Origin of the sequence: Paraglaciecola marina (assembly GCF_004360155.1) — a bacterium.
In the GTDB taxonomy this organism is placed as follows: Bacteria; Pseudomonadota; Gammaproteobacteria; order Enterobacterales; family Alteromonadaceae; genus Paraglaciecola; species Paraglaciecola marina.
Window position 1 is genome coordinate 115,343 of the sequence record NZ_ML178721.1, and the last position, 57,671, is coordinate 173,013.

A 57,671-nucleotide genomic window follows, 5' to 3' on the forward strand; every position below is an offset into this window, starting at 1 on the left:
CTCCTGGTAAAATTATGAAAGCAATAGCGCCCAATGTTGCCAAATGGGTGCTGAGAATGAACCAAAAAGATGTGCCAGAAGGAGCATACTTAAGCAATGATGAGATACCTACAAGTTTAATACCCCTATTAGAAAGAATGTTTAAAGAGCAGTGGCCTGTGTTACAAAGCACAGTTGAACAACTTGAAAAGTGGGGCCAGGCTAACCCTCAAAGTATTAGCATACCTAGGACCATAGGTGAGCATAGCTTTACTATAGGTAATACCACTGATAAACGGGCGATTGCTACGTTTCATCAGTGGAAAGTACAGCGGGTGTTGAAATGCTATTATCAATTTAATGGAGCTGAAAAACCTTCTGTAGATGACTTTTTGAAAAATATGGGCGGTTTAGAGTGTATGCAGTTACATATTAAAAATTGGGTAATAAGAAAAAACAATCAACTCACTTTTTCTAACACAGATATATCATCAATAGGATTATAAATGTATTTAGTTTGCTCTCATTGTTTTGCTATTAATCGCATACCAGAAGATAAAAATCACATTTTAGCTAAGTGTGGAAAGTGCAAAAGTTTAGCTGTGCCCACTACGAGTATTGAATTAACGGATCTTAATTTTTATCGTTATATCGAAAAGAATGACTTACCGGTTATTGTTGATTTTTGGGCAAGCTGGTGTGGACCCTGTAAAACTATGGCTCCCATTTTTGAAAGTGTGGCTAAACAGTCTGACTCAATTTTATTTGCAAAGGTTAACACTGAATTAGCTCAACAGGTTTCTGCTGCTGCCTCCATTCGAAGTATTCCAACTTTAATATTTTTTCATCATGGGAAAGAGATTGATAGGCTCTCTGGTGGCTTGAGTGAACAGCAGTTAAAAGCATGGGTTATGCAATGCTTGAAGAAGCTACCTTAAAGAACAAGAACAAGCCCCCTAGAGTGAAAGCGGGGGATTGCTTCAATTATTGTGCTGTTACATATGAAACACTAGATGTTTTTATTCGACCCCATGCTGCACAAAGGTAACATTAGACTTGAGTATTGTTTGATGCAGAGCTTCACTTTCTAAGGGAGTTGTTACAAAGCCATTAGCATCATTGAAGTTAGCAACAGTACTTGTTTCGGCTAATGTAGTGACATCCAAGTACTTGTCCATAAAGTATTGTAAGTTTTCATCTGCTGAGCTGCCCTCCATTAACCCTATTTCCATTCGAGAGGTAGCACTAGGCTGAATGTCTAAGACGCTGCTTTCTAATAAAGGTTGTTGTAACGAAGGTGAGCCATAAATGGTTTGGTACACAGTATTGTTGCTTACTCCTGATAGCAGTCTTATATGGGTACGTTGAAAATTGAAGTCATCAGGATCAAAGCTAACGCCTCTATCAATGCAATAATCGGCAGAGCGGGTATCTATGGAGCAGTTCTCTATAAGTTGCATGTTTTCAATTGAATTTAGTTCAGGAATATCCAGTTCTATATTGATGGTGTTATTTGTGATGGTCTGAAAACTATCAAACTGCCATTGAGTGGTATTGTCTGTACCTGAGAAATAACCTGCCCAACTATTTATGTCATTATCATTAAGAGCTAACGTTACTTGGTCAATATCGTTGTAAATATATTGCCACAGATAGGTGTTTTCATTGTAGATAATGGTAATGGCGCTGCTTGAGTCTAGTGTTATATTGTCTGACGTTTGCCAATAAAATGGTGTTAAATCAGTATTCTGTAAATTAGAAGAAATTATTTCAGCTGCTAATTCGGTATCGTAAATGTAACTGGAATCAACGAAAGTATAATATCCCAAGTCTGTATATTGATTGTTCTCACTTTCATAAAAAGCCGTCACTAAGGTGTCTTTCTCTGCAGGGATAGGTGATAACACTGGAATATTTGATGAAATAGATTTTCCGCTCACTAACTCTTCAGAGTAGCTCGTTTGGTAAAAATTAATGTTGGCTTGTTCAAGAACACTCAAGGCTGCTGAGGCAGAGGTTTCGGAATTTGCACGGTAATCTTCTCCGGTGTAACAGTCACTGCCGGTTTGTGGAAGGCGAACATTCACAACCAAATCTGATAATAGAGACTTTTCAACACTAAACATATAAACATTAGGGTTATCGCTTAAGCCGCTTTCTATTTCTTCTAACGTGATGTAACCGTTATCTGGGAGTAATGAACTGTCTATACTGGCTATTCCTGTGGTTGAAACATCTTCTGAGGCTATCGTATAGTCTTCTAATAATGAACCATCAGAATCATGGAACAAAATGTTGTAATTGCTATTGGCTACAGAAGCGGTAATAACTTTATCGGGGTCATTTTCTGAGGTGCCAAAAATAATGCAGCCTTCTTCTATATTTTCAGCCGATGTAGTTTCTAAATGAATTACTTGCCAACTATAGGTTTGGCCAGTAGAACCTCCTGATGAGCTGCTGCCAGTTCCTCCTCCACATCCACTTAAAAAGGCCAAAACTAAAGGGGTGGTTATTACTACTTTTTTCACACAAACTCCAAAGTACGACACTGTTTGATATTCGGAAGCACCTTTAGGGCAAGACGTATACAAGATCACTACTCACCAGTGTCGTTACACTGGCGTATCTCTCGCTGCAAAAAAGCCCCGAAATATCAACAGCCTCGTGGTTACGTCAATATTTTGATATATGAAAAAAGCAAAGCAATTTCTTTGCCTAGTATTCATATTAATGGCACACATTTCTATTGTTTAAAAATATGTCTATAAAACAACCTAAATGTGGTTATTTTTGTGCTGCTATGACTGATATTTCTACCAATAGTTCAGGTCTTGCCATCGAGGCTTGTACACAGGCTCTAGCGGGGGCGTATCCTTCTGGAATCCAGTTATCCCAAACTTGATTCATGGCGGCGAAGTCCTGCATATCTTTAATGTAGAGTGTGGCACTGAGCATATGCTCTTTATCACTTCCTGCGTCTTCTAGTAATTGCTCTACTTTATCGAGCATGGTTTGGGTTTGCTGTTGGATACCTTGGGTTGCATCTGCACAAACTTGTCCACATAAGTAAACGGTACCTTGATGAATAACGATACGACTCATCCGTTGCTTAGTTTCTTTGCGAACTATAGTGTCATTGTTTTTCTCTGAACTTGGTAATGGGCTTGGTGATTGTATTAGGGGATCAACTAACGTTTCTAATGGCCCACAGAATAAATGCGCATAACGAGATTCTCGTTTGCCTGGCTCTCGTTCTAATTTGGTAACCAGTTGTAAATCATTTAATGCTTGTAACGTATTAAGGGAGGTTTCAACCTCATCCACATTAGCGAATTCTGCTAATCGGTTTGTGCGAGTTCTTAATTCACCTGGAGTTTGTGGGCCGCGTAATAGCATCACGCATATAATAGCGAGCTGCTGGCGACTAAATTTAAGGTCACTAAATTCGGTATTGCAAAATCTATGTTTGTACTTAGTTACTCTACTGCCTGAGCTGGTGTGCTCAAAAATCAACTTCTTATCTCTGAGTTCATCTAAGGTATTTTGAACCTCAGACTCAGTTAATTGCATCACGGGGTCACGGTTACTTTTTTGGTTACAGCCTAACGTTAGGCCGTTCAAAGATAATGGGTATTGCTCTGGTGTGGTGATTTCTTTTTCGAGTAACACACCAATAATCCTTGCTTGTAGAGGCGTTAGTTGCATAAGCATTGTGTAATTCCTTTGGTACGACTAGTTAATTATATTATACGGGGTAAGTGGATTTAGATTACATACGCAGACTTAAATAAATTAGTGGGAATTTGAAATAATAAATAGTGAAAAACATTTAATAAAATTAGATGTAATCAAAATGATTGCATTTGTTGATGTGGTGATTTAATCTCTCTATATCGACTCATAATGAGTCTTACTATGAGGGGATGAGAAATGACCGAGAATACAGTAACGAAACAAACTTTAGCTGAACTGCCCCATGCACAGCGTGACCGTTTAGCTTTTATCGATTTTAGTTTACAGTTTTTTGGGCATGTCGCGCGTACCGACCTCATACAACGCTTTAAAACTGGTTTAGCAGCGAGTACTCGAGATTTTAGTACCTATAAAGAATTAGCCCCAGATAATCTTGTGCTACAACATCAGACTAAAAGCTATCAACGTACTGAAGCGTTCCAGGCTATTTTTAATCATGATCCCGAAGTCATACTATCATCCTTAAGCCGTGGTTTTGGTAATGGTATTTCTACAGGAGTCCAGCCGACAGAACAGTGCTTTGATGCCGTGCGTTTGATCCACCCCAGTACTCAGATCATCAGTGGTTTAATGCGAGCTATACATAATAAGAAGGCAATAAAGTGTGGTTACGTATCGGTAAGTTCTGGAGAAACAATAAGAGCAATTGTTCCTCATTCATTGGTTAACAATGGGCATAGATGGCACGTTCGTGCCTATGATAGAAAAAATAATAAATTTAGAGATTTTGTTTGTACTCGTTTTACCTTTGTTGACTTGATGGACGACTCGCTGCATGTTCATGAAGCTAGCCCTTATGACGAACAATGGAACCAACAAGTAGAGCTAATACTTATTCCTCACCCCAACTTGAAACAATCTAGAGCAATTGAAATGGATTATGGTATGAGTGACGGGGTCTTAAAGGTTAACCAGCGAGCTGCCGTTGCGGCTTATGTCTTACGTCAATGGCAGGTGGATTGTTCCCAAGGTTATGCGCTTTACGGTAGTGGCTGCCAATTGGCCCTGCAGAATTTGGATGCCCTCAAGTTACTTGAAAATGTATCCTTAGTACCAAGCTAGTTTATCAATCTATATTCATAAAAAGGGTAGTTACAAGCTAATTAGTTTCCTTTTTTTAAAGTTCTTGAAGCAAGTAACAGCCGAAGAATATCTAATAAATAAATTGGTCTAACTAATCCCATCTTTTACCTTTCTATATGCTTGGCTTTCTGTTATTTTCTCATCCAAATAGACGTCCAGATGTCTTTAATTGCAATTCTTAAGTGGGAACCCTTATGAGTAAAGTGTCATTACCTAAAGAAAAAATTAAAATCCTGTTATTGGAAGGTTTACATCAGAGCGCAGTCGATACTCTGCATGCTAACGGCTACTCAAACATTGAGTATCTAAAAACGTCGCTTCCTGAAGATGAATTAATTGAAAAAATTAAAGATGTTCATTTTATTGGGATTCGCTCTCGTACCCAGTTAACAGAAGCGGTTATTAATGCTGCTAACAAGTTAGTGGCAGTGGGCTGTTTTTGTATTGGTACCAACCAAGTAGATTTAAATGCTACGCAAAAGCGCGGTATTCCTGTTTTTAATGCTCCTTTTTCAAATACTCGCTCTGTGGCTGAGTTGGCTTTAGGACAAATGATCCTTTTATTGCGAGATATCCCAGCGAAGAATGCTAAAGCCCATCGCGGCGTGTGGGACAAGAGCGCCGTTGGCTCTTATGAAGCCAGAGGTAAAACTCTAGGTATTATTGGTTATGGTCACATTGGTACCCAGTTAAGCATTTTGGCTGAACATTTAGGCATGCGAGTTCAGTTTTTTGATATTGAAAGTAAATTGGTTTTAGGTAATTCGACTCAAATTAAAACCTTAGAAGATTTATTAAATACCTCAGATGTGGTGAGCCTGCATGTACCGGAAACTTTGCAAACTCAAAACATGTTTAGTGCCAAAGAGTTTGCCATGATGAAAGACGGCGCCATTTTGATGAATGCTGCTAGAGGCACAATCATAGATATTGATGCTTTGGTAGATGCGCTTGAAAATGGCAAATTAGCGGGGGCGGCAATTGATGTATTCCCTGTGGAGCCTAAGTCTAACAATGAAGTGTTCGAATCGCCATTGACTAAGTTTGAAAATGTTATTTTGACTCCCCATGTTGGCGGAAGTACACAAGAAGCTCAACAAAATATAGGAATTGAGGTTGCGGGTAAGCTTGCGAAATATAGTGATAATGGTTCTACTTTATCAGCTGTTAATTTTCCAGAAGTTTCTTTACCTGAGCACACAAATCGGTCGCGTTTATTACATATTCATGAGAATGCACCAGGTGTTTTGACACAAATCAACCAAGCGTTTGCTGAAAAAGACTTAAATATTGCCGCACAATATTTACAAACCAATGAAAACATTGGTTATGTGGTCATTGATGTTGAAGCGGATGATGCTGGTGAGGCGTTTGAGCAGTTATTAAAAATTGACGGCACTATTAAAACCAGAATGCTCCATTAATTTTGATTATTAATGATGACAGTTCAAAAGACTGTCATCATTTTAAGTATTCTCTAATGCACCTTGAGTATATATCCTCCTCAAATTTTTATAACTTTTTATAAGTCACCATGAATTGCCTGTAGCGCTGCAATTGATGCCACAGCAGCGGTTTCTGTGCGTAATACTCTGGGACCCAATTGGACTGTTTGAAATCCATTCTGTTCCGTTTGATATATTTCTTGGTCAGTAAAGCCACCCTCTGGACCTATTAGCAGCCTTACCCCAGCAGGTGGCATAGATATGTGTCTGAAAGCCTGCTCAGCTCTAGGGTGTAATGTCAGTCTTAATTGGTTGGTTGACATAGTAACCCAATCAGAAAATAGAGTAGGGGAGTTAAGTTTTGGAAGTACATTTCTGCCACTTTGTTCACATGCGCCAATGACTACTTTGAGCCATTGCTCATGTTTTTTGACCCAACGTTCTTGATTGAGCTTAACGCCGCAGCGTTCAGTTATAAGGGGAGTAATTTCTTTTATGCCAAGCTCAACAGCTTTTTGAATAACCCATTCCATTCTGTCACCACGAGATATCCCTTGGGCTAAATGAATATCTAAAGGGGATTCAATACTGAGCGATAATTTTGAGTCTACATTGACGACAACTTTGCGTTTGTTGACTTGGGCAAGGTGAGCACTGTATTCATTTCCATCACCGTTAAATAATACTACGGCTTGGCCTTCTCTGGCTCTAAGTACATTACTGACATGATTGGTTGCATCGTCAGTGAGTATAATTTGACTTTCTACTGACAGCTGGTGGGGATGATAAATTCTGATGATACGCATGGGAAACACTCAATTTTTTATAAATGTTATCAAGTAGTGGCAGCGTAAAGCAAAAAAGAGTAGTAGAGATATGAAGCTAGACAGGTTTTTTAACCTGCCTAGTCGTTCGCTTTAGTTTATTTCAATCGCATATTGCCTAGTGAACGATTGTTTTAGTCCTTCTTTTGGGGTTATCACTGGTGAGTTTTTTCGGGCATACTTAGTGTGTTTACCCTTATCCCTAGAGAGTGAAAAAACTAGAAGTGACATCAAACATGTAGCTAATATATAAATCAATAACATTCTCAATTCCTTTAAAAATATTAAGTGCGCATAATAAAAATGCGGCAGCAGTATAACATTATTTTTTTTGAGTGTTCAAAAACTATTCAACTTTTAAAGGCAATCTTGAGAAATTTAATGTGTTTAAATTTTACTAGGTTGTCTAACTATGCTTATAAAATTAGTATATTAGTATAATAAATCACTATTTTTCTGGCTTTTACATTGCTGAATATTTATCCTTGCGGCAGTTTTTGAGCTTGGCTTTAAACAAGCTCTGATTATTATAAAGAATGGAGAAACACATGTTTGATTTTGATGCAGAAAAGATTTCCCAGATGGTTGATACGTATATCATTCCATGGGGTATTAATATTGTTTTTGCGCTTCTTATCTATGTCATAGGTAAAATGGTGGTGGGCGTTTTAATCGGCGTTTTCGGTAAAGTTATGGCCCGCTCTAAATATGATGACATGCTTATCGATTTTATTAAGGCCATCTTAAGAGCAATATTAATGTTGTTTGTAATTGTAGCCTCGTTAGATCAATTAGGCGTAGATACAACCTCATTAGTGGCTATCTTAGGTGCTGCGGGTTTAGCTATCGGTCTTTCTCTACAAGGTTCATTACAGAACTTTGCTGCAGGGGTAATGCTGCTTGTTTTCAGACCTTTCAAAGCAGGTGATTTTATTGAAGCGGGTGGTGCTGTTGGTGTAGTTAAAAGTATCAGTATCTTCACTACAGTTATGACTACTGGTGATAACAAAGAAATTATCGTTCCAAATGGTTCAATCTATGGTGGTAACATCACTAACTACTCTGCGAAAGAAACCCGTCGAGTAGACATGGTTGTTGGGATCGGCTACGACAGCGATTTAAAGAAAGCTAAAGCTATTCTCAATGAAATGGTTGCTGCTGACGATCGTATATTAAAAGATCCTGCACCAACAGTTGCAGTGGCAGAATTAGCTGATAGCAGTGTTAATTTTGTGGTTCGTCCTTGGGTTGCATCTGGTGACTTCTGGCCTGTTAAGTTTGACTTTACTGAAGCGGTTAAATTACGTTTTGATGAGGAAGGTATTTCTATCCCGTTCCCTCAAATGGATGTACATGTACACAAAGATGACTAATTTTTAGTTGAATTAAAAAGCCGCTGTTTGAGCGGCTTTTTTGTATCTAAGCTTTACCTGACTATTTTAACTACAATTAGGTTTAATTGTGGCGGCATTATAAAATAGCATTGCATTATCCATGTTGTTGCTAAGGTTGCTGATACGGGTTGCAGGTAATGGGTGAGTAGACAATAGCTCTGGTTGTCTGTTATCCCCACTCGCTTTCGCCATATTTTCCCAAAGTGTCATAGATTCTCTGGGATCAAAACCCCCTCTAGCCATAAGTTCTAATCCAATTAGGTCTGCTTCAGTTTCGTGAGTGCGACCAAAGGGTAACTGCACACCCACTTGAACTCCTAAGCCTAAACCTGCCATGATTAGGTTACTAGTGGCTATTTGGTTAGTTTGCAAAAGTTGATTTGTCACTTCCATACCAATATTTATAAGAGCATTGCTAGACATTCTTTCATTACCATGCTCAGCGATCACATGACCGACTTCGTGCCCTATGACAGCCGCTAGTTGCTCTTGGTTTGTTGCTACTTCCATTAAGCCTGTATATACGCCTATTTTACCACCAGGCAGAGCGAATGCATTCACTTGAGGGTCATCAAATACCACTAGCTCCCACTCCCCTGCAAACACAGACTTTGGAACATGCTGGGTAATCGCGTCAGCAATGCATTGTACATATAGATTAGACATTGGCTTACTTGAGACAGTCTGCTCTGCTTTCATACTGTCAAAGGCTTGCTCTCCCATCCCTGCTAATTGAGAGTTGGAGTAGAGTTTTAATTGGTTTCTACCAGTAGGGGATTTGGCGCATGATGCAAGAAATAATAAGTTCATTAAACATAAAAAAAAGACAAATAAATACTTCACTGAAAACCTCCATGAATTGTGTTTTCTAAATAACAAAATGGTAGACCAACTGGAGCCTAATTTTTATAAAAAAAAGGGCGCTAAAATATCTCTATTTAGTCGCCCTTTGTGTTTTGTAGTCTTGAGTAGCTAAAGAGTTTCAGCTAAGTATATGTATTTAAGTTGTTTTGTTTTTTACAAACCCTTTAAATACAACTAGTCCACATAATAATAGTAATATAGAGTAGGTAATAGAGCCCCCTGATTTTTTACATTTTTCACATGTAGAAGATATTTCATCGTTATCAATTATAGATACCTCGGCAAAAATATCAGTACCTAAAGAAGCCCCTACAGGGTTACTTAAACCTATAGTAAAGGTTTCTGTGTCCTCTGCACTACTATCTTCAATGATGGAAATAGAGAAAGTTTGTGTACTCTCTCCATCACTAAAATCGAGTGTACCTTGTGCATTCGAATAATCACTATCTACCGTTGCAGAAACTGAGCTTAACGAATAATCAACGCTAGCAGCTCCAAATGCGCCTTCGGTTCGATTTACGGTTACAATTAAGCTACCTGCATCTTCGTCTATTGAGTAAGTTAAGTTATCTAAGTCTAATTTACCTGGAGATGCATCTTCAATATCATCAATAGTAATAGTTGCCGTTATTGGAGTACCAAATGTCGCTGAGCCATTGAGTTCAGATAACGTGATGTTAAACTCTTCTTCACCTTCTAACGAAATGTCATCTAATATGACAATCGATACAGTTATTGAAGAGTCGCCGTCTGCAAATGTAATTGTAGAGTCTTGTGCTTGGTAATCTGATGCACTCATTGCTGTTGAGTCTGCGGAGGTTAAGTCAACTGTCACTTCACCATCTGAGCCATTTGTACGGGTGATTGTTACATCAACCGCTCCGCCAGTCTCCGACACTGTATATTGTGCTGTACTGAACTGAATTTGACTAGACAGAGCATCGTTATCACCGGTTAAGCTTGTTCCTCTACTATTTTGACCAAACCTTGGCCACACACTATCCATTAACGCATAACTGCCTTCTATGGCATATATATAGCCATCGAAAGAGCCAAAATATATTGTTCCATCTGCACCAACTGCGGCAGAGCTATCGACTGTCCCTTCTGTTGAATAAGACCATTTTAAAGTGCCATCATCGTTTACTGCATATAATTTATTATCTGCAGAGCCAATATAAACTACACCATCACTAGTTATCGCTGGAGAGCTTGTGATTTCGCCGCCTGTTTCGAAACTCCATTTCAAATTGCCTTCTGGGGTTACAGCATATAATTTTTTGTCAAAAGAACCAAAATAGATGGTCCCATCGTTTGCAATCGCTGGAGAACTTCGGACTGCCCCTTCGGTTGAAAACGCCCAATTTAATGTTCCGTCAGGATGAAGCGCAAACAATTTGTCGTCATATGAGCCAATATAAATAGTTCCATCGTCACCAATAGCTGGAGAGCCTGGAATGTTTGACCCAAGGTTGTAACTCCATTTGAAACTTCCATCTGTATTCAGTGCATAAAATTTATTATCATAAGAACCAAAATATACATCTCCACTAGAGGACACTGTTGGTGAACTTCGCACGAAACCACCAGTGGCATAGCTCCACTTTAATGTACCGTCTGAGTTTAGAGCGTAAACGCTTCCGTCATCAGAGCCCATATAAATGGTTTGGTCACTATCAATAGAACCCCAACTATTAATGCTACCAGAAGTGGTATAACTCCAATTTAAGGTGCCATCATTGTTAAGCGAGTATATATTGCTATCAAGAGAACCAAAATAAATCGTTCCGTCTTCACCAATAATTGGTGCACTACTGACTCCGCTTAGAGCAGAAAAGCTCCATTTTAATGAACCATCTGGATTAATAGCATAAAGGTTATTATCATATGAGCCTATATATATAGTGCCGTCTTCATCGATTGCAGCGGAACTTACAATATTTGAGTTAGTTAGGTAACTCCATTTTAAGTCTCCATCTGACGCTTTGGCGCTTGACGAGCATACAATATAAAATACAACTAAAATCCTACATATATTTTTAATCGTCATTAATTTTTCCTTATAATTTCGTAAAATTTTTTATAACTATCAACTAAGTTAACTGTAATCTTCTAAATACACTTGCCTATATTCTACATGCTTTTATTCTAATCGTTCAGAACCTAGCTTAATATAGTTAGAATATTTTTAAAAATGTCATGCTAGATGCTAGCTTTAAGTTGTTCAGCTAAATCTGTTTGTTCCCATGGAAACTCATCTCGGCCAAAGTGACCATACGCAGCAGTCGCTTGGTAAATAGGGCGTTCTAAATCTAACATCTGAATAAGGCCATAAGGTCTTAATTCAAAATGTTCACGCACCAGCTTAACAAGTAAAGCGTCGGAAACTTTGCCGGTCCCAAATGTCTCAACATTAATTGATGTGGGCTCTGCTACACCAATTGCATAAGATATTTGAATTTCACATTTGTCAGCTAAACCAGCAGCAACAATATTTTTTGCTACATAGCGACCCGCATAAGCAGCTGATCTATCCACCTTTGATGGATCTTTACCAGAAAAAGCTCCGCCACCATGTCGTGCCATACCGCCATAGGTATCAACAATAATTTTTCTACCTGTTAGGCCGCAGTCACCCATAGGACCACCAATAACAAATCGACCTGTTGGGTTAATGAAAAATTTGGTCTCTTTAGTCAGCCACTTTTCTGGAAGAACGGGTTTAATAATCTCTTCCATAACCGCTTCCCGTAGATCTTCTGTACTTATGCTCTCGTCATGTTGTGTAGATAACACGACTGCATCTATACCTACTGGCTGGTTGTCTTCATATACAAAAGTCACTTGGCTTTTTGCATCCGGGCGTAACCAATTTAACGTACCATTTTTACGTACCTCTGCTTGGCGCTTAACTAAACGGTGAGAGTAGGTAATGGGTGCAGGCATAAGTACATCAGTTTCGTTGCTTGCATAGCCAAACATTAGACCTTGGTCACCCGCACCTTGCTCTTCAGGTGAGGTACGGTCAACCCCTTGGTTTATGTCTGGTGATTGTTTACCTATGGCATTGAGAATGGCACACGAATCGGCATCAAAGCCCATGTCTGAATGTATATAGCCAATTTCTCTAACTGTTTTTCGGGTAATTTCTTCTATGTCTACCCAAGCAGAAGTTGTAACTTCTCCTCCCACTAAAACCATTCCTGTCTTTACGAAAGTTTCGCAGGCAACTCGCGCTTTGGGATCTTGCGTTAAAATGGCATCAAGTACCGCATCGGATATCTGATCAGCAATTTTATCTGGATGGCCTTCAGATACTGATTCTGAAGTGAAAAGATTTGATGTCATATAATTGCCTCGTTCTTGAAAGCTTAAGCTTTTAATTAATAGAGTTAGTTTAACAATTTATTTGAAAAATACCAGTCTTTACATCTAGACGTCCAAACGTCTATGAAATTAATTCTGCTAAGGTGTAAATAAATTTCATATACAAATCAGGATTCATCTGTGATTTGCCGTTGCAGTTAGTCGCAGCCTAATACAAAATGGATTATCAATCATGGAGTAACGTTTTGCTTTTCTAATTATTCCTCATTAATTTACGTCAGTCAGGAGACAATATGTCATCACGCCAAAATCTTGCCAATGCAATCCGTGCATTAAGTATGGATGCAGTACAACAAGCCAACTCGGGTCACCCTGGAGCACCTCTAGGAATGGCCGACATTGCAGAAGTACTTTGGGGGGATTACTTACAACATAATCCTAGTAACCCAGATTGGGCAAATAGAGACCGTTTTGTTTTATCAAATGGTCATGGTTCAATGTTGATCTATTCTTTATTGCACCTATCTGGCTACGCGCTACCTATAGAAGAGCTTAAAAATTTCCGTCAATTACACTCTAAAACTCCCGGTCACCCTGAGTATGGTTATGCTCCAGGTGTAGAGACTACTACGGGCCCTCTTGGCCAAGGGATCAGTAATGCGGTAGGAATGGCGATTGCTGAGAAAACCCTTGCTGCGCAATTTAATAAGCCGGACTTCGATATCGTTGACCATTTTACTTATTGTTTCTTGGGAGACGGCTGTTTAATGGAAGGTATTTCCCATGAAGCCTGTTCTTTAGCTGGGACCCTTGGTTTAGGTAAACTAGTAGCATTTTGGGATGATAACGGCATCTCTATCGATGGACACGTTGAAGGTTGGTTTACCGATAATACTCCAGCTCGTTTTGAAGCATATGGCTGGCATGTTATTGCAGATGTTGATGGTCATGATCCAGAAGCTATCGCCGCTGCAATTGATGCTGCAAAAGCAGAAACAGCTAAACCTACCTTAATTTGTTGTAAAACTATTATTGGTTTTGGCTCACCTAATAAATCAGGTAGTCACGATTGTCATGGTGCACCACTAGGTGATGATGAAATTAAAGCTGCTCGTGAATTCTTAAATTGGCCCCATGCGCCTTTTGAAATTCCTGCAGATGTTTACGAAGGCTGGGATGCAAAAGCCTCTGGCGCAGAAAAAGAACAAGCGTGGAACGAAAGCTTCAGTGCCTATGAAAGCGCTCACCCTGAATTGGCAGCAGAGTTAACTCGCCGTTTAGCCGGTGATTTACCAGCAGATTTCGCTGAAAAAGCGGATGCTTTTATTCAAGCTTCTCAAGATAAAGCTGAAAATATTGCAAGTCGAAAGGCCTCGCAAAACTCAATCGAAGCGTTTGCTACATTATTACCAGAAGTGTTAGGTGGTTCTGCTGATTTGGCAGGTTCTAACTTAACAATTTGGTCTGGTACCAAAGGTATTTCAGCTGACGATGCAAGCGGTAACTATTTGTACTACGGTGTCCGAGAGTTTGGTATGACAGGCATCATGAATGGTATTGGTTTACATGGCGGTTTCAGACCGTTTGGTGCTACATTCTTAATGTTCATGGAATATGCCAGAAATGCGGTACGGATGGCATCTTTGATGGGAATTCCTAATATTTTCGTGTATACCCATGACTCAATTGGTCAGGGGGAAGATGGACCAACTCACCAACCAATCGAACAAGTTGCCAACTTACGTTTAACGCCAAATTTAAATACATGGCGTCCTTGTGACGGAGCTGAAACTGCCGTTGCCTGGAAATCATCACTTGAGCGTAAAGATGGTCCTTCAGCTTTAATCTTTAGCCGCCAAGGTTTGCCAGCTCAATCCCGTGACGCAACACAAGTAGCGAATATCGCTAAAGGTGGTTATGTATTAAAAGATTGTGAAGGTACCCCAGAAGTTATTTTAATCGCTACCGGTTCTGAAGTTGGTATAACTGTTGAAGCTGCTGAGCAATTAACTGCAGCAGGTAAGACTGTACGTGTAGTTTCTATGCCGTCAACTAGTGTATTTGACCAGCAAGATGCTGAGTATAAAGAGTCTGTGTTACCTCGTGCCGTGACTAAACGCGTTGCAGTTGAAGCTGCTCACGTGGATTTCTGGCATAAATATGTTGGTTTTGATGGCGCTGTTGTAGGTATGTCAACCTTCGGTGAGTCAGCACCTGGCGCTGAATTATTAAAACTATTTGGAATAACAACAGACGCTGTAGTTAAAGCTGCGCAAGAGCTTTAATATAAACGCTTGTTTTAAATGCTAAGTATTTAAACTTTAAGGCGCATTTATGCGCCTTTGTTGTTAGTTTAAATGATGTTTTTAAGGGTGTTATGTTACGTATAGCAATTAATGGTTTCGGGCGTATAGGTCGTAATGTGTTACGGGCGCTCTATGAAACAGAGCGTAATCAAACTATTCAGGTGGTAGCTATTAATGAAATAGCGGAACCAGAAGGTATTGCGCATTTACTTAAATATGATACATCTCATGGTCGGTTTGGTTTTCATGTGAGTTTAGATAGCCATACCTTACGTGTGGCAAATGATGAGATTCAGTTATTACAGCATCAAGATATTAATGATTTACCTTGGGAGCAATTAGGGGTTGATTTAGTACTTGAGTGCTCTGGAGTCCATAGTGAGCGAGCGGATGGTCAGGCGCATATAAATCAGGGGGCTCGGAAAGTCCTTTTTTCTCAGCCATGTGGTCCTGACGTGGATGCAACGGTAATATTTGGAATTAATGATGGTGAGCTAACCGACGAGGACATAATAGTGTCATGTGGGTCATGTACTACTAATTGTATCGTTCCAGTCATTAAAGTATTAGATGATGCTTTTGGCGTGCAAAGTGGCACAGTCACTACCATTCATTCATCAATGCATGATCAACAAGTTATAGACGCATACCATTCTGACTTACGCCGGACCCGCGCTGCAAGCCAGTCTATTATTCCGGTTGATACTAAATTAGCAGTGGGTATTGAGCGTATCTTGCCTAAGTTTGCAGGGAAATTTGAAGCTATAGCGGTGCGAGTACCTACTATCAACGTAACCGCAATGGATTTAAGTGTAACGGTTGAAAACTGTGTGACAGTGACAGATGTCAACCGCGCTTTAAAGGAAGCAAAAAGCGATTGGTTAACTGGTATTTTAGATTATACCGAGGAACCACTCGTATCTGTTGATTTCAATCACGACCCCCATTCTTGTATAGTAGATGGAAGTCAGACTAGAGTCAGCCATAAACAGTTAGTCAAAACCCTAGTTTGGTGTGATAACGAGTGGGGATTTGCGAATAGAATGATAGACACCGCAGAGGCTATGTTCAAAAAAGCTTAGGGTTTATCAGTAGATTAATTCAATTTTGTAAAGTAAAGGTAAAGTATGTCCATATTAAAAATGTCTGAGCTAGATTTAGCTGGTAAAAGAGTTCTTATTCGTCAAGATTTAAATGTGCCCATCAAAGATGGTGTAATTACCTCTGATGCACGTATCCGTGCATCTTTACCTACGATAAAAGCTGCGGTTGCCGCAGGTGCAAAAGTCATGGTGATGTCTCATTTAGGGCGTCCAACAGAAGGCGAATACGCCGATGAGTTTTCTTTACTCCCTGTTGTTAATTACTTAAAAGCCAAGACAGATCTAAACGTGAGATTGCAAAAAGATTATCTAAACGGGGTAGAGCTTGATGCAGGTGAAGTGGTTGTTTTAGAAAATGTGCGTTTTAATCTAGGTGAAAAGAAAGACGATGAGGCCTTAGCAAAACAATATGCGGCACTTTGTGATGTATATGTGATGGATGCATTTGGAACCGCTCACCGAGCCCAAGCTTCTACCCATGGTGTAGGATTGTACGCGCCTGTAGCATGTGCTGGACCATTGCTCGATGGCGAGTTAACGGCATTAGGAAAAGCCTTAAATAACCCAGCTAGGCCTTTGGTTGCCATAGTAGGTGGTTCAAAAGTTTCTACAAAATTGACTGTGTTAGATGCGCTTTCTAAAATAGCAGATCAACTTGTTGTTGGTGGCGGAATTTCAAATACTTTTGTTGCAGCTAGAGGTAACAATGTAGGTATGTCATTATATGAGAAAGACCTAATTCCAGAAGCAAAACGCTTGATGGACTCTTTAGATATTCCAGAGACTGTAGATGTACGAGTAGGTAAAAACTTCTCTGATACTGAGCCTGCAGTAGTGAAAGCCGTTGATGAGGTTCAAGATGATGAAGAGATCATGGATTATGGACCGCAAACAGCCGCTAATGTTGCGGCTGTATTAGCTAATGCAAAAACCATATTATGGAATGGCCCTTGTGGTGTGTTTGAATTTGATAATTTCTCTAAAGGCACAGAAGTCGTTGCTAGAGCCATAGCAGATAGTAGTGCATTTTCTATTGCTGGTGGCGGAGATACTCTTGCTGCAATAGATAAATGGGATTTGAGCGACAAAATATCGTATATTTCTACTGGTGGTGGTGCTTTCCTAGAGTTTGTTGAAGGTAAAGTATTACCAGCCGTAGCTATGTTAGAATCAAGAGCCTCTTAATAGAGGTTCTTAAATAAAGAAAAATTAGAGAAGTTATAAAACTTTCAATTTTAGGGCAAGTACGCCCAATAATATAAACCCTACATACCGACTTTTTGTTGGTCAACAGTACGTAAAGGAGTGACGCAAATGGCATCACAAGTTCAATTAGACATGCTTGCAAAAATTGACGCACAGACTGGATTTATTGCAGCTCTGGATCAAAGTGGTGGTAGTACCCCAAAAGCCTTGGCTATATATGGTGTCGAAGCATCAGAATATGAAGGTGATGAAGAGATGTTTACTAAGGTGCACGAAATGCGCACTAGAATTATTACATCAAGTGTTTTCAATGGAGACAGAGTATTAGGTGCTATTTTGTTTGAAAATACGCTTGATAGAGACATTGAAGGTCAAAGTACTGCTAGTTACTTATGGAATGTCAAAAAAGTTGTCCCTTTCTTGAAAGTGGATAAAGGATTAGAAGCAGAAGTGAATGGCGCGCAACTTTTAAAAGCTATGCCTGATTTGGATGCTTTATTAGCTAAGGCAAATGCTCAAAACGTATTTGGTACTAAAATGCGTTCAGTTGTTAAATTAGCTAACGAAGCAGGTGTCGAAGCGGTTATTGCACAGCAATTTGAAGTTGCTAAGCAAATATTAGCGGCTGGCCTTATGCCGATTATTGAGCCAGAAGTAGATATTCACAGCCCTGAAAAATCTGAAGCAGAAGCAATGTTGAAGGCTTCTATTTTAACTCATTTAGATAAGTTAGATGCCGATCAAAAAGTAATGTTGAAGTTAACTTTACCTGAAGAAGATAATTTTTATGAAGAACTTGTTAAGCACCCTAAAGTGCTTAAAGTAGTTGCATTGTCAGGTGGTTACTCTAGAGAAGAAGCAAATAGTAAGTTGACCAATAATATTGGAATGATCGCTAGTTTTTCTCGCGCGTTATCTGAAGGCTTAAGTGCGAAGCAAACTGATGCAGACTTTGACGCAACTATGGATGCCTCTATTGAGAGTATTTATCAAGCTTCTAAAAGCTAATATACTTTTATATTGTAATTAAAACTAACAAAAGGTCGGGCTTATCCCGACCTTTTTTGTAGCTATGTACGCAGTAATTTGATAAGTTTTTGAGTAATTAAAGGATCAAATCATATGACTCTAGAACTACCTCTACCTCTGTATAAAAAGCTTACTGTTACTTTTCGAGTTGAGCCGGGATGTTTAGGTCCTGATGGTGCAGACCATATAGAAAAATTTTGTAAGTTTGCGAAAAAGGAAGTCGCTGGATTGGACTCTGATTTCGTTCGTTGGGTGATCACCCCACGTTACGACAAATCTTTACCTGAGACCGAATACAAAACCAATAACAAGCTATTGGACCATGATAAAGCTGAAAAATATTTACATGTTTTTGGTAAAGAACTGGATGACTTTGAAGAACATCTACAAGACAAGCTCTCTATTCTTATCGATGAGTTCCATGGCAGGTGAGGGCTTTTGTTCTCATGGTTTTAAGCTGATATATTCTAGTAACCCTCCCAAGTTAAAATTATTGTGCAAATAATAAGGATTGAACGCTCTGAAGGTGACTTCAATAGACCTAAGGGATAGTCTGTTTCGTTAATTTACTATTTTTAATTTATCAAATGGAGTTGGCGTAGTTTTATGCGTATCCAAAATAAGCTGTTTGCAATATTTTTTGTGACAAGTGTTGTCTTGGTCACTGCTCAAGTACTCGTTATGCAATGGAGTATTGGCAAAGGTATGATTGACTACGTTAATAAGAAAGAGTTAGATGCACTTGATAGTTTAGTTATATCACTTCAAGAGTTATATCAAGAAAAAGGTACTTGGGAATCATTAAAAAGTGATCATTTTTATTTTAAAAACCTTGTAGATAAGCATATTCATAGTGATGACTCTGCTATTTTTGTTCCACCAAGGGGCGACAGACCTGGCTTTGGTGAAAGGAGGCCTCCTGGTATGAGGCATGGTGGGAATCGGCAAAACTCTTTTTCTGAGAGATTTGATTTTGACAGGCCACCGCCCCATGCAGTTACTTACGCTGTACTTGATCCAAACAAAAAATTAGTAGCGGGCATATATCGTAAGCAGTCTAAATTTGGATATCTTGATATTGTTGTAAACGATAAAGTGGTTGGATATTTAGCTGTATCGAGACATAACGAGTTGACTGCTGGCTATGAGCTGAGTTTTGTAGAACAGCAGCAGATGTATGTATTACTTATAGCGCTGGGCTTAATAATTATCGCAATATTAGTGGCTCTGCCTCTAGCTAAACATTTTGTTGATCCAATCAAGATCCTCACCACGTCTATGAGTAAACTTACCTCAGGACAATATGAGCAACGTATAAATTTAAAACGTAAAGATGAGTTTGCTCAACTTACCCGAGATTTTAATGAGTTGGCTGTCACTTTAGAGCAAAATGAGGAGGCTCGTAAACGTTGGTTAGCCGATATTTCCCATGAATTACGTACACCAGTCGCGGTTCTAAAAGGTGAAATGGAGTCTATGATTGATGGTGTTAGGCCTTTGTCTATGGAGAGGATTCAATCTTCACTTGAAGAAATAAACCAATTAGAACAATTGCTAAATGACCTACATGAATTGACACGAAGTGACTTAGGAACGATGCACTATCGCAAGAGTTGGGTTGAGTTACTACCTATAATTGAAGAAGTGTCGAATCAATTTGAAACTGTGTTGTCTGACAAGGGTATTAAGGTTGAGTTAATACCACAACATGCAAGTGTCCCTGTTTACGCTGATGTTACTCGATTGAAGCAACTTTTTAGTAACTTGTTAAGTAATGTGGCCAAATATGCTGTCGACGGTGATTTACTTAAAATTACTATGAAGCGTGTAGAAAATGGTGATTCAAAAGAAGCACAAATATTTTTTGAAGATAATGGACAAGGTGTGGATGAGCATGATCTTCCACAACTATTCGAGCATTTATTTAGAGTTGAAAACTCTAGGAATAGAAAGACGGGTGGTAGTGGTTTAGGGTTATCGATATGTAAAAAAATTGTCGAAGCTCATCATGGAAGAATTACAGCTTTCTCTTCAGAAGTTGGCGGTTTAGGCATTAAAATTATCTTACCCTTGGAGTAAAATAGATATGGAAAAACAACCTCATGTTCTTATTGTCGAAGATGAGAAAAAGTTAGCCTCACTTTTAGCTGATTATTTAAATTTATCGAATTTTGAAACCAGTTGTTTACATGACGGGCCTTCTGTTGAGCCATGGTTAGATGAAAATAAAGCCGATGTGATTTTATTAGATCTGATGTTGCCAGGTAAAAGTGGCCTAGATATTTGTAAGTCAATTCGTACAACAAGCCAAGTCCCTATTCTAATGGTTACGGCTAAAGTTGAAGAAGTTGACCGTTTAATAGGGCTAGAGATTGGTGCAGACGATTATATATGTAAACCATTTAGCCCCAAAGAAGTAGTTGCTAGAGTCAAAGCTGTCTTAAGGCGTGCTAATCCACAAACTAAAAGTTTACTCCCATTTGAGCTTGATACTCACCGTTTAGTTATGTCTATTGGTCAACAATCCATCGCTTTAACTGCGGTTGAGTTTGAAATGATGGTATTGCTAAGCTCAGAGCCCGGTAGAATATTTTCTCGAGAGCAACTTATGACTACGTGTTATAGCGACCATCGAATTGTGAGCGATAGAACCATAGATAGCCATATTAAAAAGCTTAGAAAGAAAATAGCAGTAATTGGGAATCAAGATTGGATCCAATCTGTCTATGGGGTGGGGTACAAGTTAGATGTGGATGCAGTGTAATTTAAAGTTAAAGTGCATAACTAATCTCTAGATCAATTCCCCCATACTTTGTCTGATTTCTGGAATTGCTTTTAGTGTTATCTCTAAAAATGCATCCACGGTAGCGCTGCTATTTTTATAATGCAGCTCAACAGGAATGTCAGAGGTTACCGACGCCAACTGTAAAAAGTGGCAAGCTGAACTGTAAAGTTTACTAACACAATTTGGGGCAATGGCGACCCCTAATCCTGCTGCTACTTCGGTTACTAGGGTTTGCATATGTTTAGGTTGACTAACGATATTAGGCGAAAATCCAGCTGATTTACAAATCGAAGTAGTCTCATCAAACAAGCTTAGCGCTTCGTCTCGGTTAAATATAATAAAATGCTCGTTGGCCAATTCCGACAAGTCGATAATCTCGCGAGTAGCTAATACATGGGTATCATTAACGATTGCCACCAGTTTATCTGTGTAGATAGTATGACTAGTAAACTCATCTTTTATTATGCTTGGTAGCGGTCTTGAAAATCCTATATCAATCCGTTTGTTTTTAAATGCTTCTATTTGTTCAGTTGCTGTCATTTCATATATAACTACATGAACATGTGGGTAGTGTAATCTGTATTTACGCACTAATGAGGCTATAAAGGTTAAACAGGCAGAGCTTAAATGGGCGATTCTAAGGGTACCTAGTTGACCATTATGGGTACGCTGAACTTGTATTTTAGCTTGCTGTGTTAAGGCGATGATTTCCTGAGCGTCTTTTAATAATTGCTGTCCGGCAGCTGTGATAGCCACGTCTCTAGAATTTCGCTTAAACAAGCTAACACTTAGCTCATTTTCTAATGCTGATATATGTCGGCTTATAGCAGGTTGAACCGTATGTAATTCACGTGCCGCTTCTGAAAAGCTTTTATGTTTTGCCACAGCAATAAAGCTCATTAGTATTTTAATATCCAAAATTCACCATTGATGCAATTTTTGTATAGATTCTATAAAATAATAGCATTTTTATTATAATTTCATAATCAGTATTCTTTACACAACTTAATTAACAAGAGAGTTTTGTGAAGACTCAATCATCGGATAATAATTTAAGCCACTTTCTGTTGCTCTTAATGACAACGGCTATAGCGGTAACAGCTGCTAACCTTTATTACGTGCAACCTATTTTGCCATTGATAGCCAAAGAGTTTGACCTAGGTGTATCTGAGCTTGGGAGTATCCCAGCTTTAAATCAGTTCGGTTATGCCCTTGCATTACTGTTCATCTCGCCGTTAGGTGACGCTATAGCAAGAAGACGGGTTATAGCGGTATTGTCTTTAGTGTTAGTTGCATCAAGTTTTCTGGCGGCTTTTACACCAAGTTTTGTTGTTATAGTCACTGCCATGTTTTTTATTGGACTAAGTGCCAATATTACACAGCAGCTCATTCCTTTTGCGGCTTCAATGGTTAAGCCCCAAAAAAAGGCAGCTACCTTAGGTACCTTAATGATGGGCCTTACTTTAGGCATATTATTGTCGAGGACTGCCAGCGGATTTGTTGGTGAGCATTTTGGCTGGCGGGGTGTTTATATTATGTCAGGGATAGTTGCAGCCTTATTTGGTCTGTTGTTGTATGTATTTTTACCTGTAAACAAACCTCAAAGTAATTTGCGTTATTGGCCCTTATTGCGAAGTACATTAAGCCTTTTTAAACGGCATAAAGCATTACAACACTTTACCTTAGCGGGGGCATTCTGGTTTGCCGCTTTTAACGTACTTTGGGCAACTCTTGCAATCTACGTAAGTAATGGCCCTTTTAATTACAACGCACAACAAGCTGGCCTTTTTGGCGTAATTGCATTGGCAGGCGTAATTGGCGCAAAAGTATCAGGTAGGTGGGTTGATGTTTTAGGTTCTAAAACTCTGATTATGTTATCCCTGTTATTAATTGCCATAGGTTTTATTGTGACGGGTATATTTGCTGACAATTTAATGGCTCTGATCATAGGAGTTATTCTTATCGATTTTGGTGTGTTTAGTGCCCAAGTCTCTAACCAAGTTCGCGTCTTTAGTGTTGATGAAACGGCGCAAAGTAGGATCAATGGTATTTACATGTTGGGTTATTACATTGGCGGAGCGCTTGGTTCAATCGCAGGAATAAAAGCGTTTGCATTGTTTCAGTGGCATGGCGTGATTGCTGTGTCATTGGTGTTTATTAGTCTGAGTGCCATATTAAATTGCCGTGCTCAACAGGCTTAAAACCCTTACATATATAACAATAATTAATTGGATGATAAATGAGCAAACTTTCTACTTTAGGCAGTGTCACCTTACTTTGCATTGCCTCTCTAACTATTATGGTGGGCTCTATCGTCGCCCCCGGCATGATAAGTATTTCAGCACAATTAGACGTAGCTGATAACGCTATTTTACTGATAACACTGCCTGCTTTAGGGGCGGTTATTTTTGCCCCTATAGCTGGAAAATTAATTGATAAATACGGCGCTTATCCATCAGTGATTATTGGTATGTTTTTGTATGGTCTATTTGGTGCAGGCGCGATTTTCTTAGAGGGAGCTTTTTGGGTATTTACAAACAGGTTATTGCTAGGTGGTTTAACTGCACTGGTAATGGCTAGCAGTACCGTGCTTATTTCACAGTGGTATCAGGGGCAAGAAAGACTAATTATGATAGCTAAACAAGGCATGGCTATTGAGTTAGGCGGAGTGATATTCCTATTTTTTGGTGGAATACTAGCAGCCCAATACTGGGCTTTACCATTTCTTTTATATCTAACTGCTTGGTTGTTTTTAATTATGCTGCTGCTCTATGTCCCTAGGAATTCTGATGCTTCATTGGACAAAAGTGAGACTGAAAATGACGAGCAGATAGTACCTGATGGTTTGTCTTTAAAAAGTATCTATTTGTTTTCAGTTTTATCTATGGGGACATTTTTTACTATTTTTGTTTTATTGCCATTTGCCATGCACACTCAAGGTTACGATGAACAACAAGTTGGTATTTTGCTTTCGTCTATTTCTCTAGTGGCTGTGATTGCAGCGAGCTTTATGCCAAGGCTAAGTAAAGTATTTGGTGAGCCAAAATTATTAGCTACAGCCTTTATAGTCTATGGCATTGCCTTTATATGTTTTATACAAACCGGCTTAATATTATTAATTGTTGGAGCGATTTTTAGCGGTATTGGATTCGGTTTTAGCATACCTCTGTTAAACCATATGACTGTGAAACGTAGCAGTTACAAAGTTCGTGGTAAGAATCTATCCTATTTCACTATGGCTGTTTTTTCTGGGCAGTTTTTAACATCCTTCTTAGAAGGTTTATCTACTGAGCCTGCCAATGTATTTGGTTTTTTTATAGGGTTCTGCTGTTTACTTGCGCTTGGGTTATTTGTGACCTCAATTCGTACCCCACTTAAATCAAGTTAACCGTTTAACATTATTAGGCCGTTGCTTTGTATTCACACCAGGCCTTTATTCTTATTTGTTGTCCGTCATTAGCTTCAGCTCTTAGTGTTGCTATCAAAATAACGTTTGGTTTTTAATCATTCATTGTTATTGACTTTCTATTTCCATTTAAATATATTCATAAAATAATATTTGTTGGCTGTCCAACTTTTTTATTGTTGAGGAATATATGACTCTTGTAGCTAAACAACAAAAGCCCAGAAGAACTCAAGCAGAAATTCGAGTGTTTAGAGAAAAAGCACTTTTGAGGGCAGCTTTGGTAACGGTTGCTAAATTTGATATCGAAGGAGCCACAGTGGCGCGAATTTGCGCAGAAGCCGATGCTTCTCGAGGCTTGATTACACACTATTTTGATAATAAAGAAGACCTGTTGGTGGCAGCGTTAAGTAATTTATTTAACGAGGCACAAAGTTTTAAAGACGCTATTGCTAAAGATGACAACCTAAGTGCAATAACAAGAATACACGATATTGCTAATAGTAGTTTTCAGGCACCAGTATACACCTGGGAGATGGCTGCTGCGTGGCAAGCCTATAGCAATGCCAGTCGATTTAATAAGGCGTATCAAGAACCAATTAGGCTTTCTACACAAAAGTTTATCAATACCGTTGCTCCACTTTTTAAGCTATTAGCTGCAGAGCAGCCTTTACGTCTTCAGCCTGAAGAAGCTGCTCGTGGGCTATTTATTTTTATAAACGGTTTATGGAATAGCATGGCTTCTGAAGAAAATGACATACGAGCTGAAGAAGCCATAATGCAATGTGATGTGTATATAAATGGGTGCTTAAAATGAATATGTTTTTAGCATTACTCTATTAATCTAGTTTCAAATTAACTTAAGGTAATAAATATGGCGCAGTCATTATCTTGTAGAGAGATTATCGATCAATCTAACTATCCAATCGATGAAGTTGATAACCCTAAAAGACAAGAAGTAATAGAGCAGGTTCGGGCACAATTGGCTGTGGATGGTTGTGCGGTGGTGAGAAACTTTTTCAGTGAAGAAGGATTAAATGCCTTACTTGATGAAGCAAATGAGCGTAAACCAGATGCTTATTATTCGCCTAAAAAAGACTGTAATGTCTACTTAGGAAGCCCAGACGAGAGTCAATCTAAAGAGCATCCTAGAAATATTTTTATGCCGCGAACTAATGGTTTTGTTCGCGCCGACACTTTTGATGAAGAGTCAGCTTCTAGGCGACTCTATTATTGGGAGCCATTGAAGCAGTTTTTAGCGGATTGTCTTGATAAGCCTGAATTGTTTATTTATGAAGACCCAATTTCAAACATGATTGTAAACGTGGGCAAAAAAGGCCAGCGGTTTAATTGGCACTTTGACACGAATGAGTTCACTATTACCATGTTACTTAAGCCCGCCGTTAAAGGAGGGAATTTTGAATATGTTCCTAGCCTAAGAACGCCACAAGATGAGTGCTACGACGAGGTTAAAAAGGTACTAGATGGTGATCGTTCAAGAGTTAAAAGACTAGAGTTAAATGCTGGTGACTTGCAGTTTTTCTTGGGACGTTTTTCGCTGCATCAAGTAACAGAGAATCTCGGAGATGAAGACCGCTTGTTGCTTATTATGTCATTTACTGAACAACCTGGTGTGATTGGCAGTATGTACAGAGTTAAAGACTTATATGGAAAAGTCACTGCCGCGCATTTAGTTAATGAAGAAAGTCTTATACGCGCTGATGGATTGCTAGATTGAGCACATCTAAAAGTAAATCAAAAAGGTTAAACAGCAGCCGAGTTTATGAAGTTACTAGGCTGCTATTTAACTATTGGTAGATTACTCGTTGTTATGTGGATTAATTGTATTCCAAAGTAAAATCTAACTCTTTAAGATAATTACACTCTCGCTCAAGATCTGCGCTAAACACAGGTTTGTTTTGCAACCAATTTTCAGGAAGTTTTAGCGTTACGGTTTCACCTTTAGTGGTGATACTAAATTCAGGTAAAATGTTATCTTGGCGCTTAATATTCAAGAGTACCCCTAGGCGTAATAAGGTCATAAGTTTATGCACCTGCTCTTGGCCCAAAATAGTAAACTCGGGAATTTCATCTACTCTAATTTTTTTACGATGAAACCGTACTAAGGTAGCTAAGAGGTTTTGCTGTTCTTGGCCAAACCCTGGCAACTCAATATTTTGTAAAATATAGGCTGAGTGTCGTTGAATACCTCTGGTGTTTATTTGTAAACCCACTTCATGTAAAAGTGCTGCCCATTCAAGTAAGCTTTTTAACTCTTTGTTGTCTATTTTCCACGTCTTTTTACACTCTTGGTATAGCGTCATAGTGGTGTTTAGTACACGTTTGGCTTGCTCTACATCAACATCGTAGCGGGTGGCTAGGCTTTGGGCGCTGCGCTCACGAATATCTAGTTGTTGTAAGTGATCTTCCATTTCATACAACACTCCCTCACGTAATGCAGCAGTAGAAAACTCCATAGTTTCAATTTTTAGGTTATTGAAAACTGCAATTAAAATAGATAACCCAGCCGCTAATACGGGTTGCCTGTCTATTGATAGCCCTTCTAATTTTAAGTTTTCACTGTTGCCTGCATCGCAACACAGGTCCATTAAGGCGTATAAATCACTTTTGGATACGCAATTCTCGGGAGTTGTGCTATCTAAATGAGACGCTAATTCAATAATCACTTTAATTGTGCCAGAGGTACCAATACAGGTTTTCCAGCCTAATTGTCGATATTGTTTATCGATCATTTCTAATTCTTGCTGGGCGCTTGTTATAGCTTTCAGGAAGTTTTTTGGTTTTAACTCACCATTTTTAAAAAAGCGATTAGTGTAACTCACACAGCCCATTTGCAAACTACGGAGAATTTTAGGCTCAAAGGCTTCACCTATGATGAATTCTGTGGAGCCTCCGCCTATGTCTACAATCAAACGTTGGCCTTGCTGATGGTTGGTATGGGCGACACCTTGATAGATTAGCCGAGCTTCTTCAACCCCTGCGATTACTTCAATTGGAAACGGAAATACAGACTTGGCGGCCTTCAAAAAGTCTTTAGCATTTTTGGCTTTGCGTAATGTATAGGTTGCCACAACGCGTACGTTTTCTGGTTCAAACCCTTGTAAGCTTTCAGCAATCACTTCTAGTGTTTGTAAGCCACGCTGTATTGCTTCCTCAGATAAAACTCCGTCTTTACCTAGACCGTCCGCCAAACGGACTTTTTGTTTGACACGGTGTAATATCTGTACTGAACCCGCAACGATTCGAGCTACCACAAGATGAAAGCTGTTAGAGCCAATATCTAAGGCGGCTACTTTACTACTATCGCGAACTTCGACACTGTCGAAAGCTGAGTTTACATTAGGCATTGTCACCCTTTTCTATGGCTTTTAGGTATTTGTATGTTTCTATTTGAGAGCGTAACTTTTTGCGGTTACCTCGGGCAACGTAAGGGTTAGTTTGCTTTTCATTAATCACCCGTGCTTTTAGAGTGTCTCTTAACTGCATGTTAAGTATATCGATCACTTTCGCTTTTAAATCAGTATCATAAATTGGGCAACCCACTTCAATTCTAAAGTCCATGTTGCGAGTCATCCAGTCAGCTGATGAAATAAACACTTTAGGATCACCAGCATTCTCAAACACTAGCACTCTAGGATGCTCTAAAAAACGGTCTACCACACTTATAATACTGATGTTTTCACTTACGCCTTTTACACCCGGTACTAATGAACACATACCGCGAATAATAGCTTTAATTCTTACGCCAGCTTGGCTGGCCTTATATAAGTCATCAATCAGTAATTTATCATCTAAATTATTAATTTTTAAGATGATCCCTGATTTTAATCCTTCGTTAGCATTTTGGATCTCTTGACGTACTAACAATTGAATTTTCGTTCTCGCGTTAAGGGGAGACACTTGTAAATGTTGGAATTTCTGTCTTCTGTAGGGCTGTTCAATAAAGGTGAATACTGCTCTGGCCTCATTAGCCAATTCTTGGTTACGGGTAAACAAGCTGAAATCTGTATATATTTTAGCGGTTTTTTCGTTGAAGTTACCTGTACCAAAGTGAGCGTAGTTAACTAGTTCACCCTTTTCTTCTCGGGTCACCACACATAACTTACTATGAATTTTTAAAGAAGGCATGCCAAACGCAACTTTAACGCCGGCATCTGTGAGGGTCTTAGCCCATTCAATGTTGTTCTCTTCGTCGAAACGCGCGCGTAGCTCAACCACTACAGTAACTTTTTTGCCGTTATCAACAGCATCAATTAAAGAACTAATTACCCGTGATTTACTCGCCACCCGGTAAATATTTAAGCGTATGTGTTTAACACTTGGGTCAAAAGCTGCCTGCCTTAAAAACTCAGTAACATGTAAAAAGCGATGGTATGGATAATAAAGCAGAATGTCTTTGGCTGTGATGGCATCAAAAACAGTATCGTATTCTGAAAAGTCTTTCGAAGTTAGTGCTGGAAGTTTTTTATTTTCGAGATAGTCGCGGCCGATATTTGGAAAACCAATAAAGTCTTTAAAGTTACGGTAAGCACCACTAGGAATTAAACTGTCATAAGAGGAGATTTTAAGGCGCTTTTTTAAATCTTTAAGCATTTCTGTGGGCATTCTTGCATCATGCACTACTCGCACAGGCTCGGCTATTAGCCTTTGTTTCATGCTGTCAGACATTTTATCAACATAACTTTCGTCAATTTCGTCATTAATAGAGTACTCAGAATCTCGAGTCATTTTAAAAGAATAGGCTTCTAAGTGGTCGAACTCAATAAACCCTTTAAATATGCTTTCTAGGTTTAAACGAATGATATCGTCTAATAATATGATGTATTTCTTTTTACGGCTTTTCTCTGGAGGAATGACAACAAACCGAGACATGTTTTGACTAGGAACTTCGATAACCGAATACGCTATGGCTTTATCATTTTTATGGATGCTGACATATAAATAGGTGGCTGAGTCATTTAAGCGGGAAACCAATTTTACTTTTTTGTTTAATAAAACAGGGGCAATATGTCGAAGAATTTTATTTTTAAAGTAGTTAGTGAGCCATTCGGTATGGTAGTCATTTAGGTCTTCTTCACCTAATAAAAATATGTTGTATCTGGCCAATCCTTTAACTATGTCTAGATGAACACGATCAAAATCTTCTGTCATTCCTAATACTTTTTCTTGGATCTCTTCCATCAACTCTTTGGTTTGTTCAGCTTGTTCGGTTTCACCTTCATTCATGTGAATAAAAATTTTACGCTTTACATCAGCTACTCTCACCCGGTAAAACTCATCCATATTGTTAGAGTAAATACCTAAAAATCTTATGCGCTCAATAATGGGGTTTGTTTTGTCTGCAGCTTCTTGAAGGACTCGTTGATTGAAAGATAACCAACTTAATTCGCGAGGGTAATAATTATTTTTACTATCAGGCATTGGAACTCTTATTGAATGTTTATTTTTATTGTAGTGATCGTCTAATGAGATTATGACAATCAGATGACAATTCTCGTTAAATTTTATTCAATCTCAATATCTACCATTAAATCATTGGCAACAGCTTCTAAGGTTTCTCGTAAACTATCTAAATCAAAATCTTCTGCAATTGTAATGGTTGCTTTTGCTTTAAATAGCGAGCCTCCCCAATTAGGCGCGCTTTCTAAATTGGAATCAAACTTAACAATATTCAAATTAAACTGACTCAGAACTTGGGTTAGCTCTTGAACAATCCCTGCTTTATCATTACCCATAATTTCAATTTTAGCTGACTTTTGCTGCGAGCTTGACTCAAGATCTCCAGCTAGCAAATGAATCTTCAAGTCTGGGTGCTGCGAAAAACATTCAATTAAATCTAAATGTTTGTCTTGTGGTAAATTGACTTCAACAAAACCTGCAAAATGTCCCGCCATATGAGAAAAGTTACTTCCTAGCCAGTTACCGCCCATATCAAAAACAGTTTTTGCTAAATCACTTATTAACCCGGGTTTATCTTGCCCAACTAAAGTAAATATCATTGGTTTCATAAAACTGTCACATCCACGTAATAGAGTCGCTGTCATTGCGCTTTAGCCTAAACCATTATGCGTGGGTTTAATAATATTTAATTATTAATCGCTGAATTTTTAGACAATCATTTAACTTTTTATTTACGCGAACTAAATAGTTACTATTCGTGGGTAATACTGTCTTAGTAAAATAGGTTAGGATAGCCATATATTCAAAATGACCCATTTGGGTTCTGATTTTTTTAAGTAAAAGAGAGCTTTTATGCCAATTAATTCATTTTTAGGGGTGTTTGCAAAATCACCACTAAAACCATTGGAAGATCATATCAATCTTGTTTACAAATGCAGCCAAGGTTTATTGCCTTTTTTTAAAGCTGTTTATGCTCAAGACTGGAAAGTTGCTGCCGACACTCAACAAATCATTTCTAAATTAGAAAAAGATGCTGATGTTATTAAACGTGAACTGAGGGTTAGCTTACCCACTGGCATCTTTATGCCTATCCAACGTCAGGATGTTTTAGATTTATTAACGCAGCAAGACAAAATTGCTAATAAAGCTAAAGATATATCTGGTCGTATTCTTGGGCGCCAGTTAGCGGTGCCTGAAGAATTACAAGTACCATTTATGGAGTATCTAGAACGTTGTCTAGATGCCACTAATCAAGCTAAGAAAGTCATTAATGAACTAGATGACTTGTTAGAGACTGGTTTTAAAGGCCGTGAGTTACGTTTGGTTGAGGATATGATCGAACGATTGGACTTGATCGAAGATGATACTGACGCTTTGCAGATTAGTTTACGTAGAAATTTACTGGCACTGGAAAAAGACTTAAATCCGGTGGACGTGATGTTTTTATATAGCATTATTGAATGGGTTGGCGAGTTGGCTGACATTTCCGAGAGAGTCGGTTCAAGACTTGAATTAATGTTGGCCAACTAAGAGATTTATTGATGGATATTTTACAAACTTACGGTTTTATTTTAATCGTAACTGCCGCTGTGGTTGGGTTTTTAATGGCTTGGGGTATTGGTGCGAACGATGTGGCCAATGCTATGGGAACATCGGTTGGCTCTAAAGCGATTACCATAAAACAAGCAATTTTCATTGCCATGGTATTTGAGTTTGCTGGAGCTTATTTAGCAGGGGGAGAGGTTACCTCTACTATACGTAAAGGCATTATTGATGCCGCTTATTTTGTCGACACTCCCGAATTACTTGTGTATGGCATGATTTCGGCGTTGTTTGCTGCAGGGGTGTGGTTAGCTTTTGCTTCTTATTTGGGCTGGCCTGTTTCAACTACACACTCAATTATTGGTGCTATAGTTGGCTTTGCTGCTGTTGGCGTAAGTTCTGAGGCAGTAGAGTGGGGCAAAGTAACAGGCATAGTGGGGAGTTGGGTGATTACCCCTGCTATTTCCGGTTTTATTGCTTATTTAATATTCCAAAGTGCTCAAAAATTAATATTTGATACTGATCACCCCATAGACAACGCTAAGCGTTATGTTCCTTTTTATATGGCGGCCGCTGGTTTTATTATGTCACTGGTTACCATTAAAAAGGGGTTGTCACATGTAGGTTTGGAAATTGCCAGTTCAACTGGCTATTTCATAGCTTTGGCAATTGCAGTACTAATTGGTATTGCTGGAAAATTCGTAATAAACAATCTTAAGTTCGATAAAAATGCCGATAAAACCACCCATTACGCCAATGTAGAAAAAATCTTTGCAGTGCTGATGGTAGTGAGTGCTTGTTGTATGGCTTTTGCCCATGGTTCAAATGATGTTGCTAATGCTATTGGACCTTTAGCTGCGGTCGTCAGCATAGTAAATAGTGGCGGTGAGATTGGTTCTAGTGCGTCATTAGTTTGGTGGATTTTACCTCTTGGTGGTATTGGGATTGTGCTTGGTTTGGCTTTATTTGGCCACAAAGTTATTAAAACAATCGGTAATGGTATTACTCACTTAACACCTAGTAGAGGCTTTGCTGCAGAACTTGCAGCAGCAACCACTGTGGTTATTGCTTCAGGTACAGGCTTACCTATATCAACTACGCAAACATTAGTTGGAGCGGTTTTAGGTGTGGGTATGGCTCGGGGGATTGCTGCAATAAACCTAGGGGTGGTACGTAATATCGTTATATCTTGGATAGTTACACTACCTGCTGGTGCGGCGCTTTCTATTGTTTTCTTCTTTATGATAAAGGGTATATTTGCCCCTTAATCTTGTATAGATAAGGTTAAATAAAATACCTTATCCTAGGTTTGACTATACAGAATTTAAAATTATAACCACTTGTTTTCAAGTGGTTTTTTTTTGTACTTTAAAAATTGACTCATAACTTTTCTTATCAATAGAGTACATAAGTTAAGCTTTTTTGGTGCCCAATATTAAAGTTTTGTGACAATTATTTACTGTAACAAAACTGTCATGCTGCTTAGTTACTCTGCTCCCGTTTTTTAATTCTAATAAATTTACTCTCGTTTGGAGAACACAATGAAACTAAATAATACTTTTAAAGTTAGTACGCTTGTTTTAGCAATGGCCCTAGCTGGTTGTGGTGGCGGTGATATCGTTTTAGATGCTAGCGATAATAGTACTTATACAGATAACAGCGACAACAGCGTGACTGGTGACACTGGTAGTGGTGATACCAACGTTTGTGCTACTTACACTGATGAATCTGGTGTTGCCCAACAGGGTACTGAAGAAGGTGATAACTGCCGTTATACTTCTCAGTTTGTTAGTTCTTCTAACCCAATTCTTACTAACATCACTTTTTCTGCTTTAGAAAATGGTGGTGCTCATATCTTTAACGAAAGCTTATACATAGGTCAAAACTATAGTAGCTTGAGCGAAGCAGCTACTGCAGGTATCAATAGCGGCGGTGACGGTGCGAGCTTGTTTATTGAAGCTGGCGCAACTCTAGCGTTCCAATCTGGTACTGCTGTGGTAATTAACCGAGGCTCACAAATTCGAGCTGAAGGTACCTCTGATGCCCCTATTACTTTCACTTCTGAAACTGACATAGATGGCAATATCACTCCTGAAGAAACCGGCGCTTGGGGCGGCATGGTAATTAATGGTTTTGGTTTTACCAACGGTTGTGAATATGAATCAGGTTGGGCGTTTGAGCCAAATTCAGCTCTTGATGAAGGCAGTGCTTTAGAATTGGTTACTGACGCAGATTGTTCAATTGCCGTTGAAGGCTTAATCGGTAATGACGAAACTACTTATGGTGGTGAGCTACCTGAAGATAACTCTGGTGAGCTTAGCTACGTAGTTGTTAAACATGCTGGATCTGCACTTTCTCCTGGTAACGAATTAAACGGTATTACCTTTGGTGCTGTTGGTAGTGAAACAACTGTTTCTAACCTAGAAATTTATTCAAACATAGATGATGGCATTGAGTTCTTCGGTGGCGGTGTAAACGTTGAAAATTATGTTGCTGTTTATGTGCAAGACGATTCAATCGATATCGATGATGGTTACTACGGCACTATCACCAACGCATTAGTGATTCAAGGTGGCGGTATAGATGCAGCAATCGGAACGCGTACTGGTGCACACTGTGTTGAATCTGACGGTGCGTCAACTCGTGACGAAGACACTGTATTTGACGAAGATTACTTAAGCCGTGCCACTATCACTAATTTAACCTGTATTAGCTCAGCTAAAAATGAAGATACAGCGGGTAATGGTGATCCAGGTGCCGGTATTAACTTTGAAGAAGGTCACTTACTTACTGTGACTAACTCAATTATTACTACTGCTTATGCCGGTGATGATGAAGCTGAAAACAACAACTACTGTTTCCAAGCTGAAGATGACATCGATGCTATTCAAGTTGCTGCTGGGTTATTAACTTTCTCCGAAAACATCTTTGCTTGTCCTGACATGGTTGCTGATGATTTAGATCTGGGCACTGTTGATACATCAAGCGAGCAATATACTACAGCGGTATCACGTCGTGCAGACGGAGCAGCTGGTCCGTTCTCAGGAACTGTTGACGCATTCTTAGATGACACTGGAAACCTTACTTCTGAAGTAACTGTACGTGCTGATGAAGGCGTAACAACAAATATCTTAAGTGGTTTTTACACTGTTACCCAAGCTGACATGCTAGTCGACGGCACAGCTGTTAGCTTTGCGGCAGGTTCTACATTTACTGCTGATGACCTTAGTTGGACTTATGGCTTAATTGATGGTGCTCGCGGTCAAGATCTTTGGTTCGAAGACGGTCAAACTCCTGGCGATCGTTAATACCGAAGGCGCTGATTTATTGGCGTAGCCTATGTGATGGGGCGCTTCACGGCGCCCTTTCTCGTAAAGGGCATTGTAACGATTAATTAAGAGTGAACACCGATGAAAATCAATAAAACTTTTTCGAAGGCAGGATTAGCGGCATTTCCGCTTTGCCTACTTTCAACAATAATATCTACTACAGTTTCAGCTCAGGATCAGCTCGGTGCTGAAATAAATCAGCAGATAGGGCAAGAAATAGAAAGAGTCCTAGTACGAGGCAGATTACAAACTGCCGCTGAGTCTATTGTTACTGAACGTATAGAGTCAGATAAAGTAGTAGATATTCTTGGCATAGAACAAATATCGCGAGCTGGTGATTCTAATATCGCTGATGCTTTGCGCCGTGTACCTGGTCTAACATTAGTCGATGGTAAATTTATTTATATCCGCGGCTTAGGTGAAAGATACCAAAACGTCACCCTTAATGGGGCGGCTGTGCCTTCGCCTGACTTGACCCGTAATGTTATCCCGCTGGATATATTCCCAACTGCTATAGTGGCAGACATTGCTGTTCAAAAAGGATATACGGCAGATAAAAGTGCTGTATTCGGTGGTGGTGCCATAGATATAAGAACCACTGCTATTCCTGATAGTTTTATGGCTTATGTTGGCGCTAGCGGCGGTATTAATAGCTTGTCTGATAGCTATTTAGATTACCCTGGTAGTAACGATTTTGGTAAAGAAGATGGCACCCGTGCATTTCCTTCAATTGTAAGTTCTACCTTAGGCAGCACGTTCATTAACGATGGTGACTTAGATATAAGTCCATCGGCAATTCAAGATACGGCCAATCGTAATGGATCTGCTATAACCTTTGAACAAGCTGAAGCGTTAAATAGAGAGTTAGCGCTGGGGTTTAACCGTGATCTAGACATATCTGAAAAAGACAGTTCAGTTCAAGATATGGGCTTTGAGGTTGGTATCGGTGATACCTATGATATAGGTGGTGAGTTTACGTTAGGCGGACTAGTTACCCTTAACTACGATGAATCTATTCGTACACAAGATCGTATCAGCCGCAGACTAGAAGAGCCTGAAGAAGAGTTTACCGAAACGACTAAAAGTACCCAAAATACCAGTGTAACCGTTACTGCTGCGGTCGCTCTAAAGTGGGGATATGACCACTCTATTGAATCTAAGAATTTCTTTATTCGTAATACCGATGATGAAACGTTTGTGTCTAACGAGTATAACGACACCTCTGGATTTAGCAGTGGTGGTGGCTTCCGTAACTATGAAGGTATTTTTGAGCAAAGAGAGTTAGAAATTAATCAGTTTTCTGGTAGGCATATATTAGGTGAAGATACTCGTGACCTTATTGGCTTAGACAGTACCTTTTTGGATGATTTAGAGCTTACTTGGTTCTACTCTGATTCAAATGCAACAACTGAAATTCCTAACGCATTCACCTCTGTAGCTACCTTTAGTCGTGATACTACTACTAACGAGTTTAGCAATGTTAATATCTCTTTAGGGGGGATTGTTAGTAACGGTTTGCAATTCGATAACCTAGATCTAGACGATCAGTTAGAAAGTTCTGGTTTTGAAATGAAACTACCACTTTATGCTGGTGATTGGGCCTTTGAGCTGTCGGGTGGGACACGTATAGATAAGCGTGGCCGTATTTCTGATCAGTTAACATTAACTATAGACGGTAGCTCAATTGTAAACTCTTTAGTGACAGACTCTATATCGACGCGTTTCTCTGATGAAGCTATCTCTAATGCTGATAATGGTTTTGAGTTGGCACTTGAGTCATCTGAATTTAGTCCTAGTTTAGCTGCAACTAAGGTTGAAGCGGTTTTTGGTCAAATAAATATAGATTGGAACGACGAACTTACAGTTGTGTTAGGAAGTCGTTTTGAAGACTATCGCCAAGTGAGTGCTATATTCAATCCATTGGCTGTATCTAGTCCTATTTTACCTAACCTTGATTCAAACAGTTTCACTGAAGGTGAGCTGCCTGAAGGTATTTTCCAAGACGATGGTATTTATCCTTCTGCTTCAGCAGTGTATAAGATTTATGATTTTTGGGCTGAAACATTCAAGCTAAACTTGATGTGGAGTGAGAACGTTATTCGCCCAGATATGCGTGAAATCGTAGATACTTCGTTCCGAGATCCTGTAACTGATTTCATTATTTCTGGTAATTCTAGTGTTACACCATCAGATATTACTAATATTGATTTACGTGCAGAATGGTTCTTTGAATCTGGAAACAACTTTACAGTTAGTTTATTCCATAAAGATATCGAAAATCCAATAGAGCTCTTTTCACAAACGGCCACAGGTAATGAACTGCGAGCTGAAGTGCTGAACGCTGGCACCGCAGAAATTAGTGGTTTAGAAGTTGAATGGATGGTAAACCTTGAGTTTCTTGGTGATATTGGATCCTTGTTCTTTGTCCAAGGTAATATTACTAGCTTGTTCAATAACGAAATTGATGCCACTGGTGTAGAAAGTGACGTAACAAATGCAGTACGTCCTTTGACTCAAGCGTCTGATTTTGTGGCCAACATCATAGTAGGATTTGATTCAGACGATGGTAAGCACTCGGCTGGTCTAGCGTTTAATACTTTCTCAGAACGTCTATACGTTTCTGGCGCAAGTGGCTTCGCAGACTCTTATGAACAACCGTTTGACTCGTTAGACTTCAACTACACTTATTACATTCAAGAAGACTTATCCGTTAAGTTTAAAGCAAAGAACTTGCTTGATGCTAAGAATGAGATCACTCAAGAAAATAATGATGGCGTAGATGTTACGCGTTTTGAACAGGAAGTTGGCCAAGGCTATAGTGTGAGCGTTAGTTATAAATTCTAATGCTCAAACGCTTATATTCTGTTCAATAAAAAACCTGCTTAATGCAGGTTTTTTTTGGTTCCATTTTTAATTGTGGCTTATCTGCTAAGCGCAATTAGATCGGTAATTGTAGTATCAACATCAGATTCAAAATCATAATCATACTGTAACATCAGACCTTGAACGGCTACCGCCTGAGAGTTTAACTCTATAGGTTGAAAGCGAGATTTTTTTAAGGCTTTCATTGATGTATGTACAAACTGCTTAGGACCACTGTTTTCTACCAGGGCAATATTAACTGGCTCACCTTGCTTATTTAAATCATAGGTAAGGGTTACATTGCCTGAGCGCTTGTTAAGCAACTGGGCATTTGGGTAGTTTGGTACTACTTGTTCGACGGCAACAATTTGAGTATCCGAAGCAGCTAAATCAGCAGCATCTAAGGTGATAGCATTGACACTCCAAGAAACTGATAATATGGATACTAGTGTTAATAATTTTTTCATACTTCCTCCGGAATTGTTATAAATTACCAAGGAAAACTAAAACGTAATAACAATGTATTCCCTAGGTATATTCAAAGTATATACATAAATTAAAAGTAGTCAACTATATTTCTCATTTGTCATAAAACTGTAATATTAATCCGGTATAAGATTTGTTCATGTATATACAATTAAGATACATTACATAGCGAGTTTCAAGTAAAACTCCCCTACCTATAAGCAGTTTGTTCATGACTAAATCAGTAGATAAAAAAGAATCAAGTAAGAAAGACCAAGAAAACAAAAAGAATAGTCAGTTGATTATTCGTATAAAAAAAGAAGAGCGTGATGCTTTTGTTGAGTTATGTGATGAATTAGATACAAGTGCGGCGAGAGAGATCCGTATGTTTATTCGTGATTTCTTACGTAAGCAGAACAGTTAATATATATAATTAGATATACGAGGAGCCAAGAAGTAATAGAATTTATACCCTTCTCTTTAACTGCAAAGTTGTGGCTGTCATAATTTAGTGGTTTATTGTGACAGTTAAACTAAACCCAACATAATCACATATAGCTAGTTTATCGTCTTAGTTAGGTTTAGTTTCTTCTAGTATGGAGAGTAAGCTGGCTAGATGTAACCCGTGTTTAGAAAGCTATGACTCTTGGTCAGGTCTTTATATTTAAATTAACGGATAGGGCTTACCAAGTCTAATAACTCTGCGTTGATAAATTGGTTAGGACTATACACATCTAAAACAGAGCTGCTGCTATCAACCTGTTTTACTTCTAATTCAACATCTGGGTATGACCTTAAAGTAGAGTGGCTTATTCCGTTTACGCCAATAGGTAAACGCTTTTTGTACAGAGTAAACTTATCACCTTTTTTAATACCGTTTTCACTTCCCATATTAATTGTCAACTGCTGTTGTTCAGTATTGATTATTTGGGCAAAGCTTCGCTCACATTGTAGTAAATTAGACACGTCTGAAACCGCATTATTAATAGTATTTAGAACAACACGGCCATAATCACTTCGCCAAAAAAGACTGTTATGGGTATCCACACTGTAATCACTACTGTATTCCCAGTTAGCTTCACTGTGGTAGGTTTCTTTGTAGATGATGTTATGGCGGTAAGCATCTAATAGATACACTTGTACAGTAAAGTTACGGCGCAATGCCACATCGTCTGATAACAGCTCTTCTGTGACTTGTTCAAACAAGCTGATGTCACGAATGAATCCAAAAAGCACAAACTGTCGACCGTATTCTCTGGTCATAAAAATTGCTTTTTCAGTGATTTCTTGTAAATCGATCTTGTCATAGGAGTGCACGTCGGTGAAGGCTTTGTCTATTAATAAAACCTTTGGGCTGCTGTGCTCAACGCTGAGCTGCCGCTCAAAACGTTTACTAATTTGTTTGCCTAAATCAAAGATACCGCCGTATTTAGCTTGCTGTGGTTTTAAAACTTGAAATTGCGCTACCAACATAGAGCGGTTATAACCATCATGGGCGCAATCGAATAAAGGAGTGAAATTTACTTTTACGGTGACTGTTAAAGTGTCATCGGTGACTGTTTCACTTACCACTTCAACTCGTTGAATTTGGCCTTGAGTCGTTATGACAGACTTACTACTAACGAGTAGACCATCTAACACCACGTCTTCAGCTGCTATAAAGCTACCATTTTTAAAAGAGGCGTCGGCTACTGCATTTTTAATGGCTTGCACACGAACATCGGTTAAGTCGGCATCTTCAATGGCAACACTGGCTTCGCCTTGCTGCCAATTAGCTAAGGTAGTTGGGGAGATAGATAGAAATAGAAGCGCTACTAGCGCCCTTGATAGTATGGAGTGCATCTTAGGCAGCCCCTTATTTGAACACAGTGAATAGCTTGTCTAACACCGAGTCTTCTTGATTCTTATGAAGTTTTCCTTTGCCACTGTATTCTATGCGTGCATTACCTACCTTAGACGAGATTATAGTGTTTGATGCATCAATATCAGTGGTTCGGACTTCCCCTGAAAAGCGCACATATTCTTCACCTGAGTTTAGGGTAATCCATTTTTCACCACCTACTATCAGGTTACGATTAGGGAGTATTTCCATAACGTACACGGTAATATCGCCATTTAATGAATTTGACTGCTTTGATTCAGATGAAGAATCAAAGTCACTATCTTGGCTATGCTCGATGGCAACATCGCCTTCGTCGATACTAATTGGGCCTGCATTAACACTTAGCGGCCCTAAATCAAAATTGCTGCTTTTGTCAGACGAATAATCAAGTGATTTTTTTGACGTTGTAGACTCACTAAGCTGCACTAATATCATATCGCCTACGCGAAAGTTTTTATGAAGTTTGTACAAACTTGAAGCGTTTTCGGCATGAAATAAAGAGCCGTTGGGCACATGAATCGAATCAACCTGTTCGGTTCGTACTGGTCGAAATCCAGGTTCATTTGGTTTGACTTCGTTATCTGAGTTACTGATAGCTCTTTGGCTAACTTCTGGGTTGGTATGGATTTCTTCTACTACTTGTTGTTCAACTGATGGTGTCTGTGTGCAAGCACAAATAATAATCATCATAAACGGCAGAACAATTTGGTTTCTCATATGGCAATTTTATCCCAAGGCTATCTTTCGATAACTACATACTTTAATTTTAGAATTGCCTCTCACAACCAAATTCTGAGGCCAAACTACTGAAGATTTTTTTACATTACAAGTGGATTTGAGGTATCCATATTTATTCCTTATTTCTTCCTTATTTCTTCCTTATTTCAAATGATAACTTGGTCCAGATTTCGCTTAGTAGGATTAAATTTCGATCCTGCAATATCGACAGGTGAAATATGAGGGCTATTTGCTATGACTATTATTGATAACTTCCAAAACCTGTGGGGCACAGATACTTCTAGCCAAATAGCGGAAACTACCACTCCTGAAATAAATGAAAATGATGAATTAAATCAGGGGTTTAGTGGTCTTTTTGCAATATTTCAAGGAGACGGAAATGATAGTGAAGGCAATAATGCACTGCTCGATGCTGAGTCGACTATTGATAGTATTCAACAAAGCTTGATGTCAGCCATGGGACTTTCAAACGTGCTAGGAGATGGCGTAACACAACTTTCGTCATTATCTTCAATTGCCGATATGCAATCATCATTATTAAGCAGTCTACAAGCAAGTTTATTCAGTAGCGCTACTGAGAGTGCCTCATCGCTAGTTAGCGATGCCACAAGCATAGTTGAAGGAGCTGAGGAGCTTGATTCTCTTAGTAACACTTGGGGTTCTATTGATGATGTGTCGAATTATTTAACCGGTGAAGATGGGCTTGCCTTTGCAGATGTATTTGATTCGGTCAATATATTGAATCATGTGCCCCTTGTTTCAGATGTTTATCAAAGCGAGGTTGAGCACGATATATCACCTTTATCAGAATTGGTGGGTGGCTACGCTTTTGGCGGGCCTATAGGTCTTGCATATTCAGCAGCCGATTTAGCCATTGAGTCATTTTCTGGAAAGTCTATTTATGAGAACATTAGCGGCTTTTTGTTTAGTGATGCAGAGCAAGAAACTATTGAAAATACAGTCACCCAAGTGACTGATACTATAGTTCAATCCAACCAAGCTTATAGCTTTGTGCAACGAGAGTTTTAAAGTACTAAGAGAGGCAAATTCATGCCGTATACTTAGTTTTGCGGCCAAAGTGTGTATTAAAAACCTTAGTCATAAATTAGGTTCTTCAATTTTGGGGTTTTTAATCATAGCCATTTCATTATAAAGTGATACATACTAATCGCTTTTATTGATGAAAAATAAAATGAAATGGCCCAACCTTAAACATCTCCACTATTTAGTCACTTTATATCAAGAGCAACATTTTAATCGAGCGGCAAAGCACTGCAATGTGAGCCAGTCTACCCTTAGTACTGCTATTCAAAATTTAGAAGAGCAGTTTGGTTCACAACTTTTAGAGCGTGAGCATAAAACCTTTGTCTTTACACCTTTTGGCCTTGAACTGGTGGGGAGAGCTAAAGTGTTATTGGCAGATGTGCACGAATTGGTGGACTTTGCGCAAAGCGCTGGTAATTGGCAGGCAGGTAATCTTAAGTTGGGTGTCATACCCACTATAGCGCCATTTACGTTTGAAGGAATTATCGATAGTGTTAAAGAACATTTGCCAGACATTAATTTACAACTCCAAGAAGACACCACCGCAAATTTACTGACACAACTTAATGAAGGGGTGTTAGATTTATTAATACTGGCTTTGCCTATGGAAACACCTGGCTGCAAACAACTTGTTTTAGGACATGACCCATTCCATTTAATTGCTCATCAAGATTTAGTTAAGTCTTTGCCAAGTCCACTTGACGTCTCTAAACTCCCCAAAGAAAGTGTGTTTTTATTGCAGCAAGAGCATTGTATGACCGGCCATGCTGTAAGTGCCTGTGGCTTGCAACACAAAGAGCAAGTGAGTTCATTAACTGCAAGTAGTTTATATACCTTAACTCAGCTTGCTAAAAGTAAGTTAGGTTTTACCTTTATGCCAGAGTTGGCCATTCAAAATAATATTTTGAATGGTTTTCCTTTAGTCTCTATGCCATCGGAAGATAAGGCTTACAGAGAAATTGGCTTGGTATGGCGAAAAGGCACTACTCGTGTCAGGTTATTTAGGTATTTAGCTGGCTTAATTGCTCCTCTTACACCTGTTCCAACGTTAACGCGATAGTCGTTCTACTGCCAGATTAAGTTGACTGCAATATAGATTTAAACCCCACTGTTTTGAATGTTTCCTTGTAAGCAATTTCTAACTTAACGGATTATTTCTTAAAAATATAAACTTTTATTCAGGTCATCTCGACTTAGTTTATGAATAGGGAATACCCCTTCACTTTAGGAACTAAAAATAGTGTTTGAAAAGAGTGACGAACAGTTAATAGCAAGGGCTTTGCAGGGTAATAAAAAAGCTTGGTTAACTTTGTTGAAGCGTTATGAAAAACAAATTTATCACTATGGTATGCGTATGACGGGCAAAAATGAAGATGCCTTGGACTTAATGCAAGAGGTGTTTGTTTCTGTATTTCGAAATTTATCAAATTATCGAAATGAAGGGAGCTTCAAGAGTTGGTTATATCGTATTGCCCATTTCAGATGTATTGAGTTTTATCGGCGTAAAAAGCCAATGCAAGGCCTAGATGATGTGCCAGAAGTGGAGAGTGAAGAAATCAGTGCGGCTGATGCAATACATTGTCATCAAGAAAATAGACAGCTCATTAATGCAATGCAGCAATTACCTTTGGCGCAAAAGGCTGTTGTAGAGTTGAAGTTTTTTGGACAATTTACCTTTGATGAAATTGCTGAGCAAACTGGGATTTCAGCAAATACTGCTAAGTCTCGTTTGTATGGGGCTTTGGGGAAACTAAAACAAATTATGGAGGTTGATTATGCATAAACAACACTCTGAATTGAGTAAAAATGATTTATTTTCGCTGTGGTTAGAAGGAGACTTATCTGGCCAGCAGGTACTCGATTTTGAAGCGCTATGCCTGAATGATGATGAATTTTCGGAAAGAGTTTCAGGAGCTAATTCATTTATTATGGCGTCTGAACATTACCAATCTACTGAGGTTCCTAATTGGAATAGGGATTCAACCTTTGAGGAAACTCAAACCACAAAATGGTGGCAATGGCAGGGCTTTGCTAGCTTGTCTTTTGTCACCTCATGTTGCGCAATAGTTATGGTGTTAACTGGCTTACAGGTACGTCTAGATGAAGGGACTGTAACCATTAGCTTTGCAGCTAAACCCAGTAGTCAGGAAGTTGAAACTTTAGTCAACGAAAAAATGCTTGAATTTCAACAAACTCAACAGCTGGCATTAAATCAATACACTAAAAACTTACAGCAACAACAACTCGATGCGAGTACTCAACTAACCCAATATTTATTAAGTGCAAGTCGTAAGGAACGTCGAGAAGACTTTGTGGACTTGATAAAACATGTAAATGAACAAAGAGGTGACGATCAGTTGTTTTATGCCCGTCAGCTGAGCAAGTTACAGCAAGATATTTATGCCATACCGATGAAGTCGGATATTGGTGAGATTAATGAGTGAGGATACGAAAATGACTTTATCTATTAAAAACACATTAGTGGCACTGACATTAATTGCAGTGACTACTATGCCATTGCAGGCAGTGGGAGCATCTGGTGATAGCGCTAAGAAGCAGATTCGCAACGAAGTAGGCATCATGTTGAACATTTTACGGGCATCTTTGAAACAAAAAAGTAGCAATAACAACATCCGTCTTCATGCAGATTCGGTGTTTTATTTAGCCGAACAAGGTGTGGTATTTGAAATTGATGGCGGCAGACACGGTGGCAACTTTTTTGGTTTTGATTTGCAGGGACTAATTAATAATATCCCTATGGCACCATTAGCCCCAGGCAGTTCAGCTGAAAATCACTTTATTGATACAAGTGAGATAGAGGCCATGGTTGAAAAATTTATACAGCATGATGATGATTATGACCATGATATGCGTGATAACTTACGAGACCTGAGTGAAGAAAAGCGAGAGCTTGCCTGGGAGAAAAGAGAGTACGAGCGTAACATGCGCGACCTAGAGTTTGAAAAACGTAACGCAGATGGTGAACGCAAAAAAGAGTTAGAAAAAGAGTTAGCGAAATTGGATAAAGTGTTTATCAAAGTTCAACAGAAAGCCCAAGAGTTAGAAGCCTACCGCAGTGAACTAGAAGCTGAGCATAAAAAGGAAATGGCCATTCGTAGTGCAGCTAAGAAAAAATTATATACTGAGGCCTTGGCTGTTTTTGAAGATACTGTTGCCGAGATGCTATGTAGTTATGGTGCCGGACTTAAATCTTTACCTATTGGAGAAAACATCACCTTTTTGTTAACAGATTTTATACAGGCAGAAGATGATAGTGTGATTAATACCCACGATAAAGTATATGTTTTTAAGCATAAAGACGTGAAGTCTTGTGTAACGGGCGGCATAAACAAGGAACAGCTATTAACATCTGTGAATACTTATTTATTTTAATAGGTATAAATTCAGCTAGGGTAAAGTCATGACATTTAGGTAACAAACCGCTAAGCTAACAGGATCTTAGCCAACAGTGGCTTGTATTGTTTTTCTGTTAGGATTTTGCATGACATCTTCAGTAGTAATTAGTGGTTCTGGTTTATGGAAACCTGCTTATAGTATTTCAAACGAAGAACTGGTTTCGGCATATAACGCCTATGCAACTCAGTTCAACGAACAAAATCAAGAAGCGATTGAAAAGGGTGAAATCATCGCAAAACCCTTTTCAAGCGCTGAATTTATCGAAAAGGCATCTGGTATTCGTAGTCGTTATGTTTATGTAAAGGATGGCGTATTAGATATAAATCGTATGCGACCTAATATTCCTGAAAGAGCTGACGAGGAACTTTCTGATCAAGCCGAGATTGCTATTTACGCCGCTAAAGATGCCTTAAAATCTGCTAATAAAAAACCTGAAGATATTGATGCCGTAATCGTTTCATGTGCCTACACCCAACGTTCTTACCCCGCCGTTGCCATTGAAGTACAAGAAGCTTTAGGTATTAAAGGGTTTGGGTTTGATATGTTAGTTGCGTGCTCAGCAGCGACATTTGCATTACACCGTGCCTACGAAATGATTGCTGCAGGTACCGCTAAATCAGTGCTGTTAATAAACCCCGAAATGATATCGCCACAAATTAACTATTGCGACCGTGACAGCCACTTTATTTTCGGAGACGTAGCGACAGCTATGGTGGTAGAAAGTGCTGATACAGCAACTTCAGACCATGTTTACGAAATTCTAAGCACTAAAGCAGTGACTCAGTTTTCTAACAATATTCGCTCTAACTTCGGATATATAAGTAGAGTAAATGATGCAGACCCTTTTGCGGCAGATAAGCTATTTCATCAAGAAGGGCGTAAAGTTTTTAAAGACGTCTGCCCAATGGCGGTTGAGCATATTTCTGAACATTTACAGCGACATGATTTAAGTTCGACTCACGTGTCAAGATGGTGGTTGCATCAGGCTAATATTAATATGAATACCTTCATAACCCGCAAACTATTAGATAGACAGCCTTCTCCAGAAGAAGCCCCAATTGTCTTGGATACCTTTGCCAACGCGGCTTCCGCCGGGTCAATAATCGCATTTCATTTACACCACCAAGACCTTCAATCTGGAGATGTGGGTTTGTTATGTTCTTTTGGGGCAGGTTATTCCATTGGCAGTCTAGTATTACGAAAAAAGTGATGAGACAAGCTAGATCGTTGGTGTCAGAGTTTACATAGAGTAGCTGAAAAAGAGTGAGAATTTAGATGGTAGCAACAATTGGATACGCGCTAAGTAGTGCAGGTTACGCGTTTTTATTATTGTTGTTATTGACTGTGAGAAAGTCGGGCTTGGCTAAGTATTTATTAATTTTAGCTACGTTAACCACTTTTTTGTGGTCTGTAACGCCTTTTGTTATCTCACCTATGTCTCTGGAAAGCTTTTTATTTTTTGATAACATAAAAAATATTATATGGCTGTTGTTTTTAGCTTCATGTTTAAAAGATAATTTTACCAATATAGGCGACGTTTTAGCTCGCAAAGAAACTTGGTTTATCATAATCCTACCTATACTTGCCTTATTCCTTCCTTATTTTGGGTTAGAAAAAGCTACCTGGCAGTTTTTATTACAAACTATGATCCCTTTACAATTTTTAATATTATTAGAGGTGATTTTTCGTCAATCCGGTGATAATGGTTGGGCGATTAAGCCATTGATATTGTATTTAGCGGTTATAAGTGTGTTTGACTTTGTTACCTTTGCTAATGCCCTTATGGTGGACCAAATACATATCAACTATATTGCTGCACGAGGTTACATACATGTGGCTTTGATTCCATTTTTGATCTTAGCTATAAGACGGGTTAAAAACTGGGGGGTTGAAATTTATATATCCCGTGAAGTGGTAATGCATAGTACCTTATTAATGGTTGCTGGTGGCTACCTGTTTGTGATGGCTATGATTGGTTACGTAGTTAAATATATGGGAGTTGAGTGGGGCTCTACCATACAAATAATTCTTATCGCTTTATCACTAGGGTTATTAGGGACATTATTTTTATCTCTCAGATTTAAAACACGTATTAAAGTGTTTATCACCAAGCATTTTTTCGCCAATCAATTCGATTATCGACAAGAATGGTTAGAATTGACTCACTCTCTTAGCGGAGATAGTGCTGATGGCAATATCCATGCAACGGCACTTAAAGGATTAATTGAGGCGATCGATTATCAAAGTGGCTGTTTTATTCAAGTAAAACATGGCAATTTAAAATTACTTGCGAATATCAAGCATCCCAGTTTGACCACAGAAGAAGAACAAGTCTTAGAGATATTTTGCACGTTTTTTAAATCTAAAAATTGGATAATAGATATAGAGGAATTAAGAACTAAACCTTTTGTATATGAAGGTCTTAGAATTAATCATGCTTTATTAAATAATGTATCTTTCCAGCTTGTAATCCCTATTTATAATGGAGATGAGCTATGGGGAATGGCGACGCTTTTAGGTTCTCAGAACACATCAATAAAACTCAACTGGGAACTCAGGGACTATTTGAAAGCTGTGACCGCGCAAGTTTCAAATTACTTGTTTCATCACCAAGCGGCGGAAGAGCTGGCTGAGAATGCCCAATTTGCAGCTTTTAGCCGAATGTCGGCATTTGTGGTTCACGATTTAAAAAATGTGTTGGCGCAAATTGATTTGATTTTATGCAATGCAGAACAACATAAAAATAACCCTGAGTTTATTGATGACACCTTTGAAACCTTGCACCATACCAAAGCCAGAATGGATAAAATGTTAAGGCAACTGACTGAGAAAAATACCATCAAAGAAAGCGGTGATAGTCTAATCTTTTTGTCAGAATCCATAGGTGATGTAATTGAAAAAAAGTGTGCATCCTATTTACCTACACCTAGCATAAAGGTCGATAATGAAAAACCTGTAGTGTTAGATAACGACAAATTTAGTAATGTAATGTATCACTTGATCAGTAATGCTCAGCAAGCTACCGACGATAATGGTACCGTAGAGGTGGTGATTGAAATCTCGGCAGATGAGCGATACATGTTAATTAAAATTATTGATACTGGCTCAGGGATGAGCGAGATTTTTATCAGAACTAGATTGTTTAAACCATTTGATACAACCAAAGGAAATGCAGGGATGGGTATTGGAGCGTTTGACGCCAAAGCTTACCTGGATAAATTAGGTGGGCAGTTACTCGTAGACAGTGAGCTAAATGTAGGCACTACATTTACGCTACGTATTCCAACGAATTAAGACAAAAAGGGGTAAGACACATGGATAAGATACTTGTGGTAGACGACGACTTAGGTATCCAAAAGCAGTTAAAATGGAGCTTTTCTGGGTATGATGTGGTGTTTGCTGAAGACCGAACCTCAGCCATTGCGCAATTAAGACGTTTTGAACCTAAGGTTGTCACATTAGATTTAGGCTTACCCCCAGACCCGAGTAATGCCAGTGAAGGGTTAGCCACACTAGAAGAAATTTTAGCTTTAGCACCCTATACAAAAGTAATCGTTGTTACCGGAAATAACGATAAAAAAAATGCCTTAAAAGCGATTAGTTTAGGAGCTTACGACTTCTATCAAAAACCTATTGATTCTGACACTATTCAAATATTAGTAGGCCGTGCTCTAAATTTGTTTAACCTTGAAATGGAAAACAAACACCTTTCCCAAGTCGCCCCCGCTATGGATAGAATCATAGGACAAAGTGAAGGGATTTTGGCCGCCAGTAAGAAAGCGGAACGTATTGCGCAAACAGATATTAGTACCTTGTTACTGGGTGAAAGTGGTACAGGTAAAGAAGTGTTTGCTCGCAGTATTCATGAGCACAGCCTACGTAAAGACAAGCCTTTTATAGCCATTAACTGTGCCTCGATACCTGAAAATTTGCTAGAAAGTGAATTGTTTGGTTATGAAAAAGGGGCTTTTACCGGGGCAAATAAAACCACGCCTGGTAAAATTGAGTCTGCGCAAAATGGTACCTTATTTTTAGACGAAATCGGCGACATGCCCATTGGTTTGCAAGCTAAAATGTTACGTTTTTTGCAAGAGCGTGTCATTGAGCGAGTTGGTGGAAGATCAGAAATTCCAGTGAATATTCGGGTTATTTGTGCCACCCATAGAGATGTACAAACTATGGTAGCTGAAGAGACCTTTCGAGAAGATCTGTTTTACAGAGTAGGTGAAATTAGCATACTTATTCCACCACTTAGAGAACGAGATAATGACGTGATCTTGTTGGCTAAAACATTTTTAACTCAATATAACGAAGAGTTTAAAACTAAGTTGAAAGGATTCAGTGATTCAGCTATCAAAGCCATGAAACAACATAAGTGGCCAGGCAATATTCGCGAGTTACAAAATAAATTAAAGTCGTCGGTAATTATGGCTGAAGGTACGCATATTCAAGCTGATGACCTAAGTTTATTTGTTAAAGATGATGAACCGACTATCGACTCCTTAAATTTACGAGAAGTCAGAGAGCACGCCGAAAGCCGCGCCATTAGAAACGCTTATCAGGTTGCCGAGCATAATATGTCAAAAACGGCTGAGTTGTTGGGGGTGACTCGTCCAACCTTGTATTCCCTGATTGACAAATATCATATGGAAGATCTTAAAACTTCAGTTAAATAGTAAATTTGATTTTTACTCGTTGATTAAATATGGGGGAGTGGCAGTGTTGAAATTAACATTATCTTGTGTAGCCCTTTTATTGTCTTGGATAGCGGGATATGGGCTAAGTTTAATTATTGCACTACCTCCAGCATTATTAGGTTTGTTTGTGTTATTTGCTGTACTGACCTTTCTAGGTCATGTACCTGAAGCTTTGTTTGATTTATGTCAGTTTTTACTTCGCCATTTTTCTTTGTTTTTTATCCCTCCTATTATTGCTGCTTGGGTGTATGTTAAAACCTTACAACAAGAGTTGTGGTTATTTCTTTTGGCGATTTTGCTTAGTACATTTTTAAGTATGTTAATTACGTCTTGGTTAGGTAGACGGTTTTTACCTGAAGATAAATCCCAAGATAAAGCTAATACAGAGTCAGATAACAATGCTTGATGGTCAAAGTTGGCCTTACTTAGAGTCTGGGGTGTGGGTTTTTATCACATTGATAGCTTATATGTGCGCTTTATATATTTTTAGGGTTTCTAAAAATAACTTAATGTTTCATCCTATTATCATCGCAGCTTTAATGGTGGCTGGGCTATGCATTGCTAGCAATACAAGTTTTGCCGACTACGCCTTGTATTCTAGCCCTATGGGGTGGTTATTAGGTCCTATTACAGTGGCATTAGCGGTCCCTGTTTATCAACAATTGCAGTATTTAATCGCAGCAGGATGGCGTGGTTTTTGGGTGGTGTTGTGTGGTGGTATGTTGGCACCAGTTTTCACGATATTAATTATGAGCCTCGGAGAATTCTCCACTGATATCAAACTTTCTAGTCTTACCAAGTCGATAACAACTCCACTAGCGATTGATACCGCCAACCTTATTGGTGGTGTACCAGAATTGGCGGCTGCCATAGTAATTATTACTGGTTTGATGGGCGTGTTGCTGAGTAGGCTTATCTTTAAAATCACTCATAACAATGACCAAAGAGCCCAAGGATTAGCACTTGGCACTATTGCCCATGCAATAGGTACCTCCCATGCTTTACAGTTAAGCCAAAAAACCGGGGTGTATTCAAGTATGGCTTTGTGTGTGAATGGTTTAGTGACGGCAATTGTTTTACCCTTATTTTTTTACTTCTTCGGTGCTTAGTATAGGCATCTTTGAGTATCATTAGGGCTGGTATATATAGTGCATACGCAATGTTTATGAATATTTTTAGATTAATAAATGCCCCTATGAAGCCTGTTCGACATTTTATTATTTTGTTTTTTGGAATCGCTATTTTTCAGGGATGTTCTGGTGGGTCTGGGGGGAATAATTCGACTATTGGTAGCGTCTTAGTTAACGCGGGTGCAGACCAGTCTGTAAGTGAGCAAACCGAGGTTACATTAACGGGACAAGGTTCAGGAGAAACTGACGCGCTAACATTTTCTTGGAGTGTAGCGCCTAGTTTAGATATCACACATGCTGATACTACGGTTGCTACCGCTATATTTACCGCTCCAATAACCACTGAGGTTGTTAGCTATACCTTCACATTAACTGTTACTGATGGCGAAGGTAACAGTGGCTCAGACACAGTGGAGTATCTTATAAATCCTGTTAATGTTTTACCCAGTGCATATATAGAAGTGGTGACAATTGACGATTTCAACTCAAATGTATTTCCTGCGGGTTACAACATAGTGTTAGATGGGTCAGAAAGTGATGACCCAGATACAGCGGACGAATCGAACCCTATCGCGGCATACTCATGGCAACAAACTGCCGGAGAGTCAGTGCTTGATAACATAAGTACTTTAGGGGATACCTTAACTTTTAACACCCCTATTTTAGCTGACACCAATACAATTACATTTGCTTTAACTGTGACCGATGATGAAGGGGCTGAAGATACTGAAACCATTACATTAAATGTCCAGAGTATACAGCAAACCCTGCCCACTGCAGATGCGGGGCTTGATCATGAGGTGTTTTCTGGTGAGTCCATTGTATTAAATGGTCTAGCAAATACTACAGTAGACTCGTCTACCCCCCTTGTTATCAATTGGGTTAGCGATACCTTAGATACTGTGTATATAGACAGCGCCAGTAGCATACAAACTTTTGCTATTGCGCCATTAGTGACCGAAGAACTCTCCTTAACTTTTACGTTAGAAGTAGAAGATGCAATTGCTAATCACGTTGAAGATAGTATTACCGTAAATGTTTTACCCTTGCCTATTCAACCTCTTAACGATACTGGGGTGATTTTACAGGCTACGAGTACAACTGTCGCAGAAGGTCACCAAGCAGACTACCCTGGGCAAGATGGCCAAAGAGGTCAAGATATAATTAATATTAACGATATCTCAACGAAAGCGGGGCGAGGTCAACAGGGGTTTGATTTTACAGCCTTAGATGAAATTGGTGATGAAGTAGATGATATAAGCCAAGGTTGGCGCTGTGTTAGAGATAATATCACTGGATTAATTTGGGAAGTTAAAACTGCCGTTACCGAAACAGATTTACACAGTAGTAATCACAGCTATAACTGGTATCAAATTGAAGATGACGGCGAATATTCAGGAGAAGAGTCTGTTGATGAAACTAGTTGCTCTGGCACTAATTGTAATACCACTGAATATGTAGAAGACGTCAATGAAGCCGGACTATGTAATTTTAGGGATTGGCGTTTACCCACCCATGATGAGTTATTGTCTATCGTTCACTACGGTAAAGATGATGGACAAATGGTAGATACTGAGTATTTCCCTAATACTACTGAGTCATTAGGAACAGAGGTTTGGTATTGGACCACAGAGTCGAGTGCAGATGGTATGTCTGGCACCGAAGCTCATGCTTCATGGGCAATAGACTTTGCATCAGGAAATGATAACTTTTTACTTAAATCAACAGCTGCTCGTATTCGCCTTGTAAGAGCGGGGAGGTAAGATGAAAACCCTACTAGTATTAATATTTCTATTCCCTTGTTTGGTTGCCGCGCAAACTTGCTTGAGTGATTTTGATAGTACAGCTCAAGAGACTGAATTTACCGATAATGGTGACGGTACAGCAACAGATGAAGAGTTAGGATTGATTTGGATGCGCTGCAGTATTGGACAAACTTGGGAAAACGAAACATGCACAGGTGATGGCTTAGAGCTTACTTGGCAAGAAGCATTACTTGTAGCCCATGGCTACGAATTTGCCAATACTTTAGGGTGGCGTTTACCCAATATGAAAGAGTTAGCCAGTTTAACTGAGCGTAGTTGTGTACGCCCTGCCATTAATGAATTGTTTTTCCCCAATACATATTCTGATGATTATTGGACCTCAACCCCTTCTGTAGTTGACCCTCAGCGGGCTTGGGTTATTGCATTTTTTAATAGCAGTAATGCTTTAAAAGATAAAAACTTAACCGTATTTACACGCCTAGTACGAACTGCAGATTAACCTAAGTTTTATCAGTCTTATCTTATCCTGTGTTGCATTTTATTTAATTGAAGGCAAACTGACCATCTAGTCCTTTTTGTTGGAATAAAATGCGTTTTCTTGTTTTTACATTACTGCTTATTTTAAGTGTTAACTCACATGCTGGTGATAGTTGCGAGGTGTCTCTCAATTATGGAGTAGTGGTGACCGACACACAAATAAGAGTACTGGGTGAACATGGTAGAGTCATGTATCAGGTAAATGAGCCGGCACAACTTTTTGTGCGTGGTAACTGGATTGAACTCACATCAGAGCAGGAAGCAGACTTAGCAAACCTTTCACATGGTATTCATAAGGTTGTACCTAAGATGATTTTACTCGCCAATGAGGGGGTAGAGTTAGCCATTGAAACCATAGAGCAAGTGTATGGCGGCTTAGTAAAAGATGATAAAAGTCAGAAAAAATTGCAGAAATCTTTAGAGCGTGTGCAAACCAGTGTTAAAGAAAAGTTTATCCGCTCTAATGATACTTTTTACATGGGGCCTGGAAAGTTAGAGCAAGTAAACGATCTGGTTGATAGAGAGTTAGAAGAGCAGATAGAAAATGCCATTAGCACATCAGTAGGGGGGATTTTATCCGCCATTGGTGGCTTGGTTGCTAGCGGTCAAACCTCTGAGGAAAAAATCGAAGAGATTGTGCGTAACCTTGAAGGTATGGGGACTGATATCGAACAAAGTGTTGGCCCTAAAGTTGAGACCTTAAAACTCAAAGCTAAATGGTTTTGTCATAAATTTAAAAAGCTAGATTACTTGGAAGATAGCTTACGGGCATCTATTCCTGAGTTGCAACCCTATGATGTATTGATTACTGGGGATGGGGTTTACGAGAAGTAGTTGCTTCTCTTGTATGCTCTACGTTGAAAGGGGGGCTTTACAATCAGCGTATTACTGCATGACATAGCATGTACTTGGCTCACCTTTATCTTGGTAACTGCTTCTTACCTTCAGTCACCCTTTGCAGTCGCATGTAGTTTATGACTTAGTCGCTTTAATACACCTTGCTTATATCGTCCCTATTTTTCAAACGAAATTCATTCAATCTAACTGACTTTTATTCAACATCTAAGCCAGCTGATATATTGGAAATTTGTAATCGAATTAAACACAGAAATTTTACTATATAAATATTTTAATAAACCCATTAGTTAAACACATGTTTGCCGGTAGTTAATTGAGTAAAGTTTCATTCAGTTGGGTTTATCAGCTCGGATTGTGTTAAAGCATAGTCATCATCAGAAGAACTTAATGAGTGACAGGTCTCCAAAAAAAGTATCTATGTGCCTACCTTTTTGTTGCCATGCTCTCAGTACGAGTAATAACTTTTTATCATCTGATGTCCAAGAGATCCCAGCACCTAGCGCTTCTGTTTTTTCACCCCCAGAGTCTTTTAACCCGAGTCGTGGATCTTCGTTGCGAATATGTCCTTTTCCTATTTTGTATTCAACAAAGCTGTGGATGTTATACGGTAAATGAAAAGAAACAAAAGAACCTATATTTACGCCGATAGAATTAGAGGTTAGCTTTGTGACTTTGGGGGCAGGCGATCTTAAAAATTCGGCCTGAAAGACGATACTTTCTTCATTTTCAAGGGTTAAATGCTTAAGCGACCAGCCCCCTACCAAACTTAATGACCAGTCAAATTGATTACTAAGTTGAGGCTTATTTAGAAAAAAGTGTTGAAACAAAGAGGTTTTATTTTCAAAGGTATATAAGTTGTGCTGCCCAAACAGTTCGATTTTAGTGGATTTAGTTAATGAGCTAAAAAGTTTATCTGTATGGTTACCATTGAGTTCATTAGCTGTTTTTTGTAATCCTTCAAGCGTTTGATAGTTTAAGGTAATTTTTGAATGTTTAAATTTTCGATAAGAAAATAATAAATCTTGTGTTTTTGTTTCAGTCGATTGGTCGAACGCATCGACTGCATATCCAATTTCAATGCCATTAATATCAAAGTAAATCCCTATTCGCTCATTATGCAAAGGCGATAATGTAAAAAGGGTTTTCTGTTCGTTCGTTAATAGGTCATCGAATATAAGGGAGTGACTGGTTTTAGGAATGGATAAAGTGGTGCGGACCGACTTGAGATCAAGCTCTATTCCCTTTGATGTTGAGGAGTAAACTAAAATAATAAAAAAGATAGGTAAAATAGCACTGCATTTGTAACTCATTAAATCCAACTCTACTAACTGTAGTTGATGTCAGATTAACGGTTTTTATGAGTAAAAAAATCACAAATGTCTAACAATTAAGGTGTAATTTATCGAACTATGATTAAGCCACGTTCAAAGGTAGAACGCACCAGTTATGGTAAGCCTTAAACCATAGTTTCGAGCAGGGTATTGAGATAACGTCTACCTAAAGTGGTGACCTGCCAGTGCTCTGGCGTATCAGTAAGTAAACCACTGTCTATTGCTTTTTGTAGGTTATTTGCTGTTACTTTATCTAAGTTTTGCCCTGTAAAGTCTATAAAGTCTTGTTTAGGACATGGCTCTATTAAGCGAAATCGGTTCATAAAAAACTCAAAAGGTAAGTCTTCTTTTGTGACCTCGTTCGATTCGTAGGTGTAGCTGCGGGTCAAGTCCATATAGCCTTTCGGATGTTTGACTTTTACCGTGCGAATGATGTGATTGTTCTCAAGCAGAGTTATTTTACCATGAGCGCCACAGCCAATACCTAGATAATCACCAAAGCGCCAATAGTTAAGGTTGTGCTGGCATTGTTGGCCAGCTTGGCTATAGGCGGATATTTCATATTGTTTAAACCCAGCTGCTTGTAACAGTGCATCCCCTTTTTCTTGAATATCCCATAGTAGCTCATCTTCTGGTAGCTTAGGGGGCTTAGAATGAAACTGAGTGTTGGGCTCAATGGTGAGTTGATACCAAGATAGGTGTGGTGGTTTTTGTTCAATGGCGGTGCTTAGGTCGAATAAGGCGTCATCTAGAGATTGCTTGGGTAAGCCGTGCATTAAGTCTAAGTTAAAGCTATTAAGCCCCACCTGTTTTGCTATTACTGCAGCATTTTGCGCTTGTTTCTCATTATGAATTCGTCCGAGCGCTTTGAGCTTACTCGGTTGAAAGCTCTGTATACCAATAGAAATACGATTTACACCTGCAGATACATAATCTGCGAATCGCTGCGCTTCGATGGTGCCGGGGTTGGCTTCCATTGTGACTTCAGCATCGGGGAGCAGGTTAACTCTTTCTTTCACGCCTTTGAGTAATATGCCTATTCCTTTTGCAGAAAACAAACTCGGGGTACCGCCACCGATAAAAATACTATGAATCGGACGTTTACCCACTAGTACTGCATCTTCGGCTAAATCATCCAGTAAATGACTGATGTATTCACTCTCTGGCAATACTTGTCCTTTTTGTCCATGTGAATTGAAGTCACAATAAGGGCATTTTAGCACGCACCAAGGAATATGAATATATAAAGAAAGAGGGGGGTATTTTAATACAGGTATCGAACTCAACACTCTAGCCTATTTTTTGCTGTAACTGGGCCAATAACTGTTTTAGTGCTTTGCCTCTATGGCTAAGTGCATTTTTTTGTTCTGAGGTAAGCTCAGCAGAGGTACAGTTTTGCTCTTGCACCCAAAAAATAGGGTCGTAGCCAAAACCATTTTTACCACCTTGCTCGGTGGTGATGCTACCGCTCCATTCTCCTTGGCAAATAATAGGGGTTGGATCTTCAGCATGGCGCATAAATACCAATACACATAAGAATTTGGCTTGACGTTTTTCTTTTGGTGTATCGGCTAAGGTGTCAAGCAACTTGATAATATTGCTTTGGTCTGTGGCATTGTCGCCAGAGTAACGAGCTGAGTATACACCTGGCGCGCCACCAAGAGCGTCTACTGCTAAACCAGAGTCATCGGCAATAGCAGGGAGACCGGTGGTTTTAGCCGCGTGGCGTGCTTTTATGATGGCATTTTCTACAAAAGTCGTACCCGTTTCATCTACGTCACCAACAGCAAATTCACTTTGAGGCACCACGTTAATATTCAAGCCAGACAACATCTTGGCTAACTCTTTGACTTTGCCTTTGTTGCCTGTGGCAAGTACCACGTTTTCAATATCTTGATAGTCCATAACGTTAGCTTTTTGGTCCTCTGCCTTTGGCTTTTTTCTTCTTATCTTTTGCTACACGTTTAGCTTTTAATAATGCTTTTTTTGTTTTGGTGCTGACCTTTTTCTTGGTGGGTGGTCTGGCTTCTTTATTTTGCGGTCTTAGCTCAGCGATGACTCTGCGTTTTAACTTCTGCTCTGTATAGCGCTCAATTTTAGGCACTATGGCTATATCATGTGCTTCTACTAAAGATATGGCTGTGCCTTTAT

The 57,671-nt window shown here is 39.0% G+C and carries 51 protein-coding genes (2 of these 51 running past the window's edge); 34 read left to right on the top strand and 17 right to left on the bottom strand.

The annotated features are described in order from the left end of the window. Both EOK74_RS02515 and trxC read left to right on the top strand, forming a co-directional pair. Positions 1–485, top strand: partial view of a glutathione S-transferase family protein gene (locus EOK74_RS02515; protein WP_133468334.1) — the end only. 640 nt of this gene lie to the left of the window's left edge; the window shows 485 of its 1,125 coding nt (coding positions 641–1,125); its start codon lies off the left edge, out of view; its stop codon occupies positions 483–485. Beyond that, positions 486–917 carry a thioredoxin TrxC gene (gene trxC, locus EOK74_RS02520; RefSeq protein ID WP_133468335.1) on the top strand — a complete coding sequence of 144 codons (432 nt, stop codon included), beginning with the start codon at positions 486–488 and terminating at the stop codon, positions 915–917. It abuts the gene before it with no gap. Between the two features lie 81 nt (positions 918–998). Here trxC and EOK74_RS02525 read toward each other — a convergent pair whose 3' ends face one another. After that, positions 999–2,507: a hypothetical protein gene (locus tag EOK74_RS02525; RefSeq protein WP_133468336.1), complete on the bottom strand. Its 1,509-nt coding sequence runs from the start codon at positions 2,505–2,507 to the stop codon at positions 999–1,001. A 256-nt stretch (positions 2,508–2,763) separates the two neighbouring features. Then, positions 2,764–3,690 (bottom strand): DUF480 domain-containing protein, encoded by a 927-nt coding sequence (locus EOK74_RS21245; RefSeq protein WP_133468337.1) that lies wholly within the window; start codon positions 3,688–3,690, stop codon positions 2,764–2,766. Positions 3,691–3,909: 219 nt separating this feature from the next. On the opposite strand from EOK74_RS21245, the gene EOK74_RS02535 reads away from it, so the two are divergent. Both EOK74_RS02535 and serA read left to right on the top strand, forming a co-directional pair. Further along, a complete protein-coding gene (locus EOK74_RS02535) occupies positions 3,910–4,794 on the top strand; it encodes a WYL domain-containing protein (protein ID WP_133468338.1) in 885 nt (294 codons plus the stop codon). A gap of 215 nt (positions 4,795–5,009) precedes the next feature. Continuing rightward, entirely contained in the window at positions 5,010–6,239 is a 1,230-nt protein-coding gene (serA, locus tag EOK74_RS02540; RefSeq protein WP_133468339.1) for a phosphoglycerate dehydrogenase, read from the top strand. A 98-nt stretch (positions 6,240–6,337) separates the two neighbouring features. Here serA and EOK74_RS02545 read toward each other — a convergent pair whose 3' ends face one another. Further along, complete coding sequence (locus tag EOK74_RS02545; RefSeq protein ID WP_133468340.1) at positions 6,338–7,066, bottom strand: 16S rRNA (uracil(1498)-N(3))-methyltransferase; 729 nt, start codon at positions 7,064–7,066, stop codon at positions 6,338–6,340. 566 nt (positions 7,067–7,632) lie between these two features. Between EOK74_RS02545 and EOK74_RS02550 the strand changes: the two genes are divergently transcribed. Beyond that, on the top strand, positions 7,633–8,457 hold the full coding sequence (locus tag EOK74_RS02550; protein WP_133468341.1) for a mechanosensitive ion channel family protein: 825 nt from the start codon (positions 7,633–7,635) through the stop codon (positions 8,455–8,457). Between the two features lie 66 nt (positions 8,458–8,523). Here the strand turns inward: EOK74_RS02550 and EOK74_RS02555 are convergent, their stop codons facing one another. From EOK74_RS02555 to metK, 3 genes are all read right to left on the bottom strand, one after another. Next, a complete protein-coding gene (locus EOK74_RS02555; RefSeq protein WP_205964481.1) occupies positions 8,524–9,288 on the bottom strand; it encodes a M48 family metallopeptidase in 765 nt (254 codons plus the stop codon). Between the two features lie 190 nt (positions 9,289–9,478). Continuing rightward, positions 9,479–11,392, bottom strand: coding sequence for an outer membrane protein assembly factor BamB (locus EOK74_RS02560; protein WP_133468342.1), 1,914 nt, complete (start codon positions 11,390–11,392; stop codon positions 9,479–9,481). A 152-nt stretch (positions 11,393–11,544) separates the two neighbouring features. Beyond that, on the bottom strand, positions 11,545–12,690 hold the full coding sequence (gene metK / locus EOK74_RS02565) for a methionine adenosyltransferase (protein ID WP_133468343.1): 1,146 nt from the start codon (positions 12,688–12,690) through the stop codon (positions 11,545–11,547). Positions 12,691–12,962: 272 nt separating this feature from the next. On the opposite strand from metK, the gene tkt reads away from it, so the two are divergent. From tkt to EOK74_RS02600, 7 genes are all read left to right on the top strand, one after another. Continuing rightward, positions 12,963–14,954, top strand: coding sequence for a transketolase (gene tkt, locus EOK74_RS02570; protein WP_133468344.1), 1,992 nt, complete (start codon positions 12,963–12,965; stop codon positions 14,952–14,954). A 92-nt stretch (positions 14,955–15,046) separates the two neighbouring features. Further along, positions 15,047–16,057: an erythrose-4-phosphate dehydrogenase gene (gene epd / locus EOK74_RS02575; RefSeq protein ID WP_133468345.1), complete on the top strand. Its 1,011-nt coding sequence runs from the start codon at positions 15,047–15,049 to the stop codon at positions 16,055–16,057. A 45-nt stretch (positions 16,058–16,102) separates the two neighbouring features. Further along, on the top strand, positions 16,103–17,263 hold the full coding sequence (locus tag EOK74_RS02580) for a phosphoglycerate kinase (RefSeq protein WP_133468346.1): 1,161 nt from the start codon (positions 16,103–16,105) through the stop codon (positions 17,261–17,263). A gap of 129 nt (positions 17,264–17,392) precedes the next feature. Further along, entirely contained in the window at positions 17,393–18,292 is a 900-nt protein-coding gene (locus EOK74_RS02585; RefSeq protein WP_133468347.1) for a fructose bisphosphate aldolase, read from the top strand. 114 nt (positions 18,293–18,406) lie between these two features. After that, positions 18,407–18,745, top strand: coding sequence for a hypothetical protein (locus tag EOK74_RS02590; RefSeq protein ID WP_133468348.1), 339 nt, complete (start codon positions 18,407–18,409; stop codon positions 18,743–18,745). A 174-nt stretch (positions 18,746–18,919) separates the two neighbouring features. After that, on the top strand, positions 18,920–20,392 hold the full coding sequence (locus EOK74_RS02595; protein WP_133468349.1) for an ATP-binding protein: 1,473 nt from the start codon (positions 18,920–18,922) through the stop codon (positions 20,390–20,392). Between the two features lie 7 nt (positions 20,393–20,399). Further along, complete coding sequence (locus tag EOK74_RS02600) at positions 20,400–21,077, top strand: response regulator (RefSeq protein WP_133468350.1); 678 nt, start codon at positions 20,400–20,402, stop codon at positions 21,075–21,077. A gap of 27 nt (positions 21,078–21,104) precedes the next feature. Here the strand turns inward: EOK74_RS02600 and EOK74_RS02605 are convergent, their stop codons facing one another. Beyond that, positions 21,105–22,016 (bottom strand): LysR family transcriptional regulator, encoded by a 912-nt coding sequence (locus tag EOK74_RS02605; RefSeq protein ID WP_133468351.1) that lies wholly within the window; start codon positions 22,014–22,016, stop codon positions 21,105–21,107. A 107-nt stretch (positions 22,017–22,123) separates the two neighbouring features. On the opposite strand from EOK74_RS02605, the gene EOK74_RS02610 reads away from it, so the two are divergent. The 4 genes from EOK74_RS02610 (at position 22,124) to EOK74_RS02625 (ending at position 26,239) form a co-directional block, all read left to right on the top strand. Next, on the top strand, positions 22,124–23,299 hold the full coding sequence (locus EOK74_RS02610; protein ID WP_239023984.1) for an MFS transporter: 1,176 nt from the start codon (positions 22,124–22,126) through the stop codon (positions 23,297–23,299). Positions 23,300–23,337: 38 nt separating this feature from the next. After that, positions 23,338–24,486, top strand: a complete 1,149-nt coding sequence (locus EOK74_RS02615; protein WP_133468352.1) for an MFS transporter — start codon at positions 23,338–23,340, stop codon at positions 24,484–24,486. A gap of 208 nt (positions 24,487–24,694) precedes the next feature. After that, on the top strand, positions 24,695–25,318 hold the full coding sequence (locus EOK74_RS02620; protein WP_133468353.1) for a TetR family transcriptional regulator: 624 nt from the start codon (positions 24,695–24,697) through the stop codon (positions 25,316–25,318). A gap of 57 nt (positions 25,319–25,375) precedes the next feature. Beyond that, positions 25,376–26,239, top strand: a complete 864-nt coding sequence (locus EOK74_RS02625) for a HalD/BesD family halogenase (RefSeq protein ID WP_133468354.1) — start codon at positions 25,376–25,378, stop codon at positions 26,237–26,239. 100 nt (positions 26,240–26,339) lie between these two features. On the opposite strand, the gene ppx is transcribed toward EOK74_RS02625, so the two are convergent. The 3 genes from ppx to EOK74_RS02640 all read right to left on the bottom strand — a co-directional run bounded on the left by ppx (position 26,340) and on the right by EOK74_RS02640 (position 30,530). Beyond that, positions 26,340–27,869 carry an exopolyphosphatase gene (ppx, locus tag EOK74_RS02630; RefSeq protein WP_133468355.1) on the bottom strand — a complete coding sequence of 510 codons (1,530 nt, stop codon included), beginning with the start codon at positions 27,867–27,869 and terminating at the stop codon, positions 26,340–26,342. Further along, positions 27,862–29,943, bottom strand: a complete 2,082-nt coding sequence (gene ppk1 / locus EOK74_RS02635; protein ID WP_133468356.1) for a polyphosphate kinase 1 — start codon at positions 29,941–29,943, stop codon at positions 27,862–27,864. Before ppk1 ends, ppx begins: the two co-directional genes overlap by 8 nt. Positions 29,944–30,026: 83 nt before the next feature. Beyond that, positions 30,027–30,530, bottom strand: coding sequence for a glycine cleavage system transcriptional repressor (locus EOK74_RS02640; RefSeq protein WP_133468489.1), 504 nt, complete (start codon positions 30,528–30,530; stop codon positions 30,027–30,029). 244 nt (positions 30,531–30,774) lie between these two features. Here EOK74_RS02640 and EOK74_RS02645 point away from each other — a divergent pair, with 244 nt between their 5' ends. The 4 genes from EOK74_RS02645 (at position 30,775) to EOK74_RS02660 (ending at position 37,637) form a co-directional block, all read left to right on the top strand. Then, positions 30,775–31,452 carry a TIGR00153 family protein gene (locus tag EOK74_RS02645; protein WP_133468357.1) on the top strand — a complete coding sequence of 226 codons (678 nt, stop codon included), beginning with the start codon at positions 30,775–30,777 and terminating at the stop codon, positions 31,450–31,452. A gap of 11 nt (positions 31,453–31,463) precedes the next feature. Beyond that, complete coding sequence (locus EOK74_RS02650; RefSeq protein ID WP_133468358.1) at positions 31,464–32,732, top strand: inorganic phosphate transporter; 1,269 nt, start codon at positions 31,464–31,466, stop codon at positions 32,730–32,732. Positions 32,733–33,005: 273 nt separating this feature from the next. Then, positions 33,006–34,772: a serine/threonine protein kinase gene (locus EOK74_RS02655; RefSeq protein WP_133468359.1), complete on the top strand. Its 1,767-nt coding sequence runs from the start codon at positions 33,006–33,008 to the stop codon at positions 34,770–34,772. A gap of 102 nt (positions 34,773–34,874) precedes the next feature. Continuing rightward, positions 34,875–37,637: a TonB-dependent receptor domain-containing protein gene (locus EOK74_RS02660; protein ID WP_133468360.1), complete on the top strand. Its 2,763-nt coding sequence runs from the start codon at positions 34,875–34,877 to the stop codon at positions 37,635–37,637. A 77-nt stretch (positions 37,638–37,714) separates the two neighbouring features. Here EOK74_RS02660 and EOK74_RS02665 read toward each other — a convergent pair whose 3' ends face one another. Next, positions 37,715–38,122, bottom strand: coding sequence for an energy transducer TonB (locus EOK74_RS02665; RefSeq protein ID WP_133468361.1), 408 nt, complete (start codon positions 38,120–38,122; stop codon positions 37,715–37,717). A 230-nt stretch (positions 38,123–38,352) separates the two neighbouring features. Here EOK74_RS02665 and EOK74_RS02670 point away from each other — a divergent pair, with 230 nt between their 5' ends. Beyond that, positions 38,353–38,544 (top strand): hypothetical protein, encoded by a 192-nt coding sequence (locus tag EOK74_RS02670; protein WP_133468362.1) that lies wholly within the window; start codon positions 38,353–38,355, stop codon positions 38,542–38,544. A gap of 245 nt (positions 38,545–38,789) precedes the next feature. Here the strand turns inward: EOK74_RS02670 and EOK74_RS02675 are convergent, their stop codons facing one another. Together EOK74_RS02675 and EOK74_RS02680 are read right to left on the bottom strand one after the other, a co-directional pair. Next, on the bottom strand, positions 38,790–39,962 hold the full coding sequence (locus EOK74_RS02675) for a flagellar assembly protein T N-terminal domain-containing protein (protein ID WP_133468363.1): 1,173 nt from the start codon (positions 39,960–39,962) through the stop codon (positions 38,790–38,792). Between the two features lie 13 nt (positions 39,963–39,975). Continuing rightward, positions 39,976–40,719, bottom strand: a complete 744-nt coding sequence (locus tag EOK74_RS02680; protein WP_133468364.1) for a flagellar basal body L-ring protein FlgH — start codon at positions 40,717–40,719, stop codon at positions 39,976–39,978. Positions 40,720–40,974: 255 nt separating this feature from the next. Between EOK74_RS02680 and EOK74_RS02685 the strand changes: the two genes are divergently transcribed. The 13 genes from EOK74_RS02685 (at position 40,975) to EOK74_RS02745 (ending at position 54,165) form a co-directional block, all read left to right on the top strand. Further along, entirely contained in the window at positions 40,975–41,769 is a 795-nt protein-coding gene (locus EOK74_RS02685; RefSeq protein WP_133468365.1) for a hypothetical protein, read from the top strand. 163 nt (positions 41,770–41,932) lie between these two features. After that, positions 41,933–42,844 carry a hydrogen peroxide-inducible genes activator gene (locus EOK74_RS02690; protein ID WP_133468366.1) on the top strand — a complete coding sequence of 304 codons (912 nt, stop codon included), beginning with the start codon at positions 41,933–41,935 and terminating at the stop codon, positions 42,842–42,844. A 180-nt stretch (positions 42,845–43,024) separates the two neighbouring features. Beyond that, positions 43,025–43,567: an RNA polymerase sigma factor gene (locus tag EOK74_RS02695; RefSeq protein ID WP_133468367.1), complete on the top strand. Its 543-nt coding sequence runs from the start codon at positions 43,025–43,027 to the stop codon at positions 43,565–43,567. Further along, positions 43,560–44,228, top strand: a complete 669-nt coding sequence (locus tag EOK74_RS02700; RefSeq protein WP_133468368.1) for a hypothetical protein — start codon at positions 43,560–43,562, stop codon at positions 44,226–44,228. Before EOK74_RS02695 ends, EOK74_RS02700 begins: the two co-directional genes overlap by 8 nt. Beyond that, entirely contained in the window at positions 44,221–45,177 is a 957-nt protein-coding gene (locus EOK74_RS02705; protein ID WP_239023985.1) for a coiled-coil domain-containing protein, read from the top strand. Before EOK74_RS02700 ends, EOK74_RS02705 begins: the two co-directional genes overlap by 8 nt. A gap of 109 nt (positions 45,178–45,286) precedes the next feature. Next, the gene (locus tag EOK74_RS02710; protein WP_133468369.1) at positions 45,287–46,411 is read left to right on the top strand and encodes a beta-ketoacyl-ACP synthase III; all 1,125 of its coding nucleotides are present in this window, start codon (positions 45,287–45,289) and stop codon (positions 46,409–46,411) included. A gap of 65 nt (positions 46,412–46,476) precedes the next feature. Further along, positions 46,477–48,495, top strand: coding sequence for an XrtA/PEP-CTERM system histidine kinase PrsK (prsK, locus tag EOK74_RS02715; protein ID WP_133468370.1), 2,019 nt, complete (start codon positions 46,477–46,479; stop codon positions 48,493–48,495). Positions 48,496–48,515: 20 nt separating this feature from the next. Beyond that, the gene (gene prsR / locus EOK74_RS02720; RefSeq protein WP_133468371.1) at positions 48,516–49,877 is read left to right on the top strand and encodes a PEP-CTERM-box response regulator transcription factor; all 1,362 of its coding nucleotides are present in this window, start codon (positions 48,516–48,518) and stop codon (positions 49,875–49,877) included. A 43-nt stretch (positions 49,878–49,920) separates the two neighbouring features. Then, the gene (locus tag EOK74_RS02725) at positions 49,921–50,304 is read left to right on the top strand and encodes a CidA/LrgA family protein (RefSeq protein WP_239023986.1); all 384 of its coding nucleotides are present in this window, start codon (positions 49,921–49,923) and stop codon (positions 50,302–50,304) included. Continuing rightward, a complete protein-coding gene (locus EOK74_RS02730; RefSeq protein WP_239023987.1) occupies positions 50,297–51,007 on the top strand; it encodes an LrgB family protein in 711 nt (236 codons plus the stop codon). Before EOK74_RS02725 ends, EOK74_RS02730 begins: the two co-directional genes overlap by 8 nt. Before the next feature lie 56 nt (positions 51,008–51,063). Then, positions 51,064–52,791: an Lcl C-terminal domain-containing protein gene (locus EOK74_RS02735; RefSeq protein WP_239023988.1), complete on the top strand. Its 1,728-nt coding sequence runs from the start codon at positions 51,064–51,066 to the stop codon at positions 52,789–52,791. 1 nt (position 52,792) lies between these two features. Further along, positions 52,793–53,293, top strand: coding sequence for an Lcl C-terminal domain-containing protein (locus tag EOK74_RS02740; protein ID WP_133468373.1), 501 nt, complete (start codon positions 52,793–52,795; stop codon positions 53,291–53,293). A gap of 89 nt (positions 53,294–53,382) precedes the next feature. Beyond that, the gene (locus tag EOK74_RS02745; protein ID WP_133468374.1) at positions 53,383–54,165 is read left to right on the top strand and encodes a YggN family protein; all 783 of its coding nucleotides are present in this window, start codon (positions 53,383–53,385) and stop codon (positions 54,163–54,165) included. A gap of 398 nt (positions 54,166–54,563) precedes the next feature. Here EOK74_RS02745 and EOK74_RS02750 read toward each other — a convergent pair whose 3' ends face one another. The 4 genes from EOK74_RS02750 to srmB all read right to left on the bottom strand — a co-directional run. Then, positions 54,564–55,499 carry a hypothetical protein gene (locus EOK74_RS02750; protein ID WP_239023989.1) on the bottom strand — a complete coding sequence of 312 codons (936 nt, stop codon included), beginning with the start codon at positions 55,497–55,499 and terminating at the stop codon, positions 54,564–54,566. A 146-nt stretch (positions 55,500–55,645) separates the two neighbouring features. Then, complete coding sequence (hemW, locus tag EOK74_RS02755; protein ID WP_133468375.1) at positions 55,646–56,806, bottom strand: radical SAM family heme chaperone HemW; 1,161 nt, start codon at positions 56,804–56,806, stop codon at positions 55,646–55,648. Positions 56,807–56,810: 4 nt separating this feature from the next. Beyond that, positions 56,811–57,425 carry an XTP/dITP diphosphatase gene (locus tag EOK74_RS02760; protein ID WP_133468376.1) on the bottom strand — a complete coding sequence of 205 codons (615 nt, stop codon included), beginning with the start codon at positions 57,423–57,425 and terminating at the stop codon, positions 56,811–56,813. A 4-nt stretch (positions 57,426–57,429) separates the two neighbouring features. Then, positions 57,430–57,671, bottom strand: partial view of an ATP-dependent RNA helicase SrmB gene (gene srmB / locus EOK74_RS02765; RefSeq protein ID WP_133468377.1) — the end only. The gene runs 1,018 nt beyond the window's last position; the window shows 242 of its 1,260 coding nt (coding positions 1,019–1,260); its start codon lies beyond the right edge, outside the window; its stop codon occupies positions 57,430–57,432.

Bases quoted from the DNA above. Each gene is read 5' to 3' on its own strand.
- epd (WP_133468345.1), top strand. From the start codon at position 15,047: ATGTTACGTATAGCAATTAATGGTTTCGGGCGTATAGGTCGTAATGTG.
- EOK74_RS02660 (WP_133468360.1), top strand. From the start codon at position 34,875: ATGAAAATCAATAAAACTTTTTCGAAGGCAGGATTAGCGGCATTTCCG.
- EOK74_RS02740 (WP_133468373.1), top strand. From the start codon at position 52,793: ATGAAAACCCTACTAGTATTAATATTTCTATTCCCTTGTTTGGTTGCC.
- EOK74_RS02595 (WP_133468349.1), top strand. From the start codon at position 18,920: ATGCGTATCCAAAATAAGCTGTTTGCAATATTTTTTGTGACAAGTGTT.
- EOK74_RS02700 (WP_133468368.1), top strand. From the start codon at position 43,560: ATGCATAAACAACACTCTGAATTGAGTAAAAATGATTTATTTTCGCTG.
- EOK74_RS02620 (WP_133468353.1), top strand. From the start codon at position 24,695: ATGACTCTTGTAGCTAAACAACAAAAGCCCAGAAGAACTCAAGCAGAA.
- EOK74_RS02555 (WP_205964481.1), bottom strand. From the start codon at position 9,288: ATGAACTTATTATTTCTTGCATCATGCGCCAAATCCCCTACTGGTAGA.
- EOK74_RS02705 (WP_239023985.1), top strand. From the start codon at position 44,221: ATGAGTGAGGATACGAAAATGACTTTATCTATTAAAAACACATTAGTG.
- EOK74_RS02550 (WP_133468341.1), top strand. From the start codon at position 7,633: ATGTTTGATTTTGATGCAGAAAAGATTTCCCAGATGGTTGATACGTAT.
- EOK74_RS02670 (WP_133468362.1), top strand. From the start codon at position 38,353: ATGACTAAATCAGTAGATAAAAAAGAATCAAGTAAGAAAGACCAAGAA.
- EOK74_RS21245 (WP_133468337.1), bottom strand. From the start codon at position 3,690: ATGCTTATGCAACTAACGCCTCTACAAGCAAGGATTATTGGTGTGTTA.
- EOK74_RS02690 (WP_133468366.1), top strand. From the start codon at position 41,933: ATGAAATGGCCCAACCTTAAACATCTCCACTATTTAGTCACTTTATAT.
- EOK74_RS02685 (WP_133468365.1), top strand. From the start codon at position 40,975: ATGACTATTATTGATAACTTCCAAAACCTGTGGGGCACAGATACTTCT.
- prsK (WP_133468370.1), top strand. From the start codon at position 46,477: ATGGTAGCAACAATTGGATACGCGCTAAGTAGTGCAGGTTACGCGTTT.
- EOK74_RS02615 (WP_133468352.1), top strand. From the start codon at position 23,338: ATGAGCAAACTTTCTACTTTAGGCAGTGTCACCTTACTTTGCATTGCC.
- EOK74_RS02710 (WP_133468369.1), top strand. From the start codon at position 45,287: ATGACATCTTCAGTAGTAATTAGTGGTTCTGGTTTATGGAAACCTGCT.
- EOK74_RS02560 (WP_133468342.1), bottom strand. From the start codon at position 11,392: ATGACGATTAAAAATATATGTAGGATTTTAGTTGTATTTTATATTGTA.
- EOK74_RS02665 (WP_133468361.1), bottom strand. From the start codon at position 38,122: ATGAAAAAATTATTAACACTAGTATCCATATTATCAGTTTCTTGGAGT.
- EOK74_RS02735 (WP_239023988.1), top strand. From the start codon at position 51,064: ATGAATATTTTTAGATTAATAAATGCCCCTATGAAGCCTGTTCGACAT.
- EOK74_RS02730 (WP_239023987.1), top strand. From the start codon at position 50,297: ATGCTTGATGGTCAAAGTTGGCCTTACTTAGAGTCTGGGGTGTGGGTT.
- EOK74_RS02580 (WP_133468346.1), top strand. From the start codon at position 16,103: ATGTCCATATTAAAAATGTCTGAGCTAGATTTAGCTGGTAAAAGAGTT.
- EOK74_RS02745 (WP_133468374.1), top strand. From the start codon at position 53,383: ATGCGTTTTCTTGTTTTTACATTACTGCTTATTTTAAGTGTTAACTCA.
- EOK74_RS02545 (WP_133468340.1), bottom strand. From the start codon at position 7,066: ATGCGTATCATCAGAATTTATCATCCCCACCAGCTGTCAGTAGAAAGT.
- EOK74_RS02760 (WP_133468376.1), bottom strand. From the start codon at position 57,425: ATGGACTATCAAGATATTGAAAACGTGGTACTTGCCACAGGCAACAAA.
- ppk1 (WP_133468356.1), bottom strand. From the start codon at position 29,943: ATGCCTGATAGTAAAAATAATTATTACCCTCGCGAATTAAGTTGGTTA.
- prsR (WP_133468371.1), top strand. From the start codon at position 48,516: ATGGATAAGATACTTGTGGTAGACGACGACTTAGGTATCCAAAAGCAG.
- serA (WP_133468339.1), top strand. From the start codon at position 5,010: ATGAGTAAAGTGTCATTACCTAAAGAAAAAATTAAAATCCTGTTATTG.
- EOK74_RS02675 (WP_133468363.1), bottom strand. From the start codon at position 39,962: ATGCACTCCATACTATCAAGGGCGCTAGTAGCGCTTCTATTTCTATCT.
- EOK74_RS02535 (WP_133468338.1), top strand. From the start codon at position 3,910: ATGACCGAGAATACAGTAACGAAACAAACTTTAGCTGAACTGCCCCAT.
- EOK74_RS02585 (WP_133468347.1), top strand. From the start codon at position 17,393: ATGGCATCACAAGTTCAATTAGACATGCTTGCAAAAATTGACGCACAG.
- EOK74_RS02750 (WP_239023989.1), bottom strand. From the start codon at position 55,499: ATGAGTTACAAATGCAGTGCTATTTTACCTATCTTTTTTATTATTTTA.
- EOK74_RS02655 (WP_133468359.1), top strand. From the start codon at position 33,006: ATGAAACTAAATAATACTTTTAAAGTTAGTACGCTTGTTTTAGCAATG.
- tkt (WP_133468344.1), top strand. From the start codon at position 12,963: ATGTCATCACGCCAAAATCTTGCCAATGCAATCCGTGCATTAAGTATG.
- EOK74_RS02600 (WP_133468350.1), top strand. From the start codon at position 20,400: ATGGAAAAACAACCTCATGTTCTTATTGTCGAAGATGAGAAAAAGTTA.
- EOK74_RS02650 (WP_133468358.1), top strand. From the start codon at position 31,464: ATGGATATTTTACAAACTTACGGTTTTATTTTAATCGTAACTGCCGCT.
- EOK74_RS02590 (WP_133468348.1), top strand. From the start codon at position 18,407: ATGACTCTAGAACTACCTCTACCTCTGTATAAAAAGCTTACTGTTACT.
- EOK74_RS02645 (WP_133468357.1), top strand. From the start codon at position 30,775: ATGCCAATTAATTCATTTTTAGGGGTGTTTGCAAAATCACCACTAAAA.
- EOK74_RS02680 (WP_133468364.1), bottom strand. From the start codon at position 40,719: ATGAGAAACCAAATTGTTCTGCCGTTTATGATGATTATTATTTGTGCT.
- EOK74_RS02640 (WP_133468489.1), bottom strand. From the start codon at position 30,530: ATGAAACCAATGATATTTACTTTAGTTGGGCAAGATAAACCCGGGTTA.
- ppx (WP_133468355.1), bottom strand. From the start codon at position 27,869: ATGCCTAATGTAAACTCAGCTTTCGACAGTGTCGAAGTTCGCGATAGT.
- trxC (WP_133468335.1), top strand. From the start codon at position 486: ATGTATTTAGTTTGCTCTCATTGTTTTGCTATTAATCGCATACCAGAA.
- EOK74_RS02625 (WP_133468354.1), top strand. From the start codon at position 25,376: ATGGCGCAGTCATTATCTTGTAGAGAGATTATCGATCAATCTAACTAT.
- metK (WP_133468343.1), bottom strand. From the start codon at position 12,690: ATGACATCAAATCTTTTCACTTCAGAATCAGTATCTGAAGGCCATCCA.